The organism is Streptomyces sp. RPT161 (assembly GCF_027533845.1).
GTDB lineage: Bacteria > Actinomycetota > Actinomycetes > Streptomycetales > Streptomycetaceae > Streptantibioticus_A > Streptantibioticus_A silvisoli_A.
In genome coordinates, this window is sequence record NZ_JAPZVN010000029.1 from 1 (window position 1) to 56977 (window position 56977).

The window sequence follows — 56977 nt, forward strand, 5'->3', positions numbered from 1 at the left end:
CGAGGCAAGACCCCCGCTGATGGGGTGAACCGGGCATTCAGCGACACCGGAATACAGGAAAGTGCAGGTCAGAGGCTGCGAAATCAGGAAATCATGCTATTGGTCCGATTTGTCGGTGAGGGCTAAGTCACACCTTCGGCTCCCCTGAATGTGGCCCAGCCCACACCGCACAGCCGTGCGGGACGGCCCTCACCAGCGCACGGCGGTGAAGTCGATGGGCTCGGGCCGCAGCGCCTGGACCCGCTTGACCAGCCCCTTCATTCGCTCTGCCATCTCGTCGGCGGGCAGCTGCCGGCGGTCGCCATGCCCCGGCAGCAGCCACTCGAAGCGCAGCCGGTCCACGCCGCGGGCGAGTGAGGCCGCCAGTGCCTCGATGGAGTACCAGGTGACGCTCTGCGCCACCTCGATGTCCTGGCTGCCGCGCGACCAGTAGAAGCTGTCGCCGCTGAAGCAGTACCGCTCGTCCGCGACGTACAGCACGCTGCCCTCGGTGTGCCCGGCCAGCGGATGGGCGACGACGCCCGGCGCGACCTCGAAGGGCTCGGTGCCGCGCAGCACGTGGTCGGCGTCCGGCGCGTACTCCAGGTCGCCCTCGTGGATCCACAGCCGGGCGTCGAACCGGTCGGCGTACCGGCGGCCGTGCGCGACATGGTCCCGGTGGGTGAGCAGTACGTCGGTGATCGGCCCCAACGCCTCGTATCTGTCGGCGAGTTCGGTGCTCCAGCGCGGGGTGTCGACCATCAGGTTCCCCGAAGGGCGAACCATCAGATAGGAGTTGGCGCCCGCGTTCTGCCGGGAGTTGTGACCGCAGAAGTACAGGCCGTCGTCCAGCAGCAGTGGATACGGATCGAGCGCGGGGTCGAGCCGTCGCGACGGGTGGCGGATGGAGCGGGTGTGGCAGGCGTACGCGGCGGCGTGTAACTGCCGCAGCTCCTCGGCGTTCCGCGGCTGGCGCAGGACCCGCGAGATCCCTTCGACCTCGCCGATCAGCCCGGGGGCGAGTTGCCGTGCGACGTCGCAGTTCGTGCAACGGTCGTCCACGTACCAGCCACCTGGTTCGGGGGATGGGGCGTTGGGCATGGCGGAACTCCTACTCTGACGTCCGTGGGAAGGGCGATGACCGGTCGCCCTGTCCATGGATATCGCCTGAGCGGCGCAGAAAAGAAGGGGGTGCGGTTCTTGTGCTTCGGCCCGGGACCGTCTCTGCGCGGGCGGCCCGGCGGGCGCGCGGTGGCTCCAACCGGGTGCGCAGGTCTGCGTTGCACTACCTCCTCGCCGGCACCCGGGCGGCCCGGTGCAGCAGCAGTGCCGCGATGAGGCCGCCGAGCAACACGGCGACGGAGCCGACGAGTTGGCCGGTGCGCAGGCCGGAGGCGAAGGCGTGCCGTACGGCGGACTGGTCGGCGCTGGTGTGGGCGGCGGCCAGGGCCGCGGGCAGTGAGGCGGCGCCGGTGATCGTGGCGGGAAGCAGCGCGGTGAACCGGGCGCCGAGCACCGCGCCCAGGACGGCCACCCCCAGGCCGTTGCCGAACTCGGCGAGGGTGCCGTTCAGCCCGGCGCCCACGCCCGCCTGCCGGGGCGGGATCGCCGACATCACCGCGTTGGCCATGGTGGGCGCGGCGAAGGCGACGCCGATCCCCATCAGCATCAGACCGCTGAGCATCCCGCCGTAACCGCCGGAGCCGAAGACCGCCGCCGTCGCCAGGCCCGCGGCCAGGGTGGTCATGCCGAGGGCGATGGTCAGCGGAGTGCCGAGCCTGGGAAGTACCCGGGCGTGCAGCCCGGTGAAGTTGAGGACGACGACGGTCAGCGCCAGTGGCGCGGTGCGCAGTCCGGCGTCCAACGGCCCGTACCCCAGGACGAACTGGAGCTGCTGGGTGAGCAGGAACAGCGAGCCGCCCATGCCGAAGGCGACGAGGATGCCACCGGCCAGGGCGCCGATGAAGCGGCGGTTGCGGAAGAACCCCATGTCCAGCATCGGGTGTTGGACCCGGCGCTCCCACCAGGCGAAGACCGCGAGCCCCGCCAGCCCGAGCCCGGCGGTGCCCAGCACCGGCGTGGACCACCAGCCGTGTACCGGACCGGCGATGATGGAGTACACGACGCCCGCCATGCCGACGACGGACAGCAGTGTGCCCAGCGGATCGGGCCGCTCACCGGCCGGTTCCCTGGACTCAGGCACCAGTTTGACGGCCGCCACCAGGCCGACCAGTACCACCGGAACGTTGATCAGGAAGATCGAACCCCACCAGAAGTGGTTGAGCAGCGTGCCGCCGATCACCGGCCCGGCGGCGAAGCCAAGGGAGTTGACGGTACTCCAGATGCCGATGGCCCTGGGCCGCTCGGCGCCGTCGAATACCTGGACCACCACGGCGAGCGTGGTGGTCATCAGCAGGGCGCCGCCCACTCCCATCCCGGCGCGGGCGGCGATGAGCTGGCCCGGCCCCTGGGAGAAGGAGGCGGCCACCGATCCGACGCCGAACAGGGCGAGGCCGGTGACGAGCATCCGCTTGCGGCCGTAGCGGTCGGCGGCGTTGCCCGCGGTGAGCAGCAAGCCGGACTGGACCAGCGAATAGGCGTTGATCATCCACTGGACGTCGGCGGTGCTGGCCCCCAACTCCTCGGTGAGCGACGGAATCGCCACGCTCAAGATGGTGTTGTCCAGCAGCACGGTGAGCTGGGCGAGGCAGATCACCGCGAGGATCAGCCAGCGGGTCGGCGGTCGGGAGGCGTGCCGGGGCGGGGTGGCGTCGGTGGCCACGGTTGACATGGGGCTCCTGGTGGGACGTCCACGGTGACGCGACCGGCCGGCCGGCGGCCGAAGCGGGCGCCGACCGGCCGGAACGGAGGCGGGGTTCGGGGTCGTCAGAGTCGGGCGAAGCGGGCGATCGGGTTCTTCAGGGTGCCGCTGAGCTGGAGCGCTCCGGCCGGGTCCTGGAGGTCGACCATCTGGCGGTTGTCGCGCAGCTGCAGCCGGTTGAGGCAGGACAGTGCGAACTCCTCGCAGAACAGGTCGTACCGCTTGAACCGTTCGGCCAACTCGGGGTTTGCGTCCTGGTACTCGGACACGCAGTCGGCGACGGCCGACCAGAACGCGTCCTCCTCCAGTGTGCCGTTGGCGGTGAGGATCCCGTTGAGGAAGCGCAGGAAGCAGTCGAAGACATCAGTGAAGATCGACAGCGTCCACAGTTCCTCCGGCACCCGCGCGCGGATCCGCTCCACCTCGGGCGGCAGCGGGGTGTCGGCGTCCATCACGGCGATCTCCTCGGCGATGTCCTTGAAGATCGCCCGCTGTACGACCCCGTTCTCCAGCACCAGGATGACGTTCTCGCCGTGCGGCATGAAGACCAGGCCGTACGCGTAGAAGCAGTGCAGCAGCGGGGTGAGGTAGGCGTCCAGATAGCGGCGCAGCCAGGTCTTCGCGTCCAGACCGGACTGCGCGATCAGCGCCGCGGCGAACGAGCCGCCGTCCCGGTCGACGTGCAGCAGCGATGCCATGGTGGCCAGCCGCTGGCCGGGCGCCAGCTTCGGCACCGGGCTCTCCCGCCACAGTGCGGCCAGCATCTTCAGGTACGGCGAGCCCTTGGCCGACGCGGCGGCGTACTGCCTGTGGCGGTAGCCGACCGCGGCCAGCTCCCGGATCACGTCCAGGCCGGTGCGCCTGAGCACCGCGTCCTCGGCGACCAGGCCGGCCAGCCAGTCGTTGATGGCCGGGGTGGCCTCCATGTACTCGGCGGAAAGTCCCCGTACGAAGCCCATGTTCAGCACTGACAGCGCGGTCTTCACATAGTGCTTGGACGGGTCCGAGGTGTTGAAGAAGGTGCGGATCGACTGCTGTGCCAGATAGGTGTCGTCTCCGTGGCCCAGGCAGACGATGTTGCGCTGGGCGACCTCCGCCGCGAAGGTCACCGACAGCTTGTTCCACCACTGCCAGGGATGCACCGGCATCAGATGGAAGTCATCGAGGTCCAGGCCGAGTTCGGCCATGGTCCCGGCGAACCGCTCCAGGGTGGCCTCGCCCAGCTCGGAGCGGATCAGCCCTTCGTAGTCCAGGTCGGCGCAGACCGAGAACGTCGATCGGTCGCGCCGGGCGGCCAGCCAGATCAGCCGTACCTCGTTCGCGGCCTCCGGTGCGTACGACAGGTACTCGGGCGCGCCGAAGCCCAGCCGGCCGTTGTTGGCGACGAAGCAGGGATGGCCCTCGGTCATCCCGGTCTCGATCCGCTGGAAGGGGGCGTTGGCCAGTTCGGCCGAACTCACCGGCGCAGCCGAGAGTTTGAAGGCGCTGCTGGCCAGCGTGCTGCTGATCTCCTCCAGGTAGACCGGAAGGATCTCCTCGTCCAGGCCCAGGGCGGTGCGCAGTTCGATGAACAGGTCGAGTGCGTCCAGCGGGAGCCTGGTGCCGTCCCGGTGCCGGGTGATGGAGTCCGGGTCGATGTTCCAGTGGTCCAGGGTGAGCAACTGGGCGGAGAAACGGTACTCCACAGTGCCGTCGTCACTGGTGACGGTGTACTCGCCGGACTCCTGGCGCCGCGGGGTGAGCAGCCGCTCGTGGGAGAACTCGGCGAGGGCCTTGCGGACCAGCAGCCGGTTGGCGCGGTCCCACAGTTCGGGTGTCAGGTGCGCGACGACGTCACGAGGTGCGTGGGTGTGCATGGTGCTCCGGTTCACTCCTTGGCTTCGGCAGCCGCGGTGAACGCGCCCTCGCGGGCGGCCAGGTACTGCTCTCGGGTACAGGTGCTGAGGTAGGCGTGCTTGTCGGGCAGCGCGACGGTGTCCACGACGCGGAAGCCGACGGACGCGTTGAGCGTGTGGACCGCCTGGTTGCGTGCGTCCGGCTCCACCACGACGCGCTGGTTGGCCGGTTCGCTGAACAGCAGCTCCATCACGGTGGTGAGTACGGCCCGGGTGAAGCCGTGGATCGGCGTGTCGGTGGGCGCCACCAGGAAGTGCATGCCGACGTCGCCGGGCCGCGCGGCGTACCGCCCGGCCAGCTCGCTGTGCGCGGGGTCGTAGCGCTCGACCAGGAACGCCGGGCGGCCCTCGTACAGGCCGAGCAGAGCGTCATGGTGCGGATTGGCGTCGATGGCCGCGAACTCGCGCTGGACGTCGCCCGGTTCGGCGTCCTGCATCATCCAGAAGACGGACTTGGGATGGGTGACCCAACCGTGCAGCAGCTCGGTGTCGGCGACCGGGTCGACCGGACGGACGGCGAACCGCCCGAGCCGCTCGTCGGTACGGCTGAAGACTGCGTCGGTCATCTCAGGCCACGCCGCCCTGGGCGCCGACGGGGGCGCCGAAGTCCTGGAAGGCGATGGACTTCTCCACCGGATAGTGCTCGCGGCCCAGCAGTTCGCGGATGATCCATGAGTTGCGGTGGGCGCCCATGCCCAGGTCGGGGGCGGTGATGCTGTGCGTGTGCACGGCGGCGTTCTGCACGAAGACGCCGTTCCCGGTGGTGTCCACGCTGTAGTTGCGGCGCACCGCGAACCGGCCCTGGTCGTCCCACAGGATCCGGTCGCGCACCGGTGCCAGGAAGTCCGGCACCTGGTAGCGGTAGCCGGTGGCCAGCACCAGGCCCTCGGTGGCGAGCGAGAAGTCCCGCTCCTGCTCCTCCTGGCGCAGGTCCAGGGTGTACGTGGCGCTCGGTGCGTGGTAACCGGCGCCGGTGAGGGCGGTGTTGGTCATCAGCCGTGTCGGGCAGGGACCCTTGAGGTTCTTCTGGTACAGCAGGTCGAAGATGTCGTTGATCAGGTCGGAGTTGATGCCCTTGTACAGCGGCTTCTGCTCCACGGTCAGCCGGTCGCGGGTGGCCTGCGGCAGTGCGTGGAAGTAGTCGGTGTACTCCGGGGAGGTCAGCTCCAGGGTGAGCTTGGTGTACTCCAGCGGGAAGAACCGCGGCGAGCGGGTGACCCAGGTGAGTTCGTAGCCGCGGGAGTCGATGTCCTGGAGCAGGTCGTAGTAGATCTCGGCGGCGCTCTGCCCGCTGCCGACGATGGTGATGCTCCGCTTCTCCTGTAGCGACGCCTTGCTTTCCAGATAACGGGAGTTGTGGATCAGGTCGCCTTCCAGGCCGCGGCACGGCTCGGGGATGTGCGGGGGCGTTCCGGTGCCGAGCACCAGGCGCCTGGCGCGGTGCACGGTGCGCTCGCCGGTGGACAGCACGATGCTGTGCACCGCGTACAGCTCGTCCGCCTCGTCGTACTCGACGCTGGTGACCTGGTGGCCGAAGCGCAGGCTGTCCAGCTTTCCCGCCGCCCAGCGGCAGTAGTCGTTGTACTCGCCGCGCAGCGGATAGAAGTTCTCCCGTATGTAGAACGAGTACAGGCGGCCCGATTCCTTGAGGTAGTTGAGGAACGAGAAGGGCGAGGTGGGATCGGCGAGTGTGACCAGGTCCGACATGAACGGCGTTTGCAGGGTGCTGCTCTCCAGCAGCATTCCGGTGTGCCAGTTGAATCCCGGCTTGCTCTCCAGGAAAAGTCCGGTCAGCTCCTCGATCGGCTCGGTCAGACAGGCGAGGCCGAGGTTGAAGGGGCCGACGCCGATGCCGATGAAGTCGTACGGAGTGCTGGCCTCGTGCGGAGTGTGTGGCGTGGACAAAGGTTTCTCCGGTCCGGTGGGGTCGGGGTCGGTCAGCTGGCTCGGGCGTGGCCGCGTTCCGGGCCCGCCTGCTCGGACAGGTAGCGCTGGGCGTGGTCGGCGAGCAGATCGAGGACGTGCGCGATGTCGTCCAGCGTGGTGCGCGGATTGAGTAGCGTGAACTTCAGGTGGTGCCGTCCGTCCACCACCGTCCCGGCGACCACCGCCTCACCGGAGGCGGCCAGTGCCTCCCGGGCACGGAGGTTGGCCCGGTCGCACAGCGCGGGGGAGACGTCCCCCGCCGGGGCGTAGCGGAAGACGAGGGTGCTCAACTGGGGTTCGGTGACGACCTCGAAGCGCGGGTCGTCGTTCAGCAGCTTCCAGGCGTCGGCGGCGAGGTCCACCACGTCGTCGAACAGCTCCCCCACGCCGTCGGCGCCCATGACACGCAGCGTGAGCCAGAGCTTGAGCGCGTCGAACCGCCGGGTGGTCTGGATGCTCTTGTCCACCTGATTGGGTATCAGGTTCTCGGCGGCCCGAACCGGGTTGAGGTAGTCGGCGTGGTACGTGGCGTGCCGCAGCGTCGAGCGGTCGCGCACCAGCACCGCGCTCGAACTGACCGGCTGGTAGAAGGACTTGTGGTAGTCCACCGTGACCGAGTCGGCCCGCTCGATGCCGTCGAGCAGATGGCGGCGGCGGTTGGAGACCAGCAGCCCGCAGCCGTAGGCGGCGTCCACGTGCAGCCAGGTCCCGCCCCGCTCGCACAGCTCGGCGATCCTCGGCAGCGGGTCGATGCTGCCGAAGTCGGTGGTGCCCGCGGTGGCGGAGACCGCCATCACCACCAGGCCCTCGTCCCGGCAGCGGTCCAGTTCGGCGGCGAGCGCGTCGGTGCGCATCCGCCGGTTCTCGTCGCACGGTACGGGGATCACGGCCTCGTAGCCGAGGCCCAGCAGGGCGGCCGCCTTGGCGATGCTGAAGTGGCCGCACTCGGAGGCGAGGACGCGCAGCCGGGGCAGGATGTCCGCCTTGCGCAACGGGGCCGGTGAGGCCTCCCGCACGGCACGGCACGCCTCGTCGCGGGCCAGCAGCATCGCGTGCAGGTTGGACTGGGTGCCGCCGCTGGTGAACACGCCGTCCGCGGTGTCACCCAGGCCGATCCGGGCCGCGGTCCAGTCGATCAGCCGCCGCTCGATGAGCGTGCCGCCGTAGCTCTGGTCCCAGGTGTCCAGCGAGGAGTTGACCGAGGAGAGCACCGCCTCAGCGAGCACCGCTGGTATCACCACCGGGCAGTTGAGGTGCCCGAGGTAGCGGGGGTGGTGGAAGTACACCGCGTCCCGCAGGTACACCCGCTCCAGCTCGTCCAGCGCGGCCGACGGGTCGCCCAGCGGCTGGTCCAGGTCGATCGCGTCGACCACCGGGGCCAGCTCGGCCGGGGTGATCCCGGTCAACGGCGTTTCGGTACGGGCGAGTTTGTCCGCCACCCGCTCCACGCCCTCGGTCACCCAGCGCCGGTAGTCCTCGGCCGTCTGGTCGTTGAGCAGGTGTGAGGTGGAACTCATGTTGCGTCCTAGAGTCAGGTATCGGGGGGTGGGGGCGCGGCCCCGAGGGGAGCCTGGTCCCAGAGAGAGGAGGGCCGTCAGTCCTCGGCCGCAGCCGTGCCGGAGACGACCTCCGCGAGCAGGTCCTCCTCGGTCGCGCCGCGGCGCCAGTAACCGGTGAACTTCACGGCCCTGCGGTCGAATCCGCGCTCGCCGACCAGATGACGGCGCAGCGCCCTCACCGAGCCCGCCTCACCGGCGATCCACGCGTACGGAGTGCCGTCGGGCAGCGCGGCGGTGCGTACCGCCGACAGCAGCGGGTCGTCGTCGGGCCGGGCGGTGTCGCGGACCAGCCAGACGATGTCGGCATTGGCCGCGGTGGGCAGTTCCTGCAGGTCCGCCGGGTGGCTGACCTCGATCCAGACCTTGGCCCGGGTGCCGGGCGGCAGCCAGTCCAGGATCCCGGCGACCGCGGGCAGCGCTGTCTCGTCGCCGGTGATCAGCACCCAGTCGGTACCCGGCGGCGGCCGGAAGTCCACTCCGCCGTTGTCCTCGACCACCGGACCGAGCACCGTCACCCGGTCACCGGGCCGGGCCCGCTGGGCCCAGCGGGACGCCGGGCCGGTGTCGCCGTGCACCGCGAAGTCCACGTCCAACTCCTGTCGCTCGCGGCGCTGTTCGCGCACCGTGTACGAGCGCATCACCCCGCGCACCGCCGGGTCCATCGTCCGCCACTGGGCGAACCAGTCCTCATGGGTGGGGACGACGGGGGCGTCCTGGCCGGGATGCGGCAGGAACAGCTTGAACCGCTGGTCCCGGCCGCCGGAGGCGAAGCCCGCCAACTGCTCGCCGCCGAAGGTGACCCGGACCATGCCGGGGCCCAGGCGTTCGGTGCGGGCCACTCGCAGATCGAAGAAGCGGAACGGAACGGCGGGGGCGGGGGCTGCGGTGGTCATGGGGTGTCTCCCGGGGGGTCCTGGTGGGTTGCCTGGGTTCAGCTGACCTTCTTGGCCTTCTGCACGGCCGTCGCCAGCGCCTCGACCATGGGCGCGCATCCCGCGTACGACATACGCGGCTCGCTCTGCCAGGGCAGCACCTGGTGAGCCTTGACGGCGGGCAGGTTGGTCCAGGCGGGCTTGCTGGTGAGGAAGTCGGACTGGACGGCGGCGGTGCGGCTGTCCAGCAGGATCAGGTCGGCCGGGTACTTGTTGGCGTTCTCCCAGCTGAGGTTCTCGAAGAAGCCGCCCTGCACCTTGTCGGGCATCACGAAGTCAACGCCGAGGGAGCGGAAGTAGGACAGGTCGGTGTAGACCTTCGGGTCGCAGACGTAGAGCAGGTCGGCGCTGGCGGAGGCGGCCATGACCTTGATCCGCCCGTTGGCCTTGGCCGCGCCGCGCAGCTTCTCCGCCGCGGCCTCGAAGCGGGCCCTGGCGTCGGTGACCTTCCTCGCCCTGGTGTCGGCGCCGAGCGATTCGGCCAAGTCCACGTAGCGCTGGAGGGGTTGGGGGAGCGGCACCCCGCTGACCGTGATGCCGACGCTGGGCGCCAGCTTGAGGATGGTGTTCTTGCTGTCGTCCGGAACGAACCACAGCGCGCCCGGCTGGAACATGTTGGTCACCAGCAGGTCCGGCTTGAGAGCCGCGTACTTCTCGATGTCGAACTCGCCGTAGGCGTTGCCGATGATGGTCAGCTTGCCGATGTCCAGGTCGCCCGCCATCGGGTCGGGCTTGCCGTCCTTGAGCTTGGTCGGGCCGAAGACACCGACGATCTGGTCACCGAGGCCGAGGTCGTGCAGGGCCGCGGCGGTCCCGGTGTAGGCGACGATGCGCTTGGGACGGGAGGCGGCCGTCACCTTCTGCCTGCGGTCGTCGGTGAAGGACCAGCCGTCGTCCTTGCCGGACGCCGAACCGCCCTTGCCCCCGCAGGCGGTCACCAGGGCACCCAGGCCGAGGGCGCCTCCTGCGGCGAGCAGGCCGCGGCGGGAGAGGTTTGCGGATCGGGAGAAAGGCATGGCGGGGCTTCCTTCATCGGTGGCGTCATCGCGTGCGGCGTGCTGGATGACGCCGGCGATCGAGATCGATGTTAGGTTAACCTAACCTAAGTCACTGTCCAATGAGGGGCGGCCACCGCTCCCCGGTCGCACCGGAGCACCTACGTGTCGGTCACCAAGTCACCGCAAGCCGCAGGGGGTTCGACGGCGCCGCCGTCGCTCGGTATACGACCACCCGGCAGACGTGCCGCACTGCGCGCCGCGGGACTGCTCGGGGCCCTGCTGCTCCTGGTGGTCGTGCTGGCGCTGAGCCTCGCGCTGGGCGCCAGGCCCCTCTCGCTCGGCCAGGTGTGGCACGGGCTGTTCGACTCCGGGGACGTGGTGGTGCACCGGATGCGCTTGCCGCGCACCGCCCTGGGGCTGGTGGTGGGTGCCGCGCTCGGGCTCGCGGGTGGCGTGATGCAGGCGCTGACCCGCAATCCGCTGGCCGATCCCGGGTTGTTGGGGATCAACGCGGGGGCGTCGGCCGCCGTGGTCTCCGCGATCTCCTTTCTGGGGCTGTCCAGTTTCATAGGCTATGTCTGGTTCGCCTTTCTTGGTGCCGCCGTGGTTTCGGTGCTCATCTACGCGGTCGGCGGTGGCCGCGGGGCGACCCCGGCGCGGCTCGCACTGGCCGGTGCGGCGGTGAACGCGATGCTGTACTCGTACGTGAGCGCCGTGGAACTGCTGGACACCGCGTCGCTGGACAAGATGCGTTTCTGGACGGTGGGTTCACTGGCCGCCGCCCAGCCCGGCACCGCGCAGCGGCTGGCCCCCTTCGTGGTCGTCGGCGCGCTGCTCGCCCTCGCCCTGGCCCGGCCGCTCAACGCCCTGGCCCTCGGTGACGACGCCGCGCGGGCGCTGGGCGCCCGCCCGGCCCGCGTCCGCGCCGCCGCCATCGTGGCCGTCACCGCGCTGTGCGGCGCGGCCACCGCGGCCTGCGGCCCGATCGTGTTCGTCGGGCTGATGGTCCCGCACCTGGTGCGCTCGCTCACCGGACCCGACCTGCGCTGGCAACTGCCGTACTGCGCACTGCTCGCGCCGGCGCTGCTGCTCGGCTCCGACGTGCTGGGCCGTATCCTCGCCCGCCCCTCCGAACTTCAGGTCGGCATCGTCACCGCGGTGGTCGGCGGACCGTTCTTCCTCTACTTCGTGCGACGGAACCGGGCGGTGCGGGCATGAGCGTGATCCGTACTTCCGGCGGACTGTCCGTCGCGTACCGGCCGAGGGCGCTGCTGGTCGGGACCGGTTGCGCACTGCTCGCACTGGCCGTCGGCGTGCTGTCGATCGGCAGCGGCGAGTACCCGATGAGCCCAACCGCCGTGGTGCGCGCCCTCGTTGGGCAGGGCGCGGCGGCCGACACCTTCGTCGTGGAGCAACTGCGCCTGCCCCGCGTCGTCACCGCGCTCCTGGTCGGCGCGGCGCTCGGCCTGGCCGGTGCGATCTTCCAGTCCCTGGTGCGCAACCCGCTGGGCAGCCCCGACGTACTGGGCTTCACCCAGGGCGCGGCCACCGGCGCGCTCACCGTCATCGTGCTGATCGGCGGCGGTGGAGCGGCGCTCGCGGGCGGCGCGGTGCTCGGCGGTGTGCTCACCGGCGCGCTGATCTACGCGCTCGCCGCACGGCAGGGCGCACACGGCTATCCGCTGATCCTGGTCGGCATCGGGGTGGCGGCGATCCTCACCGGCGTCAACGGCTACCTGCTGACACGGGCCCAGATCCCGGACGCGGCCCGCGCGGTGCTGTGGCTCACCGGCTCGCTGGACGGGCGCGAGTGGAGCGACGTGGTGCCCCTCGCGCTGGCCCTGGCGGTGCTCGTGCCGGTGGTGCTGCTGGGCTGCGCCCGCGCGCTACGGGTACTGGAGATGGGCGACGACGCCGCGCACGGACTGGGCGTGCCGGTCCGGCGCACCAGGGTGACGCTGCTGGCCTGCGCGGTGCTGCTGGCCGCGTTCGCCGCGGCGGCGGCCGGCCCGGTGGCGTTCGTCGCGCTCACCGCGCCGCGGCTGGCCCGGCGGCTGACCGGGGCACCGGGACCGAACCTGGTGCCGTCGCTGTGCATGGGCGCCGCGCTGATGGTCAGCGCCGACTGGATCGCCCAACGGCTTTTCACCGGACACCAGTTGCCGGTGGGCGTGGTGACCGGAGTGCTGGGCGGCGGCTACCTGGTGTGGCTGCTGGCCACCGAACGCAAGCGGGGGCGGATTTGAGCGGCAACGTGAACGACCGACAAGGCGAGGTACGGAAGATGGCCCAGACCGCGACACGGCTGAACGGCAGCGGACTGACCCTGGCCTATGAGCGGCGCACGATCGCCGAACACCTCGACGTGACCGTGCCCGACCGTTCCTTCACGGTCATCGTCGGCCCCAACGCCTGTGGAAAGTCCACCTTGTTGCGGGCGCTGTCCAGGACCCTGAAGCCGTCGGCCGGTACCGTGCTGCTGGATGGGCAGGACATCCACACCGTGCCCGCCAGGAAGGTGGCCAGGACCCTGGGGCTGCTGCCGCAGTCGTCCGTCGCGCCGGACGGCATCACCGTCTCCGACCTGGTGGCCCGCGGCCGGTACCCGCACCAGGGCCTGCTGCGCCAGTGGTCGAAGGAGGACGAGAGGACCGTCACCGAGTCCATGGCCGCCACCGGCATCGGCGAGCTGGCCGACCGGTACGTCGACGAACTCTCCGGCGGCCAGCGGCAGCGGGTGTGGATCGCCATGGCGCTCGCCCAGCAGACGCCGCTGCTGCTGTTGGACGAGCCGACCACGTATCTCGACATCGCCCACCAGATCGATGTGCTCGACCTGTGCGCCGAACTCCACGCGGAGCAGGGCCGCACACTCGTCGCGGTACTGCACGACCTCAACCAGGCGGCCCGCTACGCCACTCATCTGATCGCCATGCGCGCCGGACAGGTGATCGCCGCCGGTGCGCCCGGCGACATCGTGACCGCCGAACTGGTCGAGGAGGTCTTCGGCGTCCCCTGCCGCGTCATCGACGACCCGGAAACGGGCACGCCGCTGGTCGTTCCCTCGGCACCACGGCGCTCGGGCGCACGGGCGGAGCCCGCCGCCGCTGGCCGATAACACTCCTGTGACCATCGGTAGCAGATGTGCGTAGCGCAAACCCTTGGTAAACAAACCAAGGCGTGGCGGAGCCGCGCCGGGAAACCCCTGGAAACACCAAGAGGAGCATTCATGCGCCAGCGCGCAATTCGCTTAGGAGTCACTGCCCTTACGGTTCTCGGCGTGTCGGCGGCGTTGGCCCCCGCCGGCCACGCCGCCGCTCCCGAGCGGTGCGGGAAGGGCGACTTCTGCCTGTTCAGCGGCCCGCACCAGTCGGGCGACGTGCTGTACAAGCTCGACGCGAAGGTGCGCAGGACGACATTCACCTTCCCCGATGTCGACGCCCTCGCGCTGTCCGGCAACCCGCGCTCGGCGCACAACCCGATACCGGACAGCTTCGGTTGCATAGTGCGCCTCAACGACAGGGCACACTTCGCCGGTGAGGAACAGGAGATCGGCGGCGGCGACGCGGAGTTGTCCGGCGCGCCGGTGGCCGCCATCACCGTCGACTGCGGCTGACCTCAGTCCGTCGGCCGCCAGACGGCGGGGTCCTCGATGATCCGCCGTATGGCGGCCATTCCGGCGCCGGTCAGCGGGCCGCGCCGTCCCAGCGCGGAGACCAGCAGCGCCTCCGGCGGCCAGCGGCGCAGCGTGCGGGTCGCCAGCTCCCTGCGCATGCCCGGGAGCAGCCAGTCGCCCAACTCGGCGTACGCGCCGCCCAGTACCACCGCCGCGGGGTCGACCAGATTGACCGCGCCGGCGAGTGTGGTGCCCAGCGCCTCACCCGCCCGCTCCAGCGCCCCCAGCGCGCGTCGGTCACCGTCCCGCGCACGGGAGGCCAGCCGCCGCACCGCGTCCTCGCCCCTGCCCAGCCCCGCCTGCCGCAGCACCGCCTCCTCGCCCGCGTACTGCTCCAGGCACCCGCGCGCACCGCACGCGCACACGGGACCGTCCGGACGCACCGGCACATGGCCCAACTCGCCCGCGAAACCGCGCGCCCCACGGAACACCCGGCCGCCCACCACCAGGGCGGCACCGATGCCCTCCGCGGCGGAGACATGGATGAAGTCGCATGCCCCAGCGCCCTGCCACAACTCGGCCAGCGCGCCGAGGTTCGCCTCGTTGTCCACCTCCAACGGCAGCCCGTGGGCGCACAGTTCGGACGCGGCCACATCCCGCCAGCCCAGGTTGGGGGCCCGCTCCACCGTCCCCGGCGCGTCGCCGACCAGTCCGGGCACCGCCAGCACCGCGGCGACCGGACGCAGCCCCGACGCCCGCGCCTCACCCACCGCCCGCTCGGACACCGCGGTCAGCTCGGCCAGTACCTCCTCCGCCCGCCGGTTCCGGTTGGCCGCCGCGACCCGCAGCCACACCCTGACCTCGCCGCGCAGATCGACCACACAGGCACCCAGATGGCCGACCCCTACCTCAAGCCCAAGGCCGGCCGGACCGCGCTCACTCAGCGCCAGCGCACGGCCGGGACGACCGGCCCGGCCGCTGGGTACCGACCCCGACTCGGTCAGCAGACCGGCCGAGTGCAACTCGTCCACCAGACTGGACACCGCCGCCCTGGTCAGCCCGGTGCGCTCGGCCACCGCCGCCCGGGACATCGGGCCGTGCGCGGCCACGGTGGTCATCACCAGCGCCAGGTTCTGCCGCCGCATGCCCTGCTGGGAGGCGGCCCGCCCGGACTGCGCCGCAGCCGCCCAGCCGTGCTTCATCGGGCGGATCCGGAGGCCGGATTGAGCAGCGGCACGGCGGCGCGCAGCGTCTCTCGGATCCGCTCCAGCGCCTCGGTGTCCCGCTCCACCGGCTCCAGCAGCACTCCGGCCGCGGTGCCCCAGCGCCGGGCCACCTCGTCCGGCGCCTCACCGGTGAGCAGCCCGGCGGCCTGCGCCGCGGCGCCCAACGCCACCAACTCCTGGGCCGCGGGCACCCGTACCGGCCGACCCGACAGCCTGCGCACCGTCTCCCGCCATGCCGCGCCCCTGGCACCGCCACCGACCAGCAGCAGCGGAACCGACGGGTCCACCGGCTCGCCACCGGCGCGCAGCACGTCGTCCACCGCCGTCAACAGCGAGTAGGCGGCGCCGTCATAGCCGGCCTGCAACACCTGCCCGGGACTGGTGTCATGGCGCAACCCCTGCAACAGCCCTGACGCATAAGGGAGATTGGGGGTGCGCTCGCCGTCCAGGTACGGCAGCAGCACGGCGGAGCCGCCGGGCGCGACGTCCTCCCGGTCCCGGCCCAGCAGCGCGGCGATCCGGTCGACGGCCAGTGTGCAGTTGAGGGTGCAGGCCAGCGGAAGCCAGTCGCCGCGAGCGTCGGCGAACCCGGCGACGGTACCGGAGGGGTCCTGCGGCCTGCCCCGGGTGACCGCGTACACCGTGCCCGAGGTTCCCAGGCTGACCACCGGCACCCCCGGTTCCAGGCCCAGCCCGAGCGCCGCGGCCATGTTGTCACCGGTACCTGCCGCGACCAGCGCGCCCTCCCGCAACGGTGTGCCCGCCCTGACCACCCCGGCCGCCACGCCCGGTGCCAGCACCTTGGGGAGCAGCGCCCGGTCCAGCCCGACCCGGCGCAGGACGTCCTCGTCGTATCCGTCCGGGGTCCACCAGCCGGTACCCGACGCGTCACCGCGGTCGGTGGCGGCGGTACCGGTGAGCCGCTCAGTGAGGTAGTCGTGCGGCAACCGCACCGCGGCCACCCGGGCGGCGGCCTGCGGCTCGTTGGCGCACAGCCAGGCCCACTTGGCCACGGTGAAGGCGGCGGTGGGGACACTTCCGGTGCGCCGCGCCCACCACTGGGGCGTCAACTCCTCGACCAGCGAGGCGGCCTGGGGCGCGGAGCGCACGTCGTTCCACAGCAGCGCGGGCCGCACCGGCCCGCCGTGCGCGTCCAGGGTCACCAGGCCGTGCTGCTGGGCGCCGATCGATACGGCCGCCGCGCGATCCGCGTGGCCGGTTCGCCTTACCGCCTCGTTGAACGCGCGCCACCACTGCTCCGGGTCGCTCTCCCGGGCCGCCGCGGTGCTCACCGTGTGCGGGGCGCGGCCCTCACCCAGCACGGCACCGGTGTCCACCGCCACGGCGACCGCCTTGGTCGCCTGCGTGGAGCTGTCCACGCCGATGACCACGCGCTGTACGGCCATCGCTGCCTCCTCGCGCATGCCTGCCGTCACCCGCTGCGGCGGGTTTCGCCACGGCGCCCGCGCATACTAATTTGTTTTCCGCCCTTACGAACAGGGGCGAGGCCGTTCCATCACCTCCGGCAACCGGGAGGCCCCCCGTGACCGACCACCTGACCCCCGTCCCCGAGGACAAGTTCACCTTCGGTCTGTGGACCGTGGGCTGGCAGGGCCGTGACCCCTTCGGCGACGCCACCCGGGCCGCGCTCGACCCGGCCGAGACGGTGCGCCGACTCGCCGAACTGGGCGCGTACGGCGTCACCTTCCACGACGACGACCTGATCCCGTTCGGCAGTGGCGAGGCCGAACGCGAGGCGCGCGTCAAGCGCTTCCGGCAGGCGCTGGACGCCACCGGCATGAAGGTCCCCATGGCCACCACCAACCTGTTCACCCACCCGGTGTTCAAGGACGGCGCCTTCACCGCCAACGACCGCGACGTCCGCCGCTACGCGGTGCGCAAGACACTGCGCAACATCGACCTCGCCGTCGAACTCGGCGCCTCGGTCTACGTCGCGTGGGGTGGCCGCGAAGGCGCGGAGTCGGGCGCCGCCAAGGACGTGCGCACCGCCCTCGACCGGCTGAAGGAAGCGTTCGACGTGCTCGCCGAGTACGTCCTGGCCCAGGGGCTGGAACTGCGGTTCGCCATCGAACCCAAGCCCAACGAGCCGCGCGGGGACATCCTGCTGCCGACAGTCGGCCACGCGCTGGCGTTCATCGAACGGCTGGAGCACCCCGAACTGTTCGGCGTGAATCCCGAGACCGGTCATGAGCAGATGGCCGGACTCAACTTCCCGCACGGCATCGCGCAGGCGCTGTGGGCGGGCAAACTGTTCCACATCGACCTCAACGGACAGTCCGGCATCAAATACGACCAGGACCTGCGGTTCGGCGCGGGCGATCTGCGCCAGGCGTTCTGGCTGGTGGATCTGCTGGAGTCGGCGGGCTACACCGGGCCGCGGCACTTCGACTTCAAGCCGCCGCGCACCGAGGACCTCGACGGCGTCTGGGCCTCCGCCGCCGGATGCATGCGCAACTACCTCGCGCTCAAGGCCAAGGCCGCGGCCTTCCGCGCCGACCCTGTGGTCCAGGACGCGTTGCGCGCCGCCCGGTTGGACCAACTCGCCCGGCCGACCCTCGCTCCTGGTGAGACGGTCAGCGAACTGCTCGCCGACCGCTCGGCGTTCGAGGACTTCGACCCGGACGCGGCGGCCCGCCGCGGCATGGCCTTCGAACAGCTCGACCAACTCGCCATGGACCACCTCCTCGGCCTTCGGTAGCGTCGGTTCCGCCGTGGAACGTCATCCCTGTGTACCGCTGCTAGGAAGCGCACGTACGCTACCTCCCGCCCAGCATCAGCCCTGATGAGCGGTCCTTGACGGTCCTCGACAACAGAACCAGGAGAGACGTTCATGTCCAGTCCGGACGGCCCCGCCGTGCACCTGAACCACCGGACCGACCGGAGCCCCGGCCGCGCCGCCGGCCGTAGCAGCGCGGCCGCCGGCGCCGCCGGGCGCGCCCGCTCGCGGCGCGCCGCCAACGCGCCGCACAGACCGGTCGCCCAGCCGCGCGGCGGCTTCGCCGGGGCGGTGGTGCGGTGCGGGGAACTGCTCGCCCTGTTGGGCGTGACGACGGTGATCCTGCTGGTGGTCCTAGGTGCCGCTGGCGGCATAGGGCTGGCGATCTACATGTACGGCTAGCTCCAACCGCCTATGTCGCCTGGACGTTCCACCGGTAGAGGTGCTCCGGGCGCCCGGCGGCGCCGTACCGCAGCTCCACCCGCACCGCCCCGTCGCCGGACAGGTCGGCGAGGTAGCGTTGCGCGGTCGGCCGGGACAGGCCGAGCTGGGCCGCGAGTTCGCTCGCGGTCACCGGCCGGTCGGCGTGGCGGACCGCGTCCGCGATCAACCCGGCGGTGGGGGAGGAGCGTCCGCGACGGGCCCGGGCGGTGCGATCCGTGCCGTACAGCGCCCGCAGCGCCCGATCCACCTGCTCCTGGTCCAGGGTGCGGTCACCGCCGAGCTGGGCGCGGAACCGGGCGTAGGACCTGAGCCGACCGGTCAACTCCTGGGCATCGAACGGCTTGATCAGATAGCCGACCGCGCCACCGCCCAGCGCCTGGCGTATCTGCTCCGCGTCAGCGGCGGCGGTCAACATGATCACGTCCGCCCGCAGTTCGGGCAGCACGCTGGTGCCGAGCCGGTCCGGCAGGTACTGGTCCAGCAGCACCAGGTCGGGGCAGAGCCGCTGGTCCAGCTCGACCGCCTCCCGCGCGGTGTGCGCGGTGCCCACCACCTCGAAGCCGTCCACCCCGCCGGCGTAGCGGGCGTGCAACCGCGCCACGCGGTAGTCGTCGTCCACCACCAGTACGCCGATCATCGTTCGACCTCCACAGCGTCAACGAACAGGTTCGACGCCCCGGAGCCGCCCGGCGGCTCCACCACTGCCGGGATCCGGGCGATGAAGACCGCGCCGTGGTCCGCACCGCTCCCGCACTCCAGCCGCAGCTCGCCGCCGTACTTCGCCACCAGTTGACGGGCGAGGGGCAGGCCGATGCCGTGCCCGTCCCGGCCCTGGTCGGGCCGGGTGGTGAAGCCGCTGCGGAACAGCCGTTCCGCGTCGGCCTCCAGTACGCCGTCGCCGCTGTCCACGACCGCCAGGTGCACGGTGTCGCCCTCCGCCAGCACGCTCAGCTCCACCCAGGCGGGCGCGCGCTCACCGTCGGCGGCGGCCCGCAAGGCGTTGTCCAGCAGGTTGCCGACGACGCTGACCACGTCGAGCGGCTCGGCCAGCCGCCGGGGCAGATTCGAGTCGGCCACCAGGCGCAGCGCGATGCCCAGTTCCGAGGCGGTCGCCGTCTTCGCGGCCAGCAGCCCGCGCAGATACGGGTCGGCGATCCGGGCGCCGTCCCGCCCCTCGGTGGCCAGCGGCGCCGCGGCCAGCTCCCGCAGATACGACTGCGCCTCCTCACGGCTGCCGGTGGCCAGCAGGCCGGAGAGGGTGTGCAACCGGTTGGTGTACTCGTGCGCCTGGGCGCGCAGCGCGTCCGACAGCGACCGCAGCGCCGACAGTTCCCGCTCCAGCTCGTCCAGTTCGGTGCGGTCGCGCAGAGTCAGTACATGGCCGAGGTCCTGGTCGCCGCGGCGCACGGGCTGCGCGGTGACCACCAGCAGCCGGTCGCCCACCACCAGGTGGCTCTGCCGCAGCTCCCGGCGGGCCAGCATCAACTCGCACAGCGCGGACGGCAGTTGGGCGTCGGCCACCGGGGTGCCCGGCGGTCGCGGTCCGCCGAGCAGCCGTGCCGCCTCGTCGTTGCACACCGTGATGCGGTCCGCGGTGTCCACCGCCAGTACACCGTCACCGACCCCGCCCAGCACGGCCCGCTGCTCCCGCAGCAGTTCCGCCAGCTCAACCGGCTCCAGACCGAGGGTCTGGCGCTTCAGCCGACGTGAAAGCAGCACCGCCCCCGCCGTGCCGACCAGCAGCGCCACCCCGGCGAACCCGGCGGCCTGCCGGATCAGCGGTACGGCTGCCTGCTGCGCGGTACGGGTCCGTACGCCAGTGCTCACCTCGCCGATGATCCGGCCCCGCGGGTCCCGCAGCGGCACCTTGGCCCGGGCGGAGTCGCCGAGCGTACCGCGCTGCACGGAGACCGACTCCCGGCCGTCCAGCGCGGTCGGTTGGGTGCTCACCGGCTTGCCCAGCTCGGCCGGATCCGGGTGCGAGCGCCGGATGCCGTGCACGTCGGTGACCACCACGAACAGCATGCCGGTGCGCTGCCTGATCCGCTCGGCCTCCCGCTGGACGTCGCCGTTCGGATCATGGCCGGAAGCGATCCGCTGCACGATCACCGGATTGTCGGCGGTGGTACGGGCCACGGCCAGCGCCCGCTGTGCGTACTGCTGCTCCGACTGGTGCCGCACGAGCATCGCCGTGAGCGTGAATCCGCCGCCGAGCACCAGCAGCAGCACCGTGATCTGCGCGAGCAGCGCCTGGGTCACGAGGCGGGGTTTACGGCGGAACATGCCGACAGGGTACGAGACGGCACTGGCGGCGCCAGTCGGTGTAGCGGGCATGGGGTCCGGGTCTCCGTGAGCACAACGCACACAAAGCGCGAAACGCATTCGAAATCCTTAACCAGCACAACCGACATGGATCTGGTCACCGTTCGACACGGCCCATACCGTGCAAGCCGCAACGGGGGAGAACGGCGAGAAGGAGATCCCTGGATGGCGGCATTGGCAACATCGGCGGCGACCGCGGCGCTGTCCTGGACCGGTCATGACACCTGGCTGTTGACGCTGGTGGGGATTTCCATAGTCGTCGTCATCCTGCTCATCAGCTGGCTGAAGGTGCACGCGTTCCTGGCCCTGATGGTCGGATCCTTCGTGGTCTCACTGCTGTCGGGGCATCCCGTGGCCAAGGCGGTGGACTCCTTCACCAACGGACTGGGCGGCACCACGGGCAAGATCGGCGTGCTGATCATCCTTGGTGCGATCCTGGGCCGCCTGTTGGCGGATTCGGGGGGTATTGACCAGATTGTCCGCACGTTGACCCGGCTGGTCGGACCCGAACGCCTGCCGTGGGCCATCACCCTGGTCGCGGCCATCGTCGGACTGCCGATGTTCTTCGAGGTCGGCTTCGTGATGCTGGTGCCGCTGGTGCTGCAACTGGCCCACCGCGCCAGGTACCCGGTGCTCCGGGTGGGCATCCCGGCGATGGCCGGACTGGCCACCGTGCACGCTCTCGTTCCGCCGCACCCCGGACCGCTGATCGCCGTCCAGGCGGTACACGCCACGATCGGCCTGACCCTGGTCTACGGACTGCTTGTGGCGGTGCCCTGCGCGATCGTCGTCGGCCCGCTGTTCACCGCCTACATCTGGCCGAAGGTGAAGGCCGAGATACCCCAGTCCGCGCTGGCGGCGTTCACCACCACCGCGAGCGATGAGCCGGAATCCGCGACCGCCCGCACCATGCCGCGCTTCTCGGTCACGCTCGGCACGATTCTGCTGCCCATCGCCCTGATGATCCTCAAGGCGATCTGCGACACCGTGCAACTGGCCCACGGCACGCTGTACTCCGTACTGGAGTTCCTCGGCACGCCGGTGATCGCGCTGCTGTTGGCGGTACTGCTCGCGCTGTTCACCTTTGGGTACTCGGTCGGTTCCAGCAGGCGGAACGTACAGGAGTCGTTGGGCAGGAGCTTTCCGCCGATCGCCGGTGTGCTGGCCATAGTCGGCGCGGGCGGCGGCTATTCGCAGGCCCTGCAGGACAGCGGCGTGGACGGCGCCATAGGCATGGCCGCACGCCACTTCCACATCCCGCTGCTACTGCTCGCCTGGCTGGTCGCGGCCCTGATGCGTACCGCCGCGGGCTCCGGCACGGTCGCCACCGTCGCCGCGGCCGGCATCGTCGGCCCCCTGGCCCACGGACTCACCCAGGCGGCCCTACTGGCCCTGGCCCTCGGCTCCGGCGCGGCCTTCCTCGGCCATGTGAACGACGCCGCGTTCTGGATGTTCAAGGAGTACTTCGGCCTGTCGGTTGGGGGCACGTTGAGGACTTGGACGGCGGCGCACACGTTGCTGTCGGTGACGTCGCTGGGGGCGATCTTGCTGGTCAGCGGGGTTGTGACGTGATGCGGTGAGGTTTGGGGCGTTGGGGGTTTTGGGGCTACGGGGGCTGCGGGGGACTGTTGGCGGGGGCTCTTGTGCGCACGTGACATCCGGCGCCCAACAGCAGAGGCACCAGCACAACTTCGTCCCCCCGCCGTGCCAGGACGTCGTGCAACAACGGTCGCAGCAGGTCGAGATGGCCGACCTCGACCGCAGCCCGGGCCGCAACGTCCGTACAGCCGCCAGGAGTTGGTGGACCGCCGCCGCACCGGCCGGATCGCGGGTGCCGTGCGCCACGGCTACCAGGGCGGGTGACGCGGCGGTGCGGCTCACGGGGTGACCGCCAGCCGGTAGCCGCGCTTGGGCACGGTACGGACCAGGGCTGCGTGCGGTCCGAGCGCCGCCCGCAGCCGGGCCACGGCCGCGTCGACAGCGTGCTCGTCGGTGGTGCCGCCCGTCCACACCCTGCGGAGCAGCTCCGCTCGGTTGATCACCCGACCGGGATGGTCGGACAGCGCGCGCAACAGGGCCGCGAGGACCGGCGGCAGCCACACGGCCTCGTCGTCATCGATGAAGACCGCCCCGCCCTGCAGCACCACCCGCCGCGAGCCGCTGACCAGTTCGCGGCGGTTGCGCGCGGGCAGCTCCTCGGCGAGCGTGCGCACCAGTGCGCCGAGTCGGCCGCGCTCCGGCCACACCGCATCGACGCCCGCCTCCCGCAACGGACGTGCGCACAGGGGGCCGACACAGACCGGCAGCACGTCACCGCGCAACGCGTCCAGCACCTCCGCACCGCATCCCATGAACTCCGCGGCGGACAGCAGCGCGTCGATCGCGGGGGCGCTGGTGAAGGTGAGGCAGTGCAACTCGCGCCGTACCGTCAGCTCCACCAGCCGCCGTACCGCCTCCGGGTCCTCGGGCGGCCCCCAGCGGTAGACCGGGACCGAGATGACCTCGGCGCCACGCTCGTGCAGCGCGGCGGCGAAACCGTCCAGCGGCACGCCGTGCTCCTGCACGGCGACCCGGCGTCCGTGCAGCTCCCGGGCGAGCAACCAGGTGAGCAGCTCATCGTTGGCCTCGGACCCCGGCGAGTACGACTCGTTCAGCCCGCTGGCCCGCACTGCGCCGGTGGCCTTCGGGCCACGGGTGAGGACGACGGCACCGCGGCACACGTCGGCGAGACCGCCGCCGAGCCCCCAGCCGTCCGCCGCGCTCATCCAGCCCCGCCAACCGACGCCGGTCGTGGCGATCACATAGTCCAGCGGTGCGCTCAGACACCGCTCGGTGGCCCGGCGCAGCGCCGTGTCGTCGCCCAGCGGGACGATGCGCATGGTGGGCGCCTCGACCACACGGGCGCCTCTGCGCCGCAGGAGTGCCACCAGTTCCTCGCGGCGGCGCGTCGCGGTCACACCGACGGTGAATCCGGTCAACGGTCCTGTCGGCGGGGGTGCCGTTGTGCCAGTGCCCATGAAGTGCAGGGTCAGCCAGCGGCGTTACGGACCGATTGCCCCGAGGTCACACGGGAGTTAGCGCAGGTGCCCCGGAGGTTACGGAAGATGTCCTGAACGTCACCCCGTCCCCGAAGCGGTGTGAGGGAGACGTACCGCCCCCGCAACACGGGTGAACCGGGCCCGTAACGGCCGGGCGTGACGCTCTTGCCATGACGACGACCGACACGCACTGCCCGTACTGCTCGCTCCAGTGCGGCATGCGGCTGGCCGCCGGCAGCGGCGCGACGGTGGAGGTCCTGGAGCGGCCGGAGTTCCCAGTGAACCTCGGCGCGCTGTGTGGCAAGGGCCGTACCGCGGGGGCGGTGCTCTCGCCCGCGGCGCGGCTGACGGCGCCGCTGGTGCGTGCCGGGCGGGTCGGCGAGCTACGTGAGGCGTCCTGGCCGCGGGCGCTGGACCGGGTGGCGGAAGGCTTGGAGCGGGCCGCCCGGCGGTACTGCGCGGACGCCGTCGGGGTCTTCGGCGGTGGCGGCCTGACCAACGAAAAAGCCTATCTGCTGGGCAAGTTCGCCCGGGTGGTGCTGCGCACCTCCAACATCGACTACAACGGCCGGTTCTGCATGTCCTCCGCCGCCGCGGCGCACCGGGCCGCCTTCGGGATCGACCGTGGACTGCCGTTCCCGCTCTCGGACATCGCGACCACCGGTTGTGTGATCCTGGTCGGCGGCAACCCGGCCGAGACCATGCCGCCCGCGCTGCGCTACTTCCGGGAGTTGCGGGAGAACGGCGGTCGCCTGATCGTGGTCGATCCGCGCCGCACCCGTACCGCGGAGCTGGCCGACCTGCACCTGCGGCCGGTGCCGGGCACCGATCTGGCGCTGGCGCTTGGGTTGTTGCACCTGGTGTTCGCCGAGGGGCTGGTGGACGAGGAGTTCGTCCGGAACCGCACCTCCGGCTTCGAGCGGGCCATGGCTTCCGCCATGGCGCACTGGCCGGAACACGTGGAGCGGTTGACGGGCGTCCCGGTGCCGCTGATGCGGCAGGTGGTACGTGTCTTCGCCGGGGCGCACAGCGGCATGGTGCTGACCGCGCGCGGCGCCGAGCAGCACAGCAAGGGCACGGACACGGTCCGGGCCTGGATCAACCTCTGCCTCGCGGTGGGGAAGGCGGGACGTCCGGGCTCCGGCTACGGCTGCCTGACCGGGCAGGGCAACGGGCAGGGCGGACGGGAGCACGGCCAGAAGGCCGACCAACTGCCCGGCTACCGCTCGATCGAGGACCCGGCGGCCCGCGCGCACATCGCCGGGGTGTGGGGCATCGACCCCAACCAGCTGCCGGGGCCCGGCTGTTCCGCCTATGAACTCCTTGACACCGCGGGCCGGGACGGCGGCCTGCGCGCACTGCTGCTGATGGGATCCAATCCCGTGGTCTCCGCACCCCGGGCAGGCCACGTCACCGAGCGGCTGAGGGGGTTGGACTTCCTCGCGGTCAGTGATGTGGTGCTGTCGGAGACGGCACGCCTCGCCGATGTGGTGCTGCCGTCCGCGCAGTGGGCCGAGGAGACCGGGACCACGACCAACCTGGAGGGCAGGGTGATCCTGCGCCAGGCGGCCATCACACCACCGCCCGGGGTGCGCACCGACCTGTACGTACTGCGGGAGCTGGCGGCACGGCTCGGTGTGGACAAGGGGTTCCCGGACGATCCGATGGAGGTCTTCGAGGAGCTGCGGCGTGCCTCGGCGGGCGGCGCCGCGGACTACGCGGGCATCAGCTACCGGCGAATACGCGATGAAAACGGCGTGTTCTGGCCCTGCCCCGACGAGCAGCATCCCGGCACACCCCGGCTGTTCCTCGACCGCTTCGCCACCCCGGACGGCCGGGCCCGCTTCGCGGCGGTCTCCCACCGTCCGTCGGCGGAGCAGCCGGACGGTGACTACCCGCTCTACCTCACCACCGGCCGGGTGGTCGCCCAGTACCAGAGCGGCGCCCAGACCCGCAGGGTCCCCGAGCTCAACGAGGCGGCGCCCGGCCCGTTCGTGGAGGTCCATCCGCACCTCGCGCGGCGGCTCGGGGTCACCGAGGGCGAGTTGCTGGCGGTCAGTAGCCGCCGTGGTCGTGCGGTCGCCCCGGCCCGGGTGACCGACACCATCCGCCCCGACACCGTGTTCATGCCGTTCCACTGGAACGGCCCGGGCCGCGCCAACACGTTGACCAATCCGGCGCTCGACCCGACGTCCCGGATGCCGGAGTTCAAGGTGTGCGCGGTACGCGTGGAGCGGGCGGCCGCGTCATGAGCGGCACGCCCCGGCGGATCGCGGTGGTTGGCGCGGGGCTCGCCGGAGCCCGCTTCTGCCAGCGGTTCCAGGAGCTGGGCGGCGACGCCGAGTTGACGCTGTACGGCGCAGAACCGCGCCCCGCCTACAACAGGGTGCTGCTGGCCGATGTGCTCACCGGGCGGTACACCCCGGAGTCGATCAGCCTGCCGTGCGGCGAACCCGGCCCCGAACTGCGCACCGGCAACGAGGTGGTGGGCCTCGACCCCGCCGCCCGCACCCTGCTGCTCGCCACCGGGGAGCGCGCGGAATACGACGAGGTGGTGCTGGCCACCGGCGCCAACCCGGTGCTGCCACCGCTGCGCGGGCTGTACGCGGACGGCACGCCACTGGCCGGTGTGCACTCCCTCCGTACGCTGGCCGACTGCGCCCGGCTGGCCGAGGACGCGGTGCGGTCGGAGCGGGCCGTGGTCATCGGCGGTGGAGTGCTCGGTGTGAGCGCCGCCCGGGCGCTGGCCGCGTTGGGGCTGGCCGTCGAAGTCGTCCACCAGGCACCGCACTTGGTGGAGCGCCACTTGGATGAGCAGGCCGGACAGGCGCTGCGAACCGCGGTGTTCGCACTGGGCGTGACGGTCTACCCCGACAACCGCGCCCGGGCGCTGCACGGCGGCCCCCGTGTCAACGCCGTGGAGTTGGCCAGCGGTTATGTCCTGGACACCGATCTGGTGGTGATCGCCTGCGGGGTGCGACCACGCACCGGCCTGGCTCACACGGCCGGTCTCACGGTACGCCGTGGGGTGATCGTGGATGACCGTCTCGCCGCCTCCGCACCCGGGGTGTACGCGATCGGCGACTGCGCGGAACACCGCGGCACCGTCCACGGCCTGGCCGGACCCGCCTGGGACCAGGCCGACGTGCTGGCCGCCCGACTGTCGGGGGCGGATCCGGGCGCCACCTACACCGGTTCGCGACCGCTGTCCCGGCTCACCGCCGGGCCGCTGGAGTACGCCGCTTTCGGCGAAGTCGGCGACGACCTGCCCGGCACCGACGTGCTCCGGCTCGCCGACGCGACCCGTGGCTCGTACAAGAAGCTCGTGCTGCGCGGGGACCGGCTGGTCGGCGGCATCCTCCTGGGCGACCTGGCCACCGTCGGCGACCTGACCCGGGCCTACGAGCGGGACGAGCCGCTGCCCGCCGACCCCCTCCAACTGATCGTCACGCAAGGAGCCGCGCAATGGTGAAGAAGGACCTGGTGCTCGTCGGCCACGGCATGGTCGGACAGCGATTCCTGGAGGAGTTCCTCGCCCAGCGGGATGCGTCGCGGGACTGGCGGGTGACCGTCCTCGCCGAGGAGCCGCGGCCCGCCTACGACCGGGTGCGGCTGACGTCGTGGTTCTCCGGGACGTCGGCGCAGGAGTTGTCATTGTGCGCCGACTCCTTCGTTGACGAGCACGGCATCGACCTCAGGCTCGGCGATCCCGCGGTCGCCGTGGACCGCGAACGCCGTACCGTCACCACTCGTTCCGGGCGGGTGGTCGGGTACGACGCGCTGGTGCTCGCCACCGGCTCGTACCCGTTCGTGCCACCGGTGCCCGGCCGCGACGCGCACGGCTGCCATGTGTACCGCACCCTTGAGGACCTGGCCGCGATCAAGGAGGCCGCCGCCACCGCGCGGGTGGGCACGGTGGTCGGTGGCGGACTGCTGGGCCTTGAGGCGGCGGGCGCGCTGCGCGCGATGGGCCTGGAAACCCATGTGGTCGAGTTCGCGCCCCGGCTGATGGCGCTCCAGGTGGACGACGGCGGCGGGGCGGCGCTGCGCCGCCGGATCGAGGAGTTGGGCGTCGTCGTGCACACCGGGGCGGGCACCCAGTCGATCGGCACGGGGTGGGACGGCCGGGTGCGCACCATGAGCCTGTCCGACGGCGCCGAACTCGCCGTCGATCTGGTGGTGTTCTCCGCGGGAGTCCGGCCCCGGGACCAACTCGCCCGGGAATGCGGCCTGGTGGTGGGGGAACGCGGCGGCATCACCGTTGACGAGCGGTGCCGCACCAGCGACCCGCACATCCTGGCCATCGGCGAGTGCGCCCAGGCCGCCGACGGCCGGGTCTACGGACTGGTCGGCCCCGGATACGCCATGGCGGAGGCGGCGGCACTCCAACTGACCGGCGGCTCCGGCGAGTTCACCGGCGGCGACACCTCCACCAAGCTCAAGCTGCTGGGTGTGGACGTGGCCAGTTTCGGCGACGCGCACAGCACCACACCCGGAGCACTGGACGTGGTGTACACGGACACCAGGGCGGGGGTCTACAAGAAGCTCGTCATCGGCGAGGACGGCGCCCTGCTCGGCGGTGTCCTGGTCGGCGATGCCGAGGCCTACAGCGTGCTGCGGCCGCTCGCCGTAAGCCGTCGGCCGCTGCCCGCGCCGCCCGAACAACTGCTGCTACCCGCCTCCGCCGCTGGTTCCGGGGCCGTGGGCGGCTCCGCCCTCCCCGACGAGGCACTGGTCTGCTCGTGTCACAACGTCAGCAAGGCCGCCCTCCGTGCCGCGGTCAGTGAGCACGGCTGCACCAGCGTGCGCGAGGTGAAGGCATGCACGAAGGCAGGTACCGGTTGCGGAAGCTGCGTCAAGCTCCTCGGCGGGATCGTGGAGGACGAACTGGCCGCCGCGGGTGTGGAATCGGCCCGCGGACTGTGCGAGCACTTCACCCACACCCGCGCCGAGCTCTACGAGATCGTCCGTGTCAAGGGCATCACCAGCTTCTCCCGCCTGGTCGACGAGCACGGATCCGGCGAGGGCTGTGACATCTGCAAACCCGTCGTCGCCTCGATCCTCGCCTCCCTCGGCAACGGCTACGTGCTCGACGGCGAACAGGCGGCACTTCAGGACACCAACGACCACCACCTCGCCAACCTGCAACGTAACGGCTCCTATTCGGTGGTCCCCCGCATCCCCGGGGGCGAGATCACCCCCGACGGTCTGATCACCATCGGCGAGATCGCCCGTGACTTCGGCCTCTACACCAAGATCACTGGCGGCCAGCGGATCGACATGTTCGGCGCCCGGGTCGACCAGCTCCCGCGGATCTGGCAGCGGTTGGTCGACGCCGGATTCGAGTCCGGACACGCCTACGGCAAGGCGCTGCGCACCGTGAAGTCCTGCGTCGGGCAGGCCTGGTGCCGCTACGGCGTACAGGACTCGGTCGCCCTCGCCATCGAACTGGAGCTGCGCTACCGCGGTCTGCGCTCCCCGCACAAGCTCAAGGCGGCCGTCTCCGGCTGCGCCCGCGAGTGCGCGGAGGCGCAGAGCAAGGACTTCGGCGTCATCGCCACCGCCGAGGGATGGAACCTGTACGTGGGCGGCAACGGCGGCATGACCCCGCGGCACGCCGATCTGCTCGCCACCGACCTCGACCGCGAGACGCTGATCCGCACCATCGACCGCTTCCTGATGTTCTACATCCGCACCGCCGACCGGCTGGAACGCACCGCGCCGTGGATAGAGCGACTGGAAGGCGGCCTGGACCATCTGCGCGAGGTGGTCCTGGACGACTCGCTCGGCATCTGCGCCGATCTCGAAGAACTGATGGCCCGTCATGTCGAGACGTACCAGGACGAGTGGGCCGCCACCCTCGCGAATCCCGAGCGCCTGCGGCGCTTCGTTTCCTTCGTCAACGCGCCCGGCACACCCGACCCGACCGTGCGCTTCGTTCCCGAGCGGGACCAGATGCGCCCCGCCCGGCCCGAGGAAGACGCGGAACACCGCGTACCGGCCCTGATCGCCGGTCCCGAACTGGAGGTACACACCCGATGACTGTGGACACCCAGGTCCCCGCCGCCACGGCGGTGGTCGAGATCGCACACGACGAGCGGTGGACAGCGGTCTGCCGGTACGGGGAACTCGTCCCAGGCCGTGGGGTTACCGCGCTGGTCGGCGGCGAACAGGTGGCGGTCTTCCGGGACCGCGCCGGTGCGCTCTACGCGGTCGCCAACACCGACCCCTTCAGCCACGCCTCGGTGATCTCCCGCGGCATCGTGGGCAGCCGGGGCGACACACCCGTCGTCGTCTCGCCGATGTACAAACAGGCCTTCGACCTGCGTACCGGGAAGTGCCTGGACGAGCCCACGGCACCCGACGGCAGCGCCGCGCGGCTGTCCGTGTGGCCGGTACGGGTGACGGCATGACCGCGCTCACCTCCACCACGCAAGGAGCCACACTCGATGACTGGCGCCCCGAGGACCCCGTCTTCTGGGAGCGCACCGGTGCCCGGGTGGCGCGCCGCAACCTGGTCTTCTCCGTACTGTCCGAGCACATCGGTTTCTCGGTATGGAGCCTGTGGTCGGTGTTGGTGCTGTTCCTCGGACCGAAGTACGGGATCGACGCCGCGGGCAAGTTCACGCTCACCGCGCTGCCCACCGCCGTCGGTGCGGTGCTGCGGCTGCCGTACACCGTCGCGGTGTCGGTCTTCGGCGGTCGCAACTGGACGGTGATCAGCGCCCTGTTGCTGCTGGTACCGACCGTGCTGGCCGGTCTCGCACTGCGGCCCGGCGTCAGCTACGCCACTCTGCTGGCGGTGGCGGCGGTGGCCGGACTCGGCGGCGGCAACTTCGCCTCCTCGATGGCGAACATCAACACCTTCTACCCGCAGCGGCTCAAGGGCCGGGCGCTGGGCATCAACGCGGGCGGCGGGAACCTCGGAGTGGCCGCCGTCCAACTGGTGGGCCTGCTGATCCTGGCCACCGCGGGCGCCGCGCACCCCCGGCTGCTGCCCTTGGTGTACATCCCACTGATCGTCCTGGCGGCGCTCGGCGCGGCCCTGCGTATGGACAACCTCAACGTGCGGCGCGACGACCCGGGCGCGCTGCGCGAGGTAGCCGGGGACGTCCACACCTGGGTGATCTCACTGCTCTACGTCGGCACCTTCGGCTCGTTCATCGGCTTCGGGTTCGCCTTCGGCCAAGTGCTCCAGGTGCAGTTCCACCACGACTTCAACACACCCGTAAAAGTCGCTTACTTGACGTTCCTCGGCCCACTGCTCGGCTCGCTGGCCCGGCCGCTCGGCGGCGCGATGGCGGACCGCTGGGGCGGTGCGAGGGTCACCCTGTGGAACTTCGCCGCCATGGCACTCGGGGCGCTGACCGTACTGATCGCCTCACGGCACGGCTCGTTGGGGCTGTTCCTCACCGGCTTCATCGCCCTGTTCGTGCTGAGCGGCATCGGCAACGGCTCGACCTACAAGATGATTCCGGTGATCTTCCACCATCGGGCGGTCCGCTCCGACGCCGACCCCGAACGTGCCGAGCGCGTCGCGCGGCGCCACGCCACCGCGGTGATCGGCCTGGCCGGGGCGGTGGGAGCGCTCGGCGGCGTACTGGTCAACATCGCCTTCCGGCGCTCCTTCCAGACCTCACACAACGGCGACGCCGCGTACCTGGCGTTCGTCGTGTGCTACGCGGTGTGCCTGGCCGTCACCTGGGCCGTCTACTGCCGCCCCCAGGCCGTCCAACCCTCGGCCGACGGGATGGCGGACCCGGGTTGAGCCCAATGCCGTTGACTTCAGGCCTTGAACCTCGGTCTGTCCGCCGGATCTGGTGGATCGTGTCGCCGGGTGCGTTCAGGCGTGACCTGCGGCTCGCGGCGGTGGACGGGGATCGAACCCGAGACGACACCACTCGTCGCCGCCCCTCGGCATCCAACACGAGCACGAAATTAACTATTGCGCTGTGCAATACTTCGTCACGGTCGTGGATTCGCCAAGGGTTGGAGTCGCGATGCCGGACGTCGGCGTGCGCTGCATGAACGGGCGCCCGGGTCCGTCGCGGGGGGTGCGCGTGCTGGTGGAGCGCAGCCTGCCGCTCGCGTGGGCAACGGGACCCGTACGCCCCGACGTGTGGCTCCCGGCGCTGGCGCCGTCGGCGTCGCTGCGTCGGCTGTGTCCAGCCGTCGAGGTCGCGTTCGAGGAGTTCGCCGTTCGCTACGCACGGGAACTCGAGGAGCCGGAACGCCAGCCGCAGCTCCGGCTCCTCCAGAGCCTGGCGGCCGACGGGCCGGTCGTCCTGCTGGCCAGTACGTCCCCGGTGAGCCTCAGTCACGCGGCGGTGCTGGCGCGCCGCCTGCGCCTTCCTGCTCGTACGGCCCTGGCGCCCGAGCCGGAAGGTGGGGACCCGGCCTGCTGGGCGGACCGCATCTGCCCCGAGTGCGGCCGGATCCCCGACGCCTCGACGGGTGCGACCTGTCGGTCCTGTCATGCGGCGACGACCGGGTGACGCGACGTCCCGCTCGCGTCCGAGGTGTCGGACGCCGACTACCGCTGGAGAACGTACGAGACATGACGACATCGATGCCCCCGCGTGCGGGGTTGGTCCTTGGCGGTCGTCCGCTGGCGTTGCTGCTGGTCATCACAGGGGCGATGGGGCTGCTGGCCTCCTGGGTGATCACCGCGGACGAGTTCAGGATCTATGAGGCCAGGGCCGCGGGCAGGTCGTTCACGCCCGCGTGCAGCCTGAATCCGGTGGTCTCGTGCGGGAACGTGATGGAGAGTCACCAGGCATCCGTGTTCGGCTTTCCCAATCCGATGCTGGGGCTGGTGGCGTTCGGTGTGGTGCTGTGCGCGGGCATGGGACTGCTGGGGGCCGCGCGGTATCGCCGCTGGTTCTGGAGCGCTATGCAGGTCGGCACGCTGCTCGGCGTGGGGTTCTGTACGTGGCTGCAGTATCAGTCGCTGTACGTGATCGGCTCGCTCTGTCTGTGGTGCTGCATGGTCTGGATCGCGACCATCGTGATGTTCAGCTACGTCACGGCCCACAACATCATCCGGGGAGTCGTTCCCGCGCCTGCCGGGATCCGCGGGGCTCTGACGGAATTCCACTGGGTGGTCCCGACGCTGTGGGTGGGCGTCATCGGCATGCTGATCCTCACGCGCTGGTGGAGCTTCTGGTCAAAGTGACCGCGACTGGCGGGCGGACTCTGTCGGCGCCTCCTTGCGGCACCAAGTCCACGTAACGGCTTGGCCAGCAATCGGGCGCTTACCCGGATGCAAGTATTGCAGCGTGCAATACTTGCCTTGTGGAAGAGATATGGACGGACCAGTCGAAGGCTCCTGTGTGTGATCCGCCCGGGGCGGCGAAGTGCCTGGGTATGGCGTCTCATCGCGGACTGGTGTCGGCGTGAGCGGCGGTACGCGGCACAGGGCCGCGCACCTCGGAGACTTCACCGTCCGGCCGCGGATGCTGCTGATCACCGGCTGGGCGCTGCTGGTCGGCGGCGCGGGTGCGGTGGCGGCGCTGGCGCTGTTGCGGCTGATCGGCCTGGTCACCAACCTGGTCTTCTACCAGCGGTGGCAGGCGTCGTTGGACGCCCCCGGCCTGCACCACCCTTGGTGGCTGGTGCTCGGTGCGCCGGTGGCCGGTGGGTTGGTGATCGGGCTGATGGCCCGGTACGGCTCGGAGAAGATACGCGGGCACGGCATGCCCGAGGCGATCGAGGCGATCCTGACCGGTGGCAGCCGGGTGGCCCCCCGAGTGGCGGTCCTCAAACCCGTCTCGGCTGCGATCAGCATCGGTACCGGTGGGCCGTTCGGCGCCGAAGGACCGATCATCATGACCGGTGGGGCGATCGGTTCGATACTGGCCCAGGCGCTGCGGCTGACGGCCGACGAGCGCAAGACACTGCTGGTGTCCGGTGCGGCGGCCGGTATGGCGGCCACGTTCAACTCGCCTTTGGCAGCGGTGCTGTTGGCCGTTGAGCTGCTGCTGTTCGAGTGGCGGCCACGCAGCTTCGTACCCGTTGTGGGGGCCGTCGCGGTCAGCACGGTGTGCCGTGGCCTTCTGATGGGCACCGGGCCGATCTTCCCGGTCTCCGCGAACAATCTGCACACCAGCGGGGGAGTGGACGCGCTGTGCGTGCTGGCGGGCGCCATCGGCGGCGCGCTGGCGGTGGCGGCTACCTGGCTGGTCTACCGGGCCGAGGACGCTTTCGCCCGGCTGCCGTTCCACTGGATGTGGTGGCCGGCCATCGGCGGTGCGGTCATCGGCCTCGGCGGTCTGATCGAGCCGCGCGCACTCGGTGTGGGCTACGACGTCATCGACCAACTGCTCACCGGCCGCGCCACGGTGCCCCTCATCGTCGGCATCCTGGTGGTCAAGACCCTGATCTGGTCACTGTCGCTCGGCTCCGGCACGTCCGGTGGTGTCCTCGCTCCGGTCTTCATGATCGGCGGGGCGGTCGGCGCCGCCGAAGGGCTGGTCCTTCCGCACGTGGTGCCCGGATTCTGGGCGATGATGGGGCTCGCCGCCGTGGTCGGCGGTGTGATGCGCTCGCCGCTGACCGGTGTGGTCTTCACCTTGGAGCTCACCCACGCCTGGGCGGCCGGGTTGCCGCTGCTGATCTCCTCCACCGCCGCCTACGCGCTGTCCGTGCTGTTGCTGAAGCGCTCGGTGCTGACGGAGAAGATCGCCCGCCGCGGCCTGCACCTGACCCGGGAGTACTCCACCGACCCCCTGGAGACCTTCTTCGTCGAAGAGGTGATGGTCCGCGACCCCGTCGTGCTCGACCGCGCCGACACCCTCGACGAGGCGCTGGCCAGGACGTTGCGGCCGGGCGAACAGCCCGACGACGGGCAGCGGCTGTTCCCCGTCACGGACAGTGGGGGCGCGCCGTACGCCGTGGTCAGCCGCCGAGCCCTGCTGGACGCCACCTCGCGGGCCCTCAACGAGGGAGTACCAGCCACTGTCGCCGATGTTGCCGTTCCGGTGCCCGTGGTCCTGCGGCCGGACGACACCCTGCGCCGCGCCGCGTATCTTTTCGCCGAGCACGGCATCACCGAGGCGCCCGTGGTGAGCCGCGAGTCGGTGGAAAGGGTCGTCGGAACCATCGCGCTGCCGCATCTGTTGCACGCGCGGTTGCATGACCTCACCGAGGAGCATCACCGCCAGCGGCTGCTTCCCCGGCAGGCGCTTGCCGCCGCCGACGGCGGACAAGGTGAGCCCGGGCCGATGAAGATCAACGCCGACTGCTGACCGGCCCTACACCGTTGCCGTCTGGGGCGGGAGGTCATGGGGAAGCGAGTAGCGCCGGATCCGTCGCGAGGTCGATGGCCGGCTCGTCGGCGGCGGCGATGAGGGCCTGCAGCGCCTGAACGAGGCCCTTGCGCTGGTCGGCCGGCAGACGTTCCACGATCGTGGCGATGTCGTCGTGCCGACGGGCCAGCACCTCGCGGACAAGGCGATGTCCGGCACTGGTGAGGCGCAGAACGACCTCCCGGCGGTTGTCCGGGTTGATCTGGCGGTCGACATGGCCGATCGCCTCGAGTTTGTCGATCATGCGCATCGCCGTGGAGGGGTTCACCCCCAGCACCGACGCGAGGGCTGCCAGCTTGACCGGGCCCTGGCTCTCCAGCACGACCAGTGTGCGCAGCTGGGGCAGGGTCAGGCTGGGGTCTATGTCGGCGAGTGCGCGGGCGGAGATGGCCACGAACAACCGTGAGGCGGTCATCACGGCGCCACTGACCTCCTCGACAGTGTCACTGCCCTGCGGTTCCGTCGCGCGTGGTGCGTTGCTGCCCTTCACCTGCTGCCCCATGGCCGTCATCCGGACTCGAACAATCGCGTGTCCGGACTGGGTGGATTTTTGGTAGTACCTGCATTATTGCGGACTGCAATGGTATCCTCAAAGTGGTACAGGCAGAGGACCCGGTGTGGGTGCCGTGGCGTCGCACACGCAGGGGGTGATGCCGGTGGACGCCGAAGCTGTTCACGAAGCCTATTCCTTCGTCTGCCTGTGTTGCGGGTACGGCTGGGAACAGGGATACGAGATCCGGCATGTGATGGACCTGGCCGGGGCGCTGCACGCCCGCTATTTCGTGGATGGCGCTCCCGTGCCCTCGCCGCTGACCCACGCCGTCTGCCCGTTCTGCGGGAGCCGAAGGATCCGGACGCTGCGACCCGGCAGGGTGGAAACCATCCGCCGGCAACTCGGTCTACAAACAACTGGCAGGTCCGAACAGCACCGCTGCCGCGGAGACACTCCAAGACGGCGAGAAACCGAGGTCGTTCAGGGACATCTGAGGGGAAGTGAGTCACATGTCCGACCTCTCGCACCACACCACTGATATCACCGGCCACCCCGACGTGGCCGAAATGCGGGAACGGCACGCGAAGCTGGCCGCCGGTCGACAGGCCGTCGCGGTCGACGGGCTGGTCCTGCTCACCGGGCTGTACATGGCGATATCCCCATGGGTGGTGCACTTCCACGCCACCAACCCGGACCTCACCGTGAACAACCTGATCCTCGGCATCACCATGGCCGTCATCGGCCTGGGCCTCACTCTGGCCGCGGAGCGGATGTACCGGCTGAGCTGGACCTGCGCCGCGATCGGAATCTGGATGATCATCTCGCCGTGGGTCGTGACCGTCGGCCACAGCGCGACGGCGGGCCTCATCTGGAACAACGTGTGGGTCGGCGCCGTGGCATTCGTCCTCGGCCTGGTCGCCGCGGGCATGGCGATGACCACCAGCCGTCGCACCGACAAGATGGCCCCCAGCCGCCACACCGAGAAGTAGCGTCGGCACGACGCGGCCCCCCGCCGACTGGCGTGAGTCCGCCGCGGAGGGCCGCGCCCAACGGCACGGCCACGGGGCCCGAGGAGGCGCTATGAGCCTTTCTCTGCACGATCGGCGGGTCCTCGCCGACATCGAACGACAGGTCAACGAGCACAATCCCGATCTGGTGTCGCTTCTGGCCACCTTCGGCAAGTCGTCGCCCAGGGTCAGGGCGATGGCAGCACTACGCCCTCACGTCGATCTGATCGTGAAGTACGTGGTGCTGGTGACCGGCATGGCCCTTCTCGTCGCGGCCGTGGCGTTGCACAGTGCGCCGTTGCTCGCCGCGGCGGTTGGTGTGGCGCTCGCCTTCGGGCTCTTGAGGTTGGTCCTGCGATGCGGTCAACGCCGCCACGCACTACGAGTTGACAGATGACCGGGTGAGGGGCCGGGGTGCCGCACGTCCAAGGGGTGCGGCACACAGGCCGTTGATCGACCGACAGCGGCGGAGGCCGGTCGATCAACGGCCGGTGCCCAGCCTTCGGTAGACCGGCGCAGGAGTCCGCCGTGCGAACCTTCCCGCATGTGGCTGCTGCCGTTGCTCGGTCGTCGGTGACGCGACCGCCGGAGGCGGCCGCGGCGGTGATGGCCACCGGTGCGTTGTCCACCTGCTTCGCGCTGACCGGCCCGCAGTGGCTGTCCGGAGCCCTGCTGGTCGTGACGGCCCTGATGTGGTTGCTGCTCTTCTTCGGCTTCCTTGCTCAGATGGCCTTCGCCCCGCGAGGGTTCGCGTCGACGGCCAGTGAACCCGCCTCCTTGGCTCTCGCCGCAGGCACCGCCGTACTGGGAACCCGCATGACGATGCTCGGCCGGTACGGCATCGCCCAGGGGCTGCTGTGTGTCGCTGTACTGCTGTGGCTTGGACTTCTTCCACCTACTGCGGCATTGGCGAACGCCCACAGCCGGTTCGGCTTTCCTGACGTCTGTCTCCACCCAAGCCCTCGCCGTACTGGCGGCCCAACTCGCCCGGCGATCAGGCCCCTCCTGGGAAGCCGTACCCGCCTTTGTCGCCTTCGTTTGCGGACTTGCGTTGTACGGTGTGGCCGCGACCCGCTTCGACATGCGACACGTAGCGCGCGGCGCGGGCGACCAATGGGTGTCCGGCGGGGCCCTGGCAATCAGCGCGTTGGCAGCAGCGTCACTCCTGAACGCGCCTTGGGCACACCAACTCCTGAGCCCGGCACGGCCCGCTCTGGTCATCGCCACCGAGGCGTTGTGGTGGGCAGCGGTGGGCGCCTGCGCACTGCTGATGGCCAGTGAGGTCATCTGGCCCCGGCCGCGCTACGACATCAGACGGTGGTCAACGGCCTTTCCCATGGGCATGTTGGCTCTGGCGAGCCTGACGATGGCGCAGGAACTGCGGTACGGCCCGGTGTGGGAAGCGGGCCACATCCTGTCCTGGATCGCGTTCACCGTCTGGCTGGCCGTAGTGGCCGGAACCCTACGCCGGAGCGGCATCACTCCCGCACGTCCCGAGCCACGTCGCCCGACGCCGAACTCACGGTTACCCAGCCCCGTTCACCGCGCCGTCGTGGCGGGTCCGGCGGCGCAACCCGCGTGGACGGTGCGGGCGCCGATTAACACTATGGCGGCCCGCTGAACAGGATGTCTCACGGTTCCCCCGTTCCGGTTATGGCATGGCATGCAGTGCCGTGACCCTGCGGAATCGACCTCTGCCCTTGGAACTGCGTTTCGGCTCGGGGTAAACCCGCTGGCGGCGCCTGGTCTGCTGGCAGCAGTGGCGCTCGTTCTAGGTGTCCGGGGTATCACCTGGCCACCCTCGCGACGGTCAGGGTTGTTCGGGGCTGTATTGCAGTGCCTCACGGGGGTACGCGTCGGCGATGGAGGTGTTCGGATCGCGGGTGGTCCATTCCAGGACCTTGGACCCGTCGAGACGTTCGAGGACGTACTTGTCGCTGCGGTACCAGATCGCCTCGGTCACACGCTTGTCCCGCTGGTAGTTCCGTTCGAGTTTCACCGTCCTCGAATGGCTCTTGACCTCCTCGTGAGTGGTGATGACTTTCAGTTCGTGGCTGATGGTCGAGCTGAGGGATGCCCCGACGCCTTTGAAGCCGAAGCTGGCCTCGGCGGTGACCGAGATGGTGGTGGTCTCCTCCACAGTCCTGGCATTGGAGGTTGTCAGGCCCACGGTGGTCTCCTCGGAGTGGGTGTAGTCCGAGGCGCCGCCGTGCTCGTAGGAGTAGACCCGTTCCCAGTAGCCGTACCGGCGCAGGAAGTAGTACGGGTTCTCCCGGGCTTGGCGCTGACGGTCGTAGGCGGAGTCCTTGACCAGTGGGAAGGGATAGGCCATGACCCCGACCTCGACGGGATCGGTCTTCGCGGACGGGGTGGGCTGATAGCTGGTCATGCGGTGGATGTCACCGATACCCCTGTCGGGAATGTCGGGCAGCTCGAGCACGGACTTGTACTCGTCCTCGACTTCCAGGTACCACTTCTGTGCATCGCCCAAGTACCACTGCTCGACGGGAGCGGACGGCTGTGTGCTGTAGCTCTTGACGTTCAGGGCTAACTGGCTTTTCTCGTTGGCGATCTGGAAGGTGCCGCCGCTCGCCGAGTGAAGGAACCACTGCTGGGCGGGACTGCTGCTCGGCTGCTGGAGACGGTACTGCTCTGCGTACGCCCCCGGTGAGGTGCTGTTGGAGACGATGTTCACCACGAGTCCACTGGCTTTGTTGGCCAGTAGGTACTTGCCGAAGTCGAGTGGGAATACGTGCCAGACCTGGCTCATGCGCTCCTGGCCGGAGGGCCGGAGCTGCCACTGTTCGAGCCGTGCGGATTCACCGAGGCTGTAGGACGTGACGTTGAGGTACAGATTGCTGCGCTGGTTCTTGATGCGGTAGGACCTACCAGCCGGAATACCAGACATCGTAGCCATCCTCTCGATCGCAGAAGGAACCTGGCCCACCGAACAGCTAGCACTCATCTCCGGCATAGCTGGCAAGGCGTCGCCAATGAGGTGGATTCGGCAGGGAACGAGTCAAGCGCTCGGGACAGCGGAACGTCTAGGGAGAGAACCAGCCGCTGTACGTGGACAAGTGACTTGTCAGGGCGCAGCCGGGTCTCACCTGTCCAGCAGCAAGGCGCCAGCAGTGGCCTTCGGCCGTGGAGGGGCAGGGGCGGCTCGGGGTGAGACGGCACCCATCACGGAAGGGGTGCCCCGAAACCGGAGCACCCCTTCCGTTGGGCGTTGAAGCTGTGGTCCGACGCCATGAGTTGAGTGATCAAGCCTGGACATGGACTAACAGTGCAACACCACGCTGTTGGGGCTAGCCCAACCGGCCAGCACCAACAGGGAAGTTGCCGGTGAGAGTGTTGATGATGCCCCATCACGTGGTCTGGTGCCCTGAGTCTTCGAAACGCCGAGGTCGTACCGACTACGGCGCTGCGTGGGTCGATCGCGTCGCCGGGTGTCGGTGACTGGCCGCGGGGCACCGGATTCTCGGTGGATCACTGACTCAGGGCACTAGCCACTCAGGGTTGCGGGGAGGACGTCTGCTGCCTCGCCCGATTCGGTCTTCCGTGAGTATGACGGCGCGGGGTGGTGGCGGGGTCAGCGGTTGTAGCGCTCGATCTTCAGGACCCAGTTTTGGAAGCCTGCCGTCGCGCCGCTCGAGACCCTGACCTTCACGCGGGCCGTGACGTTGCGTGTGGGTAAGGCGACTGGGAAGTCGGCGACGCGGATCAGTGTGTGGGAGGACCATTCCGGATTGCCGCGGGCGGTGACAAAGCGGTGGTTGCTGCTGACCGGCGCGGCCTGGTCGTTACCGAAGAAGACGGTGACGTTCGCGACGGCGTTGTTGTCGGGGTGGGAGACGATGGCCTCGGCGCTGAAGGTCGCGACGAAGACCGCCCCGTATGAGGGAGTTCCCTGTCCGACTGCCAGGTTGATGGACGCGCCGGGCAGGTCGGTCCACTGGGTGTCGGTCAGCTCCTGGCGGACGTCGTCCCACAACAGGTGGGTGTTGTCCGGGGGGCGATTGGTGTCCAGGGGGGTGAGGTTGGGTGTGGGTGTGCTCATGGGTGTAACTCCCGTGCGGTAGAAGGCGTTGCGGGCTGGTAGCTCCTCAGCGGACTCCCCGTCGCGCACACTCGACACACACGCCGCCGCCACGTTCTGTGCTCGTTCGAATACGTTTCGTCATGGGTTCCGTGAGTGGCCACGCCCGGTACCGTCCAGCGCACGGCGGACGTGCTGCACCGCGGGTCCGAGCGCGGCGGCCACCAGCATCGACACCTGACACTTGTGCCCTCCGGGTCTGGCCCGGCGCGCGGCGGCCGATTCCAGGCGCCCTCACACTAGGGGCCTTGGGGTAGGCGCACAGGGCACACTAAGCAGCGCAGTCGACGGTGCCGGAATGCCGACCGGCGCCGAAACACTCGCCATGAGCCGAGTCACATCGACGTAAAAAGCAGCGGCGCGCACTCCCTGAGGCTTGGCCTCACACGCGGTGGCGTACGCCCACCGCACGCCGCTGCGCGACGCGCGCGACCGACTGAAGTGGCGAATTTGAGAGCACTCGTGTCCCGCGTGATCGCTGACGTCGGTCAGGAGCTGCGCTTGATCGTCTACTGGGTATCGGGTGCAGTGATACCACTGGTGCGCTCATCGGGCGCCATGAACGCTGAGATCCTCTAATCCCACGCCCCGTACTGCCGACGGATCACGAGTCAGAACCCTTAGTAGTGCAACGACAGTTGGTGGACCCGCATGGTGGAGTGGCCGCCGAGGTCAGCGCACATGCGAACCGCCGCCCTTCGCCAGGGAGCTGGAGGGTGGCCGTGGGACTTGGCTGTTCGGGCGTGCGCGTAATACGGCAGTCAGACTTCGTGGTCTGAGTTTCGCGCGGCCTTGGGCGGCGCGGTCGGGTAGTTCGACGGGTGTCAGTCGTCGTCGGTGATGAAGTCTGCTATCGCGGCGGCGATGGCTTCGGGCTGCTCGTCGGGGATGAAGTGTCCAGCGTCGGGCACGACGATCCGGGTGGTGTTGTCGGCCCATGGGCTGATGGAGGCGGCCATGTCCGGAACGGAGCCGTGGCTGCTGGAGATTCCGAGGATCGGCACAGTCAGGTGGGTGATTTCGGATGCGTACTGGGGCGACACCGTGCGTCTTCGCAGTCATCGAGCACACCAACCGCCGTGTCCGCATCCTCGGTGCGACGACTCATCCCACCGCGGCCTGGGTCACCCAGGCCGCCAGGAATCTCGTGATGGGTCTTCAGGACCGTGGAGCCGCAGTCGCGTACACCCGCGCATTCGGCGCCGTCTTCGCCGCCGAGGGCTTCGAGATCGGCGGCTGGGCTGTGGTGGGAGGAACGCTACCGGTCAGGCGGTGTGTCGTTAGTGATGGTGGGGGCTCTCGGCGATCGGGTCGGTGAGCGGTGCCGCTGCCCGAAGTGCTGCTGCCGGGGCTGCGGGTGTCGTGTGGGCAGTGGCGTCGAAGGCGGGGTTGGGCGCGGTGGGGTTCGACGGGGCGTTCACGGGTTCGCTCGATCTGTGCGAGTCCTATGAGGCGTGTGCGGCCGAGGTCCGGCAGTTCCTGGCTCCGATGTGGACGGCGACCGAGCAGACCCTGCCCGCCGCGGTCCGGCCGCACGTGCACGCCATCATCGGCTTCACGGTGCGGACCGATCGCATCGCCGACGAGGGCGCGCCGGCGGCCCGCGAACGGCGGATCGCGCGGTGGTGCTCCGACACGCTGGAGGATCTGCGCTTGGGCCGCAGCGGGCATCCGCTGCGGCGGGCGTTCGTGGACACGGCGCTGCGGTGGGATCTCGATCGTGCGGTGATCGAGGAGTTCCTCACCACGGTTCATGCCGACTGCGTCTCTCCGCCCGTGTTCGAGACGTTCGCGGACCAGCGGCGCTATCTGCGGGGAACCACGGGAACGTCGGCCGAGATGTGGACTCCGCTGCTGGAACCGCGGGGGCCGGAGGCGTTCCGGCTGGCGTCGTTGCTGGGCGAGGTGTGCCATCTGGCGGACGTGTTCGAGGACATGCCAGCCGACCTCGCCGCAGGCCGCTGCTACCTGCCCCGTGAGGATCTGCGACAGCTGGGCCTGGACGTCGCCGATCTCCGGCGCAGTGAGCCGCGGGAGGCGCTGGACGAGCTGATCGACATCCAACTGACCCGCTGGCACGGGCTGTTGCAGCAGGCGGCGCCAGTGGCCGCGACGGTGGGTTCCGAGTACGAGGCGTTCCTGGGCGCCCTCCTCCTCGGCGCCCAGGTGCAGTTCGACGAGGTCACGCTTCTGCGTTCCCGGGTGCTGTCCGACGGTCTCGAGCCGCTGACGGTGACGGGTCGTGCCCGGCGCCGCCCGGCGTGGCCCGCGGCCGGTCCGGTGCCGAACCATCTGGCGGTGATCATGGACGGCAACCGGCGGTGGGCCGCGCTGCGGGGCATGTCGGTCGCGCAGGGCCATCGTGCGGGCTACCGGGCCGCGATGCGGCTGGTCAACTCCGCGCTACGGCTGGGAATTCGGCACCTGAGCATCTACATGTTCTCCACCGAGAACTGGGACCGCTCCCAGGAGGAGGTGCACGACCTGTTCGACGCCTTGGCCGACGCGATCAGCCGGGACATCGACTGGCTGCACGAACTCGGCGTTCGGGTGCGCTGGTGCGGGCGGCGCGAGCGGATCGATCCCTCGCTCGCCTCCCAACTGGCTCTGGTGGAGAGCGCGACGTCGAACAACTCCGAGCTGACGCTGACTGCCTGCGCCGACTACGGCGGCCGGGACGAGATCGTCACCGCCGCTCGCGCGCTGGCCGCGCAGGCGGCGGCGGGGGCGATCCAACCCGAGGACATCGGCCCTGCGGACATCGCCCGGAACCTGTACGCGCCCGACCTTCCCGACGTCGACGTGCTGATCCGTACCTCCGGCGAGCAGCGGCTCAGCAACTTCCTGCCCTGGCACCTCGCCTACGCCGAGCTGGTCTTCGACCCAACTCTCTGGCCCGACTTCGGCCTGGCCCAGCTGCAGGAGGCCCTCACTGACTTCGCCAGCCGAGAGCGCCGCTTTGGCGGCAGCCTGCCCGGCCCGGCGAGGCCCGTGGAGGCGGCCCGGACCGACTGACGGATCCGGGCCGGGTCTCGGGTCACCCCTTCGGCGGCGTGTACAAGCCCTCGGCGGTCATGTGCGCCAGCACCGTGTCGGTGGTGAACGCAGGCGTGCCGAAGGCTGCGGCGAACGCATCCACCAACTCCGCGGTGGGACGCAGCGGCACCTCCTGGATCCGCACCCTCATCGGCTGGCCCGGCGGCACGCTGTCCGTGGTGAGCCGCCCCTCGGCCAGATCACACCGGAACACCGAACGGTGCCCCAGGTCGACGCCGTTGATCACGCACGTCCCGGACACCACCCCGTCCTGCAGAGCACTCTCCAGCTTCTCCAGCCGGAAGTTGCCACGCGCCGTGCGCACCGCGAGGCCGCCGTCCAGGCCACCATTGCCCTGCGCCCTCGGAACGTCGGCCAGTGAGGGATCACCCGAGCCCGACCGCACGGGGAACCGCATCGCCGAACCGCGCGAATCCTTCACCAGCCGTGCCGGAGCCACCGCCTCGACCTCCGCCTCGAACTGGTCCAACTGCCTCTGCGCCTGCGGCGTCCAGCGAACCTCGACCCAGCCGTCGGAGACCGTGCCCCACTTGGCGTCCGCAACCGATGCGGACGCCGTTCCCGCGAACTGCGCCAGCAGCGGAGCGGTCAGGGCCGCGCCCAGAACCATTCGTCGCGTCGTGCTCATCGTTGTGCGCACCATCCTTCCTCGGGCCGCAGGACTCGACCCCCGGAAGGATCATCCGGTCACCTGAGCGCCTGGGGGCGGACAATGCGAGGAACCACCCGGATGGGGGACTGACGCCTCCATCGGAGCCACCAGGCGTCCCATAGGTACCTGTTTCATCTGGCAGGTCACCGGCCACAGACGTGGCAGATGCCGACTCGGAGAACGCCAGGAACGTCGACGTCCGCCAGGAACCGGTCGGAATCCCAGCGCGCTGGGTCGGCCGGCGTCTCCTGCAATGCCTCAGCCACCAGCTGCGCACCCTGCCCCAGTCGGACGGAAGGGAAAGTTCACGCCCTGCCCCAGCCGGACGGAAGGGAGAGTCCACGCCCTCATGCCGTGAGGACAGCCAACCCTCCCGGACGGTCTGGTAGGAGATTGCGCCCCTCGGCGCCATAGGGAGGTGGCTTTGGTGTTCTGATGGCTGGTTGGTGCTGCGCGGTGTAGCGTCGTCAGTAGTAGTCGTGGTTCCGAAGTCTCGTTCGCCCGTGACGTGCTCACGGGCGTTCTTGCTGTTCAGCGTCTCTCCGGACCAGGGCGATCACCTCCGGATCCCGCGCGGTGCGGGACTCGGTATGCATTCCCTTGAAGGAGACAGGCATGGCCAGCGGTACCGTGAAGTGGTTCAACAGTGAGAAGGGCTTCGGCTTCATCGAGCAGGACGGCGGCGGCCCCGACGTCTTCGCTCACTACTCGAACATCGACGCTCAGGGCTTCCGCGAGCTGCAGGAAGGCCAGAAGGTCACGTTCGACGTCACGCAGGGGCAGAAGGGCCCGCAGGCGGAGCACATCCGCCCCGCATAACGGCGTATGAGCGAGGCCCCGACCGGATGTCGATTCGGTCGGGGCCTCTCACTTTTTCCGCCCTCGGCAGGAAAACTCGGTGCTGAACACCCTTACCAAGTCAGCGACCTCACCATCGTGGTGGATGCGGTGGTCACCGCAGTGAGCACCGCCGTCGGCCCCGGCTCCCGAGTCCGATCCGCTGTCCGGGGCTCATAGACGTTGGGATGTGGGACGGGCTCATGTCGGTCAGCGGGCCGCCCCCGGCGAGGTGCCCGCCGGGGGCGGCCCGCTCACCGGCGCCACCCACACCGCGCTGGCACTCCCGTGGCCCCCGGTGGCGGGATGGTGGGCAAGGGGGTCCGAGGCATCACCTCTGTCGGCTTGCGCTCTCCAGCCCGTCGAGGATCAGGTCGAGCCCGAAAGCGAACTCGTCGCCGTAGTCGTAGCCGGGGCGCAGTATGTGCTCGGTCACCAGCTCGGACATGTGCGGGTACTGGTCGGTGGGGGCCTGCGCCAGGATCGCCTGCGCCAGCTCCGTGCTTGAGGCGGGAGTGTCGAAGGGCAGGCTGCGCTCCTGCAGGGCGAACCCGTAGATGTAGCTGTCGAGGACCGAGTACGCGTGCGCGGCCAGGGCAACGGAGAAACCCGCCTTGCGAAGGCACCCGAGGACGGCGTCGTGATGGCGCAGCGTCGCCGGACCGAGTGAGCTCCGCGACTCCATCAGGCCGATCGCCCAGCGGTGGCGGGACAGGATCTGGCGAACCTCGACCGCCCGTTGCCGCATCGCTGTCTTCCAGTGGTCATGAGGGGATGGCAGGTCGATCTCGCCGAAGACCAGGTCGACCATGCCGTCGAGGAGATCTTCCTTGTTGGCCACGTGCGTGTAGAGCGACATCGCCTCGACCCCGACCGCCTCGCCCAGCTTGCGCATGGTGAGCGCCTCGAGCCCGTTCTCGTCGGCCAAGGCGACAGCCGCGTGCAGCACTTTCTGGCGGCTGAGTGGGATGCGGGGCGCCCGGTCGCGCGCGGGCCGCGGGGTCATCTGCGTCCTCCTGTCGTCGACCTTGACAACCTTACAGAGTAAGGATCAACCTTACGGCGTAAGGACATCAGATTCTAGAGCGTCGCGATGCAGCGCAAACAGTTCGCAAGCCCAACCCAGTCGGCAACTCCGGCTGCCGCGGGGACGACGATGAAGTCGATCGTCCAGGACCGGTACGGGCCGACGCCCGAGGACGTGCTGCGGCTCGCGGAGATCGACACGCCCACGATTCGGTCAGACGAGGTCCTGGTCAGAGTGCACGCCGCCAGCGTGGACCGGGGTACGTGGCATGTGATGGCCGGTCTGCCCTACCCCATCCGGATGGCAGGGTTCGGTCTGCGCAGGCCCAGGAGCGCCAACCCGGGCCGCGCTCTCGCCGGAACGGTGCACATCGTCGGCGCCGGTGTGACCGGCTTCAAGCCGGGCGACGAGGTGTTCGGCATCGGCAGCGGCTCGTTCGCCGAGTACGCGCATGCGCGACCCGACAAGCTCTCCCTCAAGCCGGAAAACCTCGCCTTCGGCGAGGCGGCCGCCGTGCCCGTCTCCGGAATCACCGCTCTGCAGGCGGTGCGCGACCACGGGCGAGTCCGGGCCGGACAGAAGGTGCTGATCGTCGGCGCGTCCGGGGGAGTGGGTAGCTTCGCCGTGCAGATCGCCAAGGCATGCGGAGCCGAAGTGACCGCCGTGTGCAGTACCTCGAAGCTCGACCTGGTCCGCGCCCTCGGGGCCGACCATGTCATCGACTACACACGAGCGGACATCGCTGACGGCCAGGGCCGCTACGACGTCATCCTCGACATCGGGGGCAACCGCCGACTGTCGCGTCTCCGCGGAGCCCTCACTCCGACCGGGCGCCTCGTCATCGTCGGAGGCGAGACCGACGGACGGTGGCTCGGCGGCATCGACCGTCAGCTCAGGGCCCATGCGCTGTCTCCGTTCGTCGGCCAGAACCTCGGTACCTTCGTCGCTTCGGAGAACTCCGCAGACCTGACGGCCATCCGCGAACTAATCGAGTCCGGCAAGGTCACACCCGCGATCGACCGGACCTATCCGCTCAACGAAGTCGCCGCAGCCATCCGTCACATGCTGGACGGACGGACCTGCGGCAAGGTCGTGATCACCATCTAGGGCGTGAGTCGAATGTGCTGGCCCTGCGCGCCTGCATCGACCATGTCTACGGCGACCAGCCTGTCCCGTTCCGCCCGGTGTGGTCCGCCCGCCGCCCACTCACCCAGGGCGCTGGACCGCTCGCAGCCAGTGCTGCCGATGGTGTCCGGTGTCCCTGAACGCCGCAGCCACGACCACGTCCGCGCGGGCGCCACCACCCTGTTCGCACCGGGCAGCCCGGCGTCCGCCTTCCGACGCGCGGGGCGACGGCTTTCGCGAGACGCTGAGAGGGAGGAGCGTGCGCGAAAGTGGCGACGCATTTCCAGCTGGAACCCGCAGCTAGCCAAGAAGGCGGGCCGTGATGAGCGATTCGGATACGGGCGCCATGGGGCGGAGCCAGGGTGAGACGGTTCGCCTCTCGACGATCAGGCTGAGTGTCAACGATCAGGCGCGGCAGCTTGAGGTGGATCCGCGGACCTCGCTGCTCGACGCGCTGCGCGAACATCTGCGCCTGAGCGGGACCAAGAAGGGGTGTGACCACGGGCAGTGCGGAGCATGCACCGTGCTGGTGAACGGCCGCCGGGTCAACTCCTGCCTGACGCTCGCCGTCATGCACGAGGACGACGAGATCGTGACGATCGAGGGCCTGGGCGATCCCGAGGACCTGCACGCCATGCAACGCGCCTTCGTCGAGAGAGACGGCTTCCAATGCGGCTACTGCACGCCCGGCCAGATCTGTTCGGCCGTCGGCATGCTCGCCGAGGTGGAGGCCGGCTGGCCCAGCCACGCCACGGCTGATGTGTCCGCGCCGCAGGTCGCGTTGAGCGACGAGGAGATCCGCGAGCGAATGAGCGGCAACATCTGCCGGTGCGCCGCCTACCCGAACATCGTGGCGGCCATCCGCGACACCGCGCAGGGAGGCCTGTGATGAGGCCGTTCACCTACGAGCGGGCGACGGACGCGCAGACGGCCGTCGCGGCGGTATCCCGACCCGGCGCGAAGTTCATCAGCGGCGGCACCAATCTGCTCGACCTGATGAAGCTCGACATCGAGCAGCCCAGCCATCTGGTCGACATCAGCCGGCTTCCGTTGCGGGACATCGAGGAACTCCCGGACGGCGGACTGCGCATCGGCGCCCAGGCGGCGAACTCCGACGTGGCCGCCGACGCCCGGGTGCGCACCCGCTATCCGGTGCTGTCGGAGGCGCTGGTGGCCGGCGCCTCTGGCCAGTTGCGCAACATGGCGTCCACCGGCGGAAACCTGTTGCAGCGCACTCGCTGCCCCTACTTCTACGACACCGCCGCGGACTGCAACAAGCGTGATCCCGGGTCCGGATGCTCGGCGATCGGCGGGTTCAACCGGATACACGCGATCCTCGGCGCCAGCGAGTCCTGCATCGCCACCAACCCCTCGGACATGGCCGTCGCGATGACCGTGCTGGGAGCGGAGATCGAGCTGCTCGACGCCGATCAGGCGGTACGCCGCGTCGCCATCACGGACTTCTACCGGCTGCCGGGCGACACCCCGCACATCGAGACCGTGCTGCGGCCCGGCGAGATGATCACGAGCGTCGTCCTGCCCCCGCCTCCGCCGGGCCGGCAGAAGTACCGCAAGGTGCGCGACCGGGCGTCGTACGAGTTCGCGCTGGTCTCCGTGGCGGCTGTCGTCTCGACCGATCAGGGAACGATCAGTGAGGCGCGGGTGGCGTTCGGCGGTGTCGCGCACAAGCCGTGGCGGTCCGTCGAGGCGGAGGCCGCGTTGACCGGCCGTCCGGCCACGATGGACACCTATCGCGCGGCCGCCGAGGCGGCGATGCGCGACGCGGTCGGGCAGGGGCACAACGACTTCAAGATCGAGCTGGCCAAACGCACGCTGTGCCGCACGCTGGCGCAGGTAGCCCGGGCGAGCTGAGGAGGCGGCATGATCGGGCAACCTCTGAACCGCGTCGACGGCCCGTCGAAGGTCGCCGGCCGGGCCCCCTATGCCTACGAGCAATGGGAGGCCGGCCAGCCGCTCTACGGTTTCATCGTCGGCGCGACGATCGGCAAGGGCCGTATCACCCGGATCGACACGGAGAGCGCCGAACGCGCGCCCGGCGTGCACATGGTGATGACCCATCTCAATGCCCCGGCGCAAGGCCCTCGCGATGAGTCCATTCCGTTCGAGTACTGGCGCGCCCAGCCGGTGCTGACCGGACCCGACATTCACCATTACGGCGAGCCGGTGGCACTCGTCGTCGCCACGGCCCTCGAGCAGGCCCGCGCGGCGGCCGATCTCGTCGAAGTCGAATACACCAGGGGGCGGGGACGTTTCAACTTCGCCGAGCAGGAAGACGAGGTGTACATCCCGAAGGTGGTCAACGCCGGTCTCCCCACCGACACCGCGGTGGGCGATTTCGATGCCGGATTCGACAGCGCGGACGTCAGGATCGACCAGTACTACACGACGCCGTACGAGTTCTCGATGCCGATGGAACCACACGCATGTCTGGTGGAACCGCGTGACGAGGATCTGGTCGTCTACGTCAGCTGCCAGATCGTCGATGCGGCGCAGACCTCGATCGCCAGCACTCTGGGGCTCGACCCGGCGCGGGTTCACGTCGTCACCCCCTTCGTCGGCGGGGGATTCGGGTCCAAGCTGGGCATCCATTCCGAGACGATCCTGGCAGCGCTCGCCGCTCGCGCGTTGCGCCGACCAGTCAAGATCGCGATGACCCGGCAGCAGATCTTCCAACTCGTCGGCATGCGCCCCACCTCCAGCCAGCGGGTTCGGCTGGGCGCGGGGGAGGACGGACGGCTGGCTGCGATCGCCCATGACGTCACCATGCACACCAACCCCGACGTGGAGTACGCCGAGCAGACCGCCGCCACGACCCGCAGCCTCTACGCGGCGCCCCACCGGTTGACCAGCCACCGGCTGGCGCCGCTCGACCTGCCGCGCGGGACGGACGTCCGCGCACCGGGCGAGGCGCCGGGCATGCTGGCGGTCGAGTCGGCGATGGACGAACTGGCGCACACGCTCGACATGGACCCGGTCGAGCTGCGGATCCGCAACGAGCCCACCGTCGATCCCGAGCGGGACGTGCCGTACAGCGACCGGCACCTGGTCGAGTGTCTGCGCGAAGGTGCGCGCCGGTTCGGCTGGGAGCACCGCCCCGCCGCCCCGGCGAGTGTGCGCGACGGGCGATGGCTGGTCGGCTACGGCATGTCGGCCGCGATCCGCGGGCACTTCCAAGGGCCGACCGCGGCGCGGGTGCGGTTGGAGGCGGACGGCACCGCCGTCGTCGAGACGGACATGACCGACCTCGGCACCGGTACCTACACCGTCCTGACCCAGGTCGTGGCTGATGGCCTCGGGCTCTCGCCCGATCGGGTGCGGATCGAGCTCGGGCGGTCCGATTTTCCCTCCAGCTGGGGGTCCGGGGGCTCGTGGGGCGCCACCAATTCGTGCACGGCGGTGCATCGTGCGTGCCTGGCCCTGCGCGAGAAGGTGCTGGTCGCGGCGGGCGGTGACACGCGCTCTCCGCTGCACGGCCTCGACCCGGCGGACGCCGTGTTCTCCGATGGCAACGTGGGTATCGGCGGCGCGTCCGAGGCAGTGAGCGAGATCGTCGCACGCAACCATCCCGAAGGTGTGGAGGCGGAGGGCGGGACCCGCTTCATGGGCGATGATCCGAACTACACGGCGTACTCGATCAACACCTACGGGGCCCATTTCGCCGAAGTGGGGGTCGACGCGGACACCGCCGAGATCCGTCTGAGGCGGATGCTCGGTGTGTTCTCGGTGGGCCGCGTGTTCAACCCGAAGACGGCCCGCTCGCAGCTGATCGGCGGGATGATTTGGGGAGTCGGCGCGGCCCTTGAGGAAGAGGCCGTCGTCGACCCGCGATCCGGTGCCTTCGTCAACTGCGATTTCGCGCAGTACCTGGTGCCGGTCCACGCCGACGTCCCGGACATCGACGCCGTCATCCTTGACGGGTTCGACGACAAGGCCAATGTCCTTGGCGCGAAGGGCGTCGGTGAGCTGGGAATCTGCGGGGCCGGCGCGGCGGTCGCGAACGCGGTGTTCAACGCCACGGGCGTGCGCGTGCGTGACTTCCCCATCACCATCGAGAAGGTGCTGCCCGGTCTGCCACTGCTGGAGGCCTGAGTTGGCACAGTTTCGGCGCTGGGGCCGCCATTTCCCGCTCCCGCACCAGCCCCACCGGGCATCGCACCGTACCGCGTGGTCAAGCCATCGCAGTACGCCCTGACGGCTCGTCCGGTGTGGTGGGAAACGGCCGGTGCCGGTGGCGTCGTCCTGGTTCGATCGGGCGGAGCCGGATGACCGCGTCGAGGCCACCCCCGGCCGCGGGACGCAGTTCGATGTCTCCGCCGCTGGCGTGGGCGAGTTGCTGGGCGATGGCCAGGCCGAGACCCGTACCGTCCGGGGAGGCGTTCGGGGCGCGCCAGAACCGGTCGAAGGCGTTGGCGCGTTCCACGTCGCTCATCCCCGGCCCCTCGTCGGTCACATGGATCTCCACGTATGCGTGGCCTGAGTCGCGGCCGGCAGCGACGGAGTGGGCCAGGGTGACGGTCGTGCCGGGTGGAGCGGCGCGCAGCGCGTTGGCGAGGAGGTTGTCGACGATCTGCTCCAGTGCGCCTGGCACCGCCCAAACCCGACCGACGCGGTCCCCGGCGAGGGCGATGACGATGCCGCGGTCGGTGGCGAAGGCGTTCCAGGTATCCGCCCGGTCGCTCAGGATCACGTCGGGGTCCACTGGCACCGGGGCGGTCTCCGAACTCTCCGCGCGGGCGAGGGCAAGGAGGCCCTGGATCATGCGGACGAGACGGTCGATCTCGGAGAGGGCGCTGTCGAGGTTGTGCTGAGCGTGCGGATGGAGGTCGGGTTCGAGGTTCTCCAAGCGCAGCCGCAAGGCGGTGAGCGGCGTCTTGAGCTGGTGGGACGCGTCGGCGGCGAAACGGTGCTGGGCACGCAGCAGATGTTGCAGGCGGGTCGCGGTGCGGGTGAACTCGCCTGCCAGACGGCGCAGTTCGGGAGGGCCGAGGTTGACTGCGGGTGGTTCGGTCAGGGATCCGTCGGCGAGCTGGGCGGTGGCCCGTTCCAGTTCGCGCACCGGGCGGGTGATCCAGCGGGCGAGCGCGAACCCTATTACCGTCATGGCGGAGAGAACGGCCAGTGCGGCGGCGGCCAGTGCCATCCACGCCGTGTGGATACGGTTGATTGTCTCGAAGGTTGGGGCGCTTAGCCGCACGGCACCGCCGACCGTCGTTCTGTAGGCCACGGGGGCGGTCGAGTAGTAGACCTCCCCACCCAGCGTGGCATCGCGCATGGTGCCGCTGGTGCGCTGGTTGCGGAGGGCGGCGGCGATGTCGGGGGCCCGGAAGAGGTTGCGGTGGGGCCCGGCGGCCGCGGACGCTGAGTCGGCGAGCGTGTTGCCGTGCCGGTCGACGATGGTCACGCGGGTGCCGGCGCGGTGGGCGTATTTGGCGAGCAGCGCGGGCAGTTCCCGTGCGTCAGAGGTTTCCACGTCCTCTTCGACGAGTTCGGCGAGCACGACGACGTCCCGTTCCAACGAGGTGGACACCGTTGAGGTCTCACTGCGTGCGTAGACGATCCCGAAGGGGATCTCCAAAGCGAGCAGGACGAGCAACGCCAGGGTGAGGTAGCTGAGCAGCAGGCGTCGGACCATGGGGCTGGTGTCACTGCTGGGTGGTGCGCGGGGGGCCGGTCGGGTGGGGCGGGTCGGTGGGCACGGCGAGGCGGAACCCGACTCCCCGGACGGTCTCGATCCAGGTGGGGCGATCCAACTTGCGGCGCAGCGCGGCGATGTGGACGTCCAGTGTCTTGGTCGGACCGAAGAAGTGCGGGTCCCACACCTTGTCGAGGATGTGCTGGCGCGAGTACACGGCGCCGGGGTCGTCGGCGAGCAGTGCCAGCAGGTCGAACTCCTTCGGGGCGAGGGCGATCGGCCGGTTGCCCGTGTGGACCTGTCTGGTCCGCCTGTTGATGACCACGTCCCCGATGTGCTGCGAGGTCCGGTCGGCCTTCGGCCCCGCGTCTTCTTCGCAGGACGGCGTGGCGGCGGGGTGAGTGCGACGTGTGACGGCGCGGATCCGGGCCACCAACTCCCGGAGCCCGAAGGGCTTGGACAGGTAGTCGTCGGCGCCGAGTTCGAGTCCCACCACACGGTCGGTCTCGTCGGCGCGTGCGGTGATCATGATGATGGGCACGTCCGATCGGCTGCGCAGCGCTCGGCAGACGTCGATGCCGTCCATGTCGGGCAGTCCGAGATCCAGCAGGACCATGTCGGGGAAGGCGGCGCCGAGGGCGGCGGCGCCGGTGCCGACCCGGTCCACGGCGAAGCCGTAGCGGCCCAGCCCTTCGACCAGCGGCTCGGCGATGGTGTCGTCGTCCTCAATCCGCAGTACGCGCACCTGGGCAGACTCGCACATATCGGACAGTGGTTGAGGTGTTGTCACGGGAACTTCCTCTTTCGAGTGACCATGGTCCCTTCTCGGTGGGCTGACGTCCCGGTCGTGTGCGGGACCGGGACGCCGGACACCTCGGGACGGCGCTCGGGGGCGGCGGCGATCTGGACGGCAGCCGTGGCCAGCAGGCATGTGAGGCCGCCGATGAGCAGGCCGTAGCGGGCGCCGAGGGCTTCGGCGACCCATCCGACGAGGGGGGCGCCGACGGGAGTGCCGCCCAGGAGGACGAGGAAGTACACGGACAGCACACGACCGCGCATACGGGGATCGGCGTTGAGTTGGACCATGGCGTTGGCCATCGTGGTCACCAGTACGGCTGCGAAGCCCGTCGGTACGAGAAGGGCGGCGAACGCGGTGGGCACGGGCATGAGGCCGACCGCGGCTTCCAGCGCCCCGAACACCGCGGCCATGCACAGCAGTTGACGCATGGTGGGTGGCCGGGACCGGTCCGCGCCACGGAGCGCGCCGAGCAGGCTGCCCGCGGCGTAGGCGCAGGACAGGGAGCCGAACGCGGTGGCACCTGAGTGGAAGACCTTGGTGGCCATGAGGGAGATCGTCACCTGGAAGTTGAGCCCGAAGGTGCCGATGGCTCCGGCGAGTGCGATCGGCAGCAGCAGGCCCGGGCTGGAGCGGATGTGCCGTAGCGCATCGGTCAGGCGCACATCGTGGGGTGCGCTGCGCGGGGTGGGGTGCAGTTCGGCGGTGCGCAGGGTGGCCAGCACGGCCAGGACCGCCAGGTAGGAGGCGGCGTTCAGCAGGAAGACCGGGCCGGTCCCCACGGCCGCGATGGTGAGCCCTGCGGCGGCTGGGCCGAGGAGGCGTGCGGCGTTGAACTGGGCGGCGTTCACGCTCACGGCGCTGGGCACCTGGTCTCGTTCGACCATCTCGCCGATGAACGCGTTTCTGGCGGGACCGTCCACGGCGGTCGCGGCACCGAGGGCCAAGGCCAGTAGGCAGACCTGCCAGACGCGCACCATACCGCTGATCGTCAGAGCGCCGAGCAGGAGGGCTTGAAGTGCCATCAGGCTCTGGGCCACGATCAGCAGCCGTCGCCTGGAACAGGCATCGGCGATCACGCCGCCCCACAGCCCGAAGAGGGTCTGCGGGAGGAACTGCAGGGCGGTGACGAGACCGACTGCGGTGCCGCTGTGGTGGGTGAGTTGGAGCACCAGCCAGTCCTGGGCCGCGCGGTGCATCCAGGTGCCCACGTTGGACACCAGTTGCCCGATCACGTAGCGGCGGAAGTTGCGGTTGCCCAGGGTGCGCAGTGCCTGCTGACCGGGCCGCCGCGCCTTCGGTTGGGAGCGCTCAGTCACCGTGTCGGACAAGTCGTTCTCCAGTGCCCTGTACTGACCACTGACAGTCTGCGGTGGTTGCCGCAGGTGTGGGGCGCCGCTCGTCGTCCAGGTAGTGGAAGCCCGGCTCGGGATGCATGAGGAAGTCGTGGTGGGAGATGTTCCAGGCATACGCCCCCGCCATGGCGAACGCCACGCGGTCACCGCTGCGCAGCCGGACCACGGGCACACGGCTGGCCAGGACGTCCTTGGGGGTGCACAGTTGGCCGACCAATGTCACCGGTTCCAAGCGGACCGCGCTCCTCGGCCAGGACCAGGCCCAGGTGTCCGAAGGGATGATCTCGAAAGGCTGGTCGTGCCCCCTGGTGGCCGGGGTACGCAGGTGGTGGGTGCCACCGCCCACCACGGCGAACGCCTCACCGTGACTGCGCTTGACGTCCAGCACGCGCGTCACGTACCAGCCGCAGTACGCCCCGATGGAGCGGCCCGGCTCGATGCGCACCGTCAGTCCGGGGTGGCCGGCCAGCAGGCGGCGAAGACCGGTACCGAAGGCCGACCAGTCGAAGACGCGCTCGGGCTCCTCGTAGTCGACGCCCATGCCGCCGCCCACGTTGACCTCGTCGAGAGGCAGCCCGTGTGCTCGCGTCCAGTCGGCGGCCCATCCGACGACGCGCTCGACCAGGGCGAGTTGGGCGGGGGCGTCGAGGCCGCTGGCCAGATGCGCGTGGACACCGCGCAGCCGGATCCGCGGGTGTGCCGCGAGGATCCGCAGACAGGCATCGAGTTGCGCGGGGTCCATGCCGAACGGGCTCGGGCGGCCCCCCATGACGAGCGGCAACCGGCCCAGTGGAAGTGGAGGGTTGACCCGTAGCAGTACGTCCACCGTGCGTTCGCCGACGAGTGTGGTGAGGACGCGCAGTTCGTGCTGGCTTTCCACATGCACGCGCTCGACGCCCGCCTCCAGCGCGTGCGACAGCTCGCGGGCGGTCTTGCCCGGCCCGCCGAACGCGATGCGGGACGTCGGGAACAGGCGCCGGACGTGCCGCAGTTCACCGGCCGAGGCGACCTCGAATCCGTCGACGCGCTCGCCCAGAGTGCGCAGCAGCCGAGGATCGGAGTTGGCCTTGGCCGCGTAGAACAGTTCCACGCGGTCGGGCAGCGCGGACCGGATCGTGCGGGTGTGACTGCGCAGGGCGGCCAGATCGTAGACGTAGGCGGGCAGTTGGTCATCGGACAGGCCCTGGATGTGCTGCAGAAGCTTCGCTCTCACAGCGCCGCACCTCGTGGGAAGTCGGCGGCGAGCGGGCTCGGCAACGGCACGTAGGTCGCGTACCGGTCCGCCTTGCGCTCCCAACGCAGTAGAAGGTTGGCCTTGGCGGGCAGCGGCACGCCCGACAGCAGTGCCCGCAGACGCGGCGGGTCACCTGCCGTGCGCGCGAAGCAGCCGAGGTGGTCGCGGACCAGTCCCCACAGCGCGGGCTCCAGACCAGGGCTGACGTCGGCCAGCGCGCCGAGCAGTTCGGCGACGTGGTTGACCAGAAGGCAGTAGACGACCCTGTCCCAACCGCGTTCGGCACTGTGGCTGAGCGGCCCCCGCACCTCCTCGTCCAGCCCGGCCAGGGCCGAACGGTGGTGGTCCGGGACCAGCTTGGTTCCTTCCAGGTCGCGGAAGAGGACCTGAGCAGGCCGACCGTCGCTGCGCACCCCGATGAGGACGTTCTGCAGATGCGGCTCCAGGACGACGCCGTGCTCGAAGTAGGCGGCGAGCACCGGTGGCAGCAGCAGCCGCAGATAGTCGTCCCACCAGGCCAGCGGATCGGTGTCGGCGCGGGCGAGCAGGTGTGAGATGTGCGCCGGGCTGTTCGGGTACTCGTCGGCGACGGCGGCGGCCAGCAGCGGTGTGACGCCGGACAGCAGATGCTTCCGTACGCCCTCGCGCACGATCACGCCGAAGCCCTCCACCACCTCTCGATCGCCGCGGCCGTCCCCGAGGCCGAGAGTGCGGTACCCGGGCTCGGCCAGCAGCGCACAACCGGGGTGCCGGGTGGCCAGTCCGGCGAAGATCGGCTGCAGGATCCGGTTCAGGGCGACGGAGCCCGACAACTCGTAGAAGGCGTTCTTGCGCACGCAGTTG

Annotated in this window: 48 protein-coding genes and 3 pseudogenes (1 of these 51 cut by a window edge); 26 read left to right on the forward strand and 25 right to left on the reverse strand. The window is 70.1% G+C overall.

Annotated features, from left to right (window positions below; translation table 11 throughout):
* Positions 1 to 189: 189 nt before the first annotated feature.
* The 8 genes from O5O46_RS32250 to O5O46_RS32285 all read right to left on the reverse strand — a co-directional run bounded on the left by O5O46_RS32250 (position 190) and on the right by O5O46_RS32285 (position 10128).
* Positions 190 to 1080: an MBL fold metallo-hydrolase gene (locus O5O46_RS32250; RefSeq protein ID WP_269859196.1), complete on the reverse strand. Its 891-nt coding sequence runs from the start codon at positions 1078 to 1080 to the stop codon at positions 190 to 192.
* 184 nt (positions 1081 to 1264) lie between these two features.
* The gene (locus O5O46_RS32255) at positions 1265 to 2770 is read right to left on the reverse strand and encodes an MFS transporter (RefSeq protein ID WP_269859197.1); all 1506 of its coding nucleotides are present in this window, start codon (positions 2768 to 2770) and stop codon (positions 1265 to 1267) included.
* Positions 2771 to 2865: 95 nt separating this feature from the next.
* The gene (locus tag O5O46_RS32260) at positions 2866 to 4656 is read right to left on the reverse strand and encodes an IucA/IucC family protein (protein WP_269859198.1); all 1791 of its coding nucleotides are present in this window, start codon (positions 4654 to 4656) and stop codon (positions 2866 to 2868) included.
* An 11-nt stretch (positions 4657 to 4667) separates the two neighbouring features.
* Complete coding sequence (locus O5O46_RS32265) at positions 4668 to 5261, reverse strand: GNAT family N-acetyltransferase (RefSeq protein ID WP_269859199.1); 594 nt, start codon at positions 5259 to 5261, stop codon at positions 4668 to 4670.
* Between the two features lies 1 nt (position 5262).
* Positions 5263 to 6600, reverse strand: a complete 1338-nt coding sequence (locus O5O46_RS32270; RefSeq protein ID WP_269859200.1) for a lysine N(6)-hydroxylase/L-ornithine N(5)-oxygenase family protein — start codon at positions 6598 to 6600, stop codon at positions 5263 to 5265.
* Positions 6601 to 6632: 32 nt separating this feature from the next.
* Positions 6633 to 8138: a pyridoxal phosphate-dependent decarboxylase family protein gene (locus O5O46_RS32275; RefSeq protein WP_269859201.1), complete on the reverse strand. Its 1506-nt coding sequence runs from the start codon at positions 8136 to 8138 to the stop codon at positions 6633 to 6635.
* A gap of 77 nt (positions 8139 to 8215) precedes the next feature.
* Positions 8216 to 9073 (reverse strand): siderophore-interacting protein, encoded by an 858-nt coding sequence (locus O5O46_RS32280; protein WP_269859202.1) that lies wholly within the window; start codon positions 9071 to 9073, stop codon positions 8216 to 8218.
* Between the two features lie 38 nt (positions 9074 to 9111).
* Complete coding sequence (locus tag O5O46_RS32285) at positions 9112 to 10128, reverse strand: ABC transporter substrate-binding protein (RefSeq protein ID WP_269859203.1); 1017 nt, start codon at positions 10126 to 10128, stop codon at positions 9112 to 9114.
* A gap of 144 nt (positions 10129 to 10272) precedes the next feature.
* On the opposite strand from O5O46_RS32285, the gene O5O46_RS32290 reads away from it, so the two are divergent.
* From O5O46_RS32290 to O5O46_RS32305, 4 genes are all read left to right on the forward strand, one after another.
* Positions 10273 to 11328: a FecCD family ABC transporter permease gene (locus tag O5O46_RS32290; protein ID WP_443072682.1), complete on the forward strand. Its 1056-nt coding sequence runs from the start codon at positions 10273 to 10275 to the stop codon at positions 11326 to 11328.
* Positions 11325 to 12356: a FecCD family ABC transporter permease gene (locus O5O46_RS32295; protein ID WP_269859204.1), complete on the forward strand. Its 1032-nt coding sequence runs from the start codon at positions 11325 to 11327 to the stop codon at positions 12354 to 12356. The genes O5O46_RS32290 and O5O46_RS32295 overlap by 4 nt, the downstream gene beginning before the upstream one ends.
* Positions 12357 to 12394: 38 nt before the next feature.
* Complete coding sequence (locus O5O46_RS32300) at positions 12395 to 13228, forward strand: ABC transporter ATP-binding protein (protein ID WP_269859205.1); 834 nt, start codon at positions 12395 to 12397, stop codon at positions 13226 to 13228.
* A 162-nt stretch (positions 13229 to 13390) separates the two neighbouring features.
* Positions 13391 to 13726: a peptidase inhibitor family I36 protein gene (locus O5O46_RS32305; RefSeq protein ID WP_269859206.1), complete on the forward strand. Its 336-nt coding sequence runs from the start codon at positions 13391 to 13393 to the stop codon at positions 13724 to 13726.
* A gap of 2 nt (positions 13727 to 13728) precedes the next feature.
* Here O5O46_RS32305 and O5O46_RS32310 read toward each other — a convergent pair whose 3' ends face one another.
* Together O5O46_RS32310 and xylB are read right to left on the reverse strand one after the other, a co-directional pair.
* Positions 13729 to 14928: an ROK family transcriptional regulator gene (locus O5O46_RS32310; protein WP_269859207.1), complete on the reverse strand. Its 1200-nt coding sequence runs from the start codon at positions 14926 to 14928 to the stop codon at positions 13729 to 13731.
* Entirely contained in the window at positions 14925 to 16358 is a 1434-nt protein-coding gene (gene xylB, locus O5O46_RS32315) for a xylulokinase (protein WP_269859208.1), read from the reverse strand. The genes O5O46_RS32310 and xylB overlap by 4 nt, the downstream gene beginning before the upstream one ends.
* Positions 16359 to 16507: 149 nt before the next feature.
* On the opposite strand from xylB, the gene xylA reads away from it, so the two are divergent.
* Entirely contained in the window at positions 16508 to 17671 is a 1164-nt protein-coding gene (xylA, locus tag O5O46_RS32320) for a xylose isomerase (RefSeq protein WP_269859249.1), read from the forward strand.
* Positions 17672 to 17803: 132 nt separating this feature from the next.
* On the forward strand, positions 17804 to 18091 hold the full coding sequence (locus tag O5O46_RS32325; RefSeq protein ID WP_269859209.1) for a hypothetical protein: 288 nt from the start codon (positions 17804 to 17806) through the stop codon (positions 18089 to 18091).
* 10 nt (positions 18092 to 18101) lie between these two features.
* On the opposite strand, the gene O5O46_RS32330 is transcribed toward O5O46_RS32325, so the two are convergent.
* The gene (locus O5O46_RS32330; protein WP_269859210.1) at positions 18102 to 18770 is read right to left on the reverse strand and encodes a response regulator; all 669 of its coding nucleotides are present in this window, start codon (positions 18768 to 18770) and stop codon (positions 18102 to 18104) included.
* Positions 18767 to 20416 carry an ATP-binding protein gene (locus O5O46_RS32335; RefSeq protein WP_269859211.1) on the reverse strand — a complete coding sequence of 550 codons (1650 nt, stop codon included), beginning with the start codon at positions 20414 to 20416 and terminating at the stop codon, positions 18767 to 18769. Before O5O46_RS32335 ends, O5O46_RS32330 begins: the two co-directional genes overlap by 4 nt.
* Positions 20417 to 20620: 204 nt before the next feature.
* Between O5O46_RS32335 and O5O46_RS32340 the strand changes: the two genes are divergently transcribed.
* Positions 20621 to 22027 carry a GntT/GntP/DsdX family permease gene (locus tag O5O46_RS32340; protein ID WP_269859212.1) on the forward strand — a complete coding sequence of 469 codons (1407 nt, stop codon included), beginning with the start codon at positions 20621 to 20623 and terminating at the stop codon, positions 22025 to 22027.
* A 34-nt stretch (positions 22028 to 22061) separates the two neighbouring features.
* Here the strand turns inward: O5O46_RS32340 and O5O46_RS32345 are convergent, their stop codons facing one another.
* Entirely contained in the window at positions 22062 to 22181 is a 120-nt protein-coding gene (locus O5O46_RS32345) for a hypothetical protein (RefSeq protein ID WP_333482443.1), read from the reverse strand.
* Between O5O46_RS32345 and O5O46_RS32350 the strand changes: the two genes are divergently transcribed.
* A complete protein-coding gene (locus tag O5O46_RS32350) occupies positions 22173 to 22343 on the forward strand; it encodes a hypothetical protein (RefSeq protein ID WP_269859253.1) in 171 nt (56 codons plus the stop codon). The genes O5O46_RS32345 and O5O46_RS32350 overlap by 9 nt on opposite strands.
* Here O5O46_RS32350 and O5O46_RS32355 read toward each other — a convergent pair.
* Positions 22333 to 23472 carry a uroporphyrinogen-III synthase gene (locus tag O5O46_RS32355; protein WP_269859213.1) on the reverse strand — a complete coding sequence of 380 codons (1140 nt, stop codon included), beginning with the start codon at positions 23470 to 23472 and terminating at the stop codon, positions 22333 to 22335. The two genes, O5O46_RS32350 and O5O46_RS32355, sit on opposite strands and share 11 nt — an antisense overlap.
* Positions 23473 to 23663: 191 nt before the next feature.
* Here O5O46_RS32355 and O5O46_RS32360 point away from each other — a divergent pair, with 191 nt between their 5' ends.
* The 8 genes from O5O46_RS32360 (at position 23664) to O5O46_RS32395 (ending at position 34739) form a co-directional block, all read left to right on the forward strand.
* Positions 23664 to 25745, forward strand: a complete 2082-nt coding sequence (locus O5O46_RS32360; RefSeq protein ID WP_269859214.1) for a molybdopterin oxidoreductase family protein — start codon at positions 23664 to 23666, stop codon at positions 25743 to 25745.
* Positions 25742 to 26965, forward strand: a complete 1224-nt coding sequence (locus O5O46_RS32365) for an NAD(P)/FAD-dependent oxidoreductase (protein ID WP_269859215.1) — start codon at positions 25742 to 25744, stop codon at positions 26963 to 26965. Before O5O46_RS32360 ends, O5O46_RS32365 begins: the two co-directional genes overlap by 4 nt.
* Positions 26959 to 29535 carry a nitrite reductase large subunit NirB gene (gene nirB, locus O5O46_RS32370; protein WP_269859216.1) on the forward strand — a complete coding sequence of 859 codons (2577 nt, stop codon included), beginning with the start codon at positions 26959 to 26961 and terminating at the stop codon, positions 29533 to 29535. The genes O5O46_RS32365 and nirB overlap by 7 nt, the downstream gene beginning before the upstream one ends.
* Positions 29532 to 29906, forward strand: a complete 375-nt coding sequence (nirD, locus tag O5O46_RS32375; RefSeq protein WP_269859217.1) for a nitrite reductase small subunit NirD — start codon at positions 29532 to 29534, stop codon at positions 29904 to 29906. Before nirB ends, nirD begins: the two co-directional genes overlap by 4 nt.
* Complete coding sequence (locus O5O46_RS32380) at positions 29903 to 31261, forward strand: MFS transporter (RefSeq protein ID WP_269859218.1); 1359 nt, start codon at positions 29903 to 29905, stop codon at positions 31259 to 31261. Before nirD ends, O5O46_RS32380 begins: the two co-directional genes overlap by 4 nt.
* Before the next feature lie 232 nt (positions 31262 to 31493).
* Positions 31494 to 31988 carry a DUF488 family protein, N3 subclade gene (locus tag O5O46_RS32385; RefSeq protein WP_269859219.1) on the forward strand — a complete coding sequence of 165 codons (495 nt, stop codon included), beginning with the start codon at positions 31494 to 31496 and terminating at the stop codon, positions 31986 to 31988.
* A gap of 62 nt (positions 31989 to 32050) precedes the next feature.
* Complete coding sequence (locus O5O46_RS32390; protein WP_269859220.1) at positions 32051 to 32668, forward strand: vitamin K epoxide reductase family protein; 618 nt, start codon at positions 32051 to 32053, stop codon at positions 32666 to 32668.
* 280 nt (positions 32669 to 32948) lie between these two features.
* The gene (locus O5O46_RS32395; RefSeq protein ID WP_269859251.1) at positions 32949 to 34739 is read left to right on the forward strand and encodes a chloride channel protein; all 1791 of its coding nucleotides are present in this window, start codon (positions 32949 to 32951) and stop codon (positions 34737 to 34739) included.
* A gap of 34 nt (positions 34740 to 34773) precedes the next feature.
* Here O5O46_RS32395 and O5O46_RS32400 read toward each other — a convergent pair whose 3' ends face one another.
* On the reverse strand, positions 34774 to 35301 hold the full coding sequence (locus O5O46_RS32400; RefSeq protein WP_269859221.1) for a MarR family winged helix-turn-helix transcriptional regulator: 528 nt from the start codon (positions 35299 to 35301) through the stop codon (positions 34774 to 34776).
* Positions 35302 to 35801: 500 nt separating this feature from the next.
* Here O5O46_RS32400 and O5O46_RS32405 point away from each other — a divergent pair, with 500 nt between their 5' ends.
* The 3 genes and pseudogenes from O5O46_RS32405 to O5O46_RS32415 all read left to right on the forward strand — a co-directional run bounded on the left by O5O46_RS32405 (position 35802) and on the right by O5O46_RS32415 (position 37920).
* Positions 35802 to 36281: an SPW repeat protein gene (locus O5O46_RS32405; protein WP_269859222.1), complete on the forward strand. Its 480-nt coding sequence runs from the start codon at positions 35802 to 35804 to the stop codon at positions 36279 to 36281.
* Positions 36282 to 36372: 91 nt separating this feature from the next.
* Positions 36373 to 36696 carry a DUF3040 domain-containing protein gene (locus tag O5O46_RS32410; RefSeq protein WP_269859223.1) on the forward strand — a complete coding sequence of 108 codons (324 nt, stop codon included), beginning with the start codon at positions 36373 to 36375 and terminating at the stop codon, positions 36694 to 36696.
* A 209-nt stretch (positions 36697 to 36905) separates the two neighbouring features.
* Positions 36906 to 37920, forward strand: a pseudogene (locus tag O5O46_RS32415) (C4-dicarboxylate ABC transporter).
* 189 nt (positions 37921 to 38109) lie between these two features.
* On the opposite strand, the gene O5O46_RS32420 reads toward O5O46_RS32415, so the two are convergent.
* From O5O46_RS32420 to O5O46_RS32430, 3 genes and pseudogenes are all read right to left on the reverse strand, one after another.
* Positions 38110 to 39207: an RICIN domain-containing protein gene (locus O5O46_RS32420; protein WP_269859224.1), complete on the reverse strand. Its 1098-nt coding sequence runs from the start codon at positions 39205 to 39207 to the stop codon at positions 38110 to 38112.
* 684 nt (positions 39208 to 39891) lie between these two features.
* Complete coding sequence (locus O5O46_RS32425; protein WP_269859225.1) at positions 39892 to 40359, reverse strand: hypothetical protein; 468 nt, start codon at positions 40357 to 40359, stop codon at positions 39892 to 39894.
* Between the two features lie 863 nt (positions 40360 to 41222).
* A pseudogene (locus O5O46_RS32430) lies at positions 41223 to 41426 on the reverse strand (alpha/beta fold hydrolase); the annotation flags it as partial.
* A gap of 343 nt (positions 41427 to 41769) precedes the next feature.
* Here O5O46_RS32430 and uppS point away from each other — a divergent pair.
* Complete coding sequence (gene uppS / locus O5O46_RS32440; RefSeq protein ID WP_269859226.1) at positions 41770 to 43413, forward strand: polyprenyl diphosphate synthase; 1644 nt, start codon at positions 41770 to 41772, stop codon at positions 43411 to 43413.
* Positions 43414 to 43435: 22 nt separating this feature from the next.
* On the opposite strand, the gene O5O46_RS32445 is transcribed toward uppS, so the two are convergent.
* The gene (locus O5O46_RS32445) at positions 43436 to 44083 is read right to left on the reverse strand and encodes a hypothetical protein (protein ID WP_269859227.1); all 648 of its coding nucleotides are present in this window, start codon (positions 44081 to 44083) and stop codon (positions 43436 to 43438) included.
* A 639-nt stretch (positions 44084 to 44722) separates the two neighbouring features.
* On the opposite strand from O5O46_RS32445, the gene O5O46_RS32450 reads away from it, so the two are divergent.
* The gene (locus O5O46_RS32450) at positions 44723 to 44926 is read left to right on the forward strand and encodes a cold-shock protein (protein WP_269859228.1); all 204 of its coding nucleotides are present in this window, start codon (positions 44723 to 44725) and stop codon (positions 44924 to 44926) included.
* 349 nt (positions 44927 to 45275) lie between these two features.
* On the opposite strand, the gene O5O46_RS32455 is transcribed toward O5O46_RS32450, so the two are convergent.
* Positions 45276 to 45950, reverse strand: coding sequence for a TetR/AcrR family transcriptional regulator (locus O5O46_RS32455; protein ID WP_269859229.1), 675 nt, complete (start codon positions 45948 to 45950; stop codon positions 45276 to 45278).
* A gap of 150 nt (positions 45951 to 46100) precedes the next feature.
* Here O5O46_RS32455 and O5O46_RS32460 point away from each other — a divergent pair, with 150 nt between their 5' ends.
* From O5O46_RS32460 to O5O46_RS32475, 5 genes and pseudogenes are all read left to right on the forward strand, one after another.
* Positions 46101 to 47078, forward strand: coding sequence for an NAD(P)-dependent alcohol dehydrogenase (locus tag O5O46_RS32460; protein ID WP_269859230.1), 978 nt, complete (start codon positions 46101 to 46103; stop codon positions 47076 to 47078).
* 105 nt (positions 47079 to 47183) lie between these two features.
* Positions 47184 to 47309 (forward strand): annotated as a pseudogene (locus O5O46_RS35725) (IS630 family transposase); the annotation flags it as partial.
* Between the two features lie 109 nt (positions 47310 to 47418).
* Positions 47419 to 47985 (forward strand): 2Fe-2S iron-sulfur cluster-binding protein, encoded by a 567-nt coding sequence (locus O5O46_RS32465; protein ID WP_269859231.1) that lies wholly within the window; start codon positions 47419 to 47421, stop codon positions 47983 to 47985.
* On the forward strand, positions 47985 to 48968 hold the full coding sequence (locus O5O46_RS32470) for an FAD binding domain-containing protein (RefSeq protein WP_269859232.1): 984 nt from the start codon (positions 47985 to 47987) through the stop codon (positions 48966 to 48968). The genes O5O46_RS32465 and O5O46_RS32470 overlap by 1 nt, the downstream gene beginning before the upstream one ends.
* A 9-nt stretch (positions 48969 to 48977) precedes the next feature.
* Positions 48978 to 51206, forward strand: a complete 2229-nt coding sequence (locus tag O5O46_RS32475) for a xanthine dehydrogenase family protein molybdopterin-binding subunit (protein WP_269859233.1) — start codon at positions 48978 to 48980, stop codon at positions 51204 to 51206.
* A gap of 79 nt (positions 51207 to 51285) precedes the next feature.
* Here O5O46_RS32475 and O5O46_RS32480 read toward each other — a convergent pair whose 3' ends face one another.
* The 5 genes in view from O5O46_RS32480 to O5O46_RS32500 are tightly spaced (at most 41 nt apart) and all read right to left on the reverse strand, a layout consistent with a single transcriptional unit that may run on beyond the window.
* Positions 51286 to 52749 (reverse strand): sensor histidine kinase, encoded by a 1464-nt coding sequence (locus O5O46_RS32480; protein ID WP_269859234.1) that lies wholly within the window; start codon positions 52747 to 52749, stop codon positions 51286 to 51288.
* Positions 52750 to 52759: 10 nt separating this feature from the next.
* A complete protein-coding gene (locus tag O5O46_RS32485) occupies positions 52760 to 53494 on the reverse strand; it encodes a response regulator transcription factor (protein ID WP_269859252.1) in 735 nt (244 codons plus the stop codon).
* A gap of 41 nt (positions 53495 to 53535) precedes the next feature.
* Positions 53536 to 54876 carry an MFS transporter gene (locus tag O5O46_RS32490; protein WP_269859235.1) on the reverse strand — a complete coding sequence of 447 codons (1341 nt, stop codon included), beginning with the start codon at positions 54874 to 54876 and terminating at the stop codon, positions 53536 to 53538.
* A complete protein-coding gene (locus O5O46_RS32495; protein WP_269859236.1) occupies positions 54857 to 56113 on the reverse strand; it encodes a type III PLP-dependent enzyme in 1257 nt (418 codons plus the stop codon). Before O5O46_RS32495 ends, O5O46_RS32490 begins: the two co-directional genes overlap by 20 nt.
* On the reverse strand, positions 56110 to 56977 hold the 3' portion of the coding sequence (locus O5O46_RS32500; RefSeq protein ID WP_269859237.1) for an IucA/IucC family protein. Its footprint extends 821 nt past the window's final position; 868 of the gene's 1689 nt are visible here — the last part of the coding sequence; the start codon falls outside the window, past its right edge — the gene reads right to left on this strand; its stop codon occupies positions 56110 to 56112. Before O5O46_RS32500 ends, O5O46_RS32495 begins: the two co-directional genes overlap by 4 nt.

Excerpts from the sequence above, each read along its gene's own strand:
- O5O46_RS32250 (WP_269859196.1), bottom strand. The coding sequence starts at position 1,080 with ATGCCCAACGCCCCATCCCCCGAACCAGGTGGCTGGTACGTGGACGAC.
- O5O46_RS32255 (WP_269859197.1), bottom strand. The coding sequence starts at position 2,770 with ATGTCAACCGTGGCCACCGACGCCACCCCGCCCCGGCACGCCTCCCGA.
- O5O46_RS32260 (WP_269859198.1), bottom strand. The coding sequence starts at position 4,656 with ATGCACACCCACGCACCTCGTGACGTCGTCGCGCACCTGACACCCGAA.
- O5O46_RS32265 (WP_269859199.1), bottom strand. The coding sequence starts at position 5,261 with ATGACCGACGCAGTCTTCAGCCGTACCGACGAGCGGCTCGGGCGGTTC.
- O5O46_RS32275 (WP_269859201.1), bottom strand. The coding sequence starts at position 8,138 with ATGAGTTCCACCTCACACCTGCTCAACGACCAGACGGCCGAGGACTAC.
- O5O46_RS32280 (WP_269859202.1), bottom strand. The coding sequence starts at position 9,073 with ATGACCACCGCAGCCCCCGCCCCCGCCGTTCCGTTCCGCTTCTTCGAT.
- O5O46_RS32285 (WP_269859203.1), bottom strand. The coding sequence starts at position 10,128 with ATGCCTTTCTCCCGATCCGCAAACCTCTCCCGCCGCGGCCTGCTCGCC.
- O5O46_RS32295 (WP_269859204.1), top strand. The coding sequence starts at position 11,325 with ATGAGCGTGATCCGTACTTCCGGCGGACTGTCCGTCGCGTACCGGCCG.
- O5O46_RS32300 (WP_269859205.1), top strand. The coding sequence starts at position 12,395 with ATGGCCCAGACCGCGACACGGCTGAACGGCAGCGGACTGACCCTGGCC.
- O5O46_RS32310 (WP_269859207.1), bottom strand. The coding sequence starts at position 14,928 with ATGAAGCACGGCTGGGCGGCTGCGGCGCAGTCCGGGCGGGCCGCCTCC.
- xylB (WP_269859208.1), bottom strand. The coding sequence starts at position 16,358 with ATGGCCGTACAGCGCGTGGTCATCGGCGTGGACAGCTCCACGCAGGCG.
- O5O46_RS32325 (WP_269859209.1), top strand. The coding sequence starts at position 17,804 with ATGTCCAGTCCGGACGGCCCCGCCGTGCACCTGAACCACCGGACCGAC.
- O5O46_RS32330 (WP_269859210.1), bottom strand. The coding sequence starts at position 18,770 with ATGATCGGCGTACTGGTGGTGGACGACGACTACCGCGTGGCGCGGTTG.
- O5O46_RS32335 (WP_269859211.1), bottom strand. The coding sequence starts at position 20,416 with ATGTTCCGCCGTAAACCCCGCCTCGTGACCCAGGCGCTGCTCGCGCAG.
- O5O46_RS32340 (WP_269859212.1), top strand. The coding sequence starts at position 20,621 with ATGGCGGCATTGGCAACATCGGCGGCGACCGCGGCGCTGTCCTGGACC.
- O5O46_RS32355 (WP_269859213.1), bottom strand. The coding sequence starts at position 23,472 with ATGGGCACTGGCACAACGGCACCCCCGCCGACAGGACCGTTGACCGGA.
- O5O46_RS32360 (WP_269859214.1), top strand. The coding sequence starts at position 23,664 with ATGACGACGACCGACACGCACTGCCCGTACTGCTCGCTCCAGTGCGGC.
- O5O46_RS32365 (WP_269859215.1), top strand. The coding sequence starts at position 25,742 with ATGAGCGGCACGCCCCGGCGGATCGCGGTGGTTGGCGCGGGGCTCGCC.
- nirB (WP_269859216.1), top strand. The coding sequence starts at position 26,959 with ATGGTGAAGAAGGACCTGGTGCTCGTCGGCCACGGCATGGTCGGACAG.
- nirD (WP_269859217.1), top strand. The coding sequence starts at position 29,532 with ATGACTGTGGACACCCAGGTCCCCGCCGCCACGGCGGTGGTCGAGATC.
- O5O46_RS32380 (WP_269859218.1), top strand. The coding sequence starts at position 29,903 with ATGACCGCGCTCACCTCCACCACGCAAGGAGCCACACTCGATGACTGG.
- O5O46_RS32385 (WP_269859219.1), top strand. The coding sequence starts at position 31,494 with ATGCCGGACGTCGGCGTGCGCTGCATGAACGGGCGCCCGGGTCCGTCG.
- O5O46_RS32390 (WP_269859220.1), top strand. The coding sequence starts at position 32,051 with ATGACGACATCGATGCCCCCGCGTGCGGGGTTGGTCCTTGGCGGTCGT.
- O5O46_RS32395 (WP_269859251.1), top strand. The coding sequence starts at position 32,949 with ATGCTGCTGATCACCGGCTGGGCGCTGCTGGTCGGCGGCGCGGGTGCG.
- O5O46_RS32400 (WP_269859221.1), bottom strand. The coding sequence starts at position 35,301 with ATGGGGCAGCAGGTGAAGGGCAGCAACGCACCACGCGCGACGGAACCG.
- O5O46_RS32405 (WP_269859222.1), top strand. The coding sequence starts at position 35,802 with ATGTCCGACCTCTCGCACCACACCACTGATATCACCGGCCACCCCGAC.
- O5O46_RS32410 (WP_269859223.1), top strand. The coding sequence starts at position 36,373 with ATGAGCCTTTCTCTGCACGATCGGCGGGTCCTCGCCGACATCGAACGA.
- O5O46_RS32420 (WP_269859224.1), bottom strand. The coding sequence starts at position 39,207 with ATGTCTGGTATTCCGGCTGGTAGGTCCTACCGCATCAAGAACCAGCGC.
- O5O46_RS32425 (WP_269859225.1), bottom strand. The coding sequence starts at position 40,359 with ATGAGCACACCCACACCCAACCTCACCCCCCTGGACACCAATCGCCCC.
- O5O46_RS32445 (WP_269859227.1), bottom strand. The coding sequence starts at position 44,083 with ATGAGCACGACGCGACGAATGGTTCTGGGCGCGGCCCTGACCGCTCCG.
- O5O46_RS32450 (WP_269859228.1), top strand. The coding sequence starts at position 44,723 with ATGGCCAGCGGTACCGTGAAGTGGTTCAACAGTGAGAAGGGCTTCGGC.
- O5O46_RS32455 (WP_269859229.1), bottom strand. The coding sequence starts at position 45,950 with ATGACCCCGCGGCCCGCGCGCGACCGGGCGCCCCGCATCCCACTCAGC.
- O5O46_RS32460 (WP_269859230.1), top strand. The coding sequence starts at position 46,101 with ATGAAGTCGATCGTCCAGGACCGGTACGGGCCGACGCCCGAGGACGTG.
- O5O46_RS32465 (WP_269859231.1), top strand. The coding sequence starts at position 47,419 with ATGAGCGATTCGGATACGGGCGCCATGGGGCGGAGCCAGGGTGAGACG.
- O5O46_RS32470 (WP_269859232.1), top strand. The coding sequence starts at position 47,985 with ATGAGGCCGTTCACCTACGAGCGGGCGACGGACGCGCAGACGGCCGTC.
- O5O46_RS32475 (WP_269859233.1), top strand. The coding sequence starts at position 48,978 with ATGATCGGGCAACCTCTGAACCGCGTCGACGGCCCGTCGAAGGTCGCC.
- O5O46_RS32480 (WP_269859234.1), bottom strand. The coding sequence starts at position 52,749 with ATGGTCCGACGCCTGCTGCTCAGCTACCTCACCCTGGCGTTGCTCGTC.